55 protein-coding genes and 2 tRNA genes (1 of these 57 cut by a window edge) are annotated in these 56,073 nt (G+C 56.9%); 33 read left to right on the top strand and 24 right to left on the bottom strand.

All coding sequences use genetic code 11. The features are described from left to right. The first annotated feature begins 271 nt into the window (after positions 1 to 271). The 4 genes from BN4575_RS02890 to tsgA all read left to right on the top strand — a co-directional run bounded on the left by BN4575_RS02890 (position 272) and on the right by tsgA (position 3,669). Positions 272 to 619 (top strand): YcgJ family protein, encoded by a 348-nt coding sequence (locus BN4575_RS02890; RefSeq protein ID WP_068977065.1) that lies wholly within the window; start codon positions 272 to 274, stop codon positions 617 to 619. Positions 620 to 843: 224 nt separating this feature from the next. Further along, positions 844 to 1,425: a DUF1349 domain-containing protein gene (locus tag BN4575_RS02885; protein ID WP_068977064.1), complete on the top strand. Its 582-nt coding sequence runs from the start codon at positions 844 to 846 to the stop codon at positions 1,423 to 1,425. A 324-nt stretch (positions 1,426 to 1,749) separates the two neighbouring features. Beyond that, positions 1,750 to 2,451, top strand: coding sequence for a purine-nucleoside phosphorylase (gene deoD, locus BN4575_RS02880; RefSeq protein WP_068977063.1), 702 nt, complete (start codon positions 1,750 to 1,752; stop codon positions 2,449 to 2,451). 54 nt (positions 2,452 to 2,505) lie between these two features. Further along, on the top strand, positions 2,506 to 3,669 hold the full coding sequence (tsgA, locus tag BN4575_RS02875; protein ID WP_068977062.1) for an MFS transporter TsgA: 1,164 nt from the start codon (positions 2,506 to 2,508) through the stop codon (positions 3,667 to 3,669). Between the two features lie 90 nt (positions 3,670 to 3,759). Here the strand turns inward: tsgA and BN4575_RS02870 are convergent, their stop codons facing one another. Beyond that, positions 3,760 to 4,437, bottom strand: coding sequence for a Crp/Fnr family transcriptional regulator (locus BN4575_RS02870; RefSeq protein ID WP_068977061.1), 678 nt, complete (start codon positions 4,435 to 4,437; stop codon positions 3,760 to 3,762). A gap of 307 nt (positions 4,438 to 4,744) precedes the next feature. On the opposite strand from BN4575_RS02870, the gene ccmA reads away from it, so the two are divergent. The 10 genes from ccmA to BN4575_RS02820 all read left to right on the top strand — a co-directional run bounded on the left by ccmA (position 4,745) and on the right by BN4575_RS02820 (position 12,895). Further along, positions 4,745 to 5,395, top strand: a complete 651-nt coding sequence (gene ccmA / locus BN4575_RS02865; protein ID WP_042020688.1) for a cytochrome c biogenesis heme-transporting ATPase CcmA — start codon at positions 4,745 to 4,747, stop codon at positions 5,393 to 5,395. 4 nt (positions 5,396 to 5,399) lie between these two features. Next, the gene (gene ccmB / locus BN4575_RS02860) at positions 5,400 to 6,068 is read left to right on the top strand and encodes a heme exporter protein CcmB (protein WP_068977060.1); all 669 of its coding nucleotides are present in this window, start codon (positions 5,400 to 5,402) and stop codon (positions 6,066 to 6,068) included. Positions 6,069 to 6,238: 170 nt separating this feature from the next. Next, positions 6,239 to 6,979: a heme ABC transporter permease gene (locus BN4575_RS02855; RefSeq protein WP_068977059.1), complete on the top strand. Its 741-nt coding sequence runs from the start codon at positions 6,239 to 6,241 to the stop codon at positions 6,977 to 6,979. Between the two features lie 2 nt (positions 6,980 to 6,981). Continuing rightward, entirely contained in the window at positions 6,982 to 7,188 is a 207-nt protein-coding gene (gene ccmD / locus BN4575_RS02850) for a heme exporter protein CcmD (protein WP_068977058.1), read from the top strand. Beyond that, the gene (gene ccmE / locus BN4575_RS02845; protein ID WP_068977057.1) at positions 7,185 to 7,676 is read left to right on the top strand and encodes a cytochrome c maturation protein CcmE; all 492 of its coding nucleotides are present in this window, start codon (positions 7,185 to 7,187) and stop codon (positions 7,674 to 7,676) included. Before ccmD ends, ccmE begins: the two co-directional genes overlap by 4 nt. A gap of 82 nt (positions 7,677 to 7,758) precedes the next feature. Further along, positions 7,759 to 9,714 (top strand): heme lyase CcmF/NrfE family subunit, encoded by a 1,956-nt coding sequence (locus tag BN4575_RS02840; protein WP_068977056.1) that lies wholly within the window; start codon positions 7,759 to 7,761, stop codon positions 9,712 to 9,714. Then, a complete protein-coding gene (locus tag BN4575_RS02835) occupies positions 9,711 to 10,241 on the top strand; it encodes a DsbE family thiol:disulfide interchange protein (protein WP_042020699.1) in 531 nt (176 codons plus the stop codon). The genes BN4575_RS02840 and BN4575_RS02835 overlap by 4 nt, the downstream gene beginning before the upstream one ends. Positions 10,242 to 10,252: 11 nt before the next feature. Continuing rightward, positions 10,253 to 10,732: a cytochrome c-type biogenesis protein gene (locus BN4575_RS02830; protein WP_068977055.1), complete on the top strand. Its 480-nt coding sequence runs from the start codon at positions 10,253 to 10,255 to the stop codon at positions 10,730 to 10,732. After that, complete coding sequence (gene ccmI, locus BN4575_RS02825) at positions 10,729 to 11,997, top strand: c-type cytochrome biogenesis protein CcmI (RefSeq protein WP_068977054.1); 1,269 nt, start codon at positions 10,729 to 10,731, stop codon at positions 11,995 to 11,997. The genes BN4575_RS02830 and ccmI overlap by 4 nt, the downstream gene beginning before the upstream one ends. 85 nt (positions 11,998 to 12,082) lie before the next feature. After that, a complete protein-coding gene (locus BN4575_RS02820) occupies positions 12,083 to 12,895 on the top strand; it encodes an MlaA family lipoprotein (RefSeq protein ID WP_068977053.1) in 813 nt (270 codons plus the stop codon). A 119-nt stretch (positions 12,896 to 13,014) separates the two neighbouring features. On the opposite strand, the gene sodB is transcribed toward BN4575_RS02820, so the two are convergent. Then, positions 13,015 to 13,599 (bottom strand): superoxide dismutase [Fe], encoded by a 585-nt coding sequence (gene sodB, locus BN4575_RS02815; protein WP_068977052.1) that lies wholly within the window; start codon positions 13,597 to 13,599, stop codon positions 13,015 to 13,017. Positions 13,600 to 13,887: 288 nt separating this feature from the next. Here sodB and BN4575_RS02810 point away from each other — a divergent pair, with 288 nt between their 5' ends. Continuing rightward, positions 13,888 to 14,232, top strand: coding sequence for a Grx4 family monothiol glutaredoxin (locus tag BN4575_RS02810; protein ID WP_068977051.1), 345 nt, complete (start codon positions 13,888 to 13,890; stop codon positions 14,230 to 14,232). Positions 14,233 to 14,264: 32 nt separating this feature from the next. Here the strand turns inward: BN4575_RS02810 and BN4575_RS02805 are convergent, their stop codons facing one another. Beyond that, positions 14,265 to 15,227, bottom strand: a complete 963-nt coding sequence (locus BN4575_RS02805; protein ID WP_068977050.1) for an IS1595 family transposase — start codon at positions 15,225 to 15,227, stop codon at positions 14,265 to 14,267. A gap of 433 nt (positions 15,228 to 15,660) precedes the next feature. Between BN4575_RS02805 and tdcB the strand changes: the two genes are divergently transcribed. From tdcB to BN4575_RS02780, 5 genes are all read left to right on the top strand, one after another. Continuing rightward, positions 15,661 to 16,665 carry a bifunctional threonine ammonia-lyase/L-serine ammonia-lyase TdcB gene (gene tdcB, locus BN4575_RS02800; RefSeq protein ID WP_042020711.1) on the top strand — a complete coding sequence of 335 codons (1,005 nt, stop codon included), beginning with the start codon at positions 15,661 to 15,663 and terminating at the stop codon, positions 16,663 to 16,665. A gap of 11 nt (positions 16,666 to 16,676) precedes the next feature. After that, positions 16,677 to 18,014 (top strand): threonine/serine transporter TdcC, encoded by a 1,338-nt coding sequence (gene tdcC, locus BN4575_RS02795; protein ID WP_042020713.1) that lies wholly within the window; start codon positions 16,677 to 16,679, stop codon positions 18,012 to 18,014. Between the two features lie 204 nt (positions 18,015 to 18,218). Further along, the gene (gene tdcD / locus BN4575_RS02790) at positions 18,219 to 19,427 is read left to right on the top strand and encodes a propionate kinase (protein WP_068977049.1); all 1,209 of its coding nucleotides are present in this window, start codon (positions 18,219 to 18,221) and stop codon (positions 19,425 to 19,427) included. A 44-nt stretch (positions 19,428 to 19,471) separates the two neighbouring features. Beyond that, complete coding sequence (pflB, locus tag BN4575_RS02785) at positions 19,472 to 21,766, top strand: formate C-acetyltransferase (RefSeq protein WP_068977048.1); 2,295 nt, start codon at positions 19,472 to 19,474, stop codon at positions 21,764 to 21,766. A 70-nt stretch (positions 21,767 to 21,836) separates the two neighbouring features. Continuing rightward, a complete protein-coding gene (locus BN4575_RS02780; RefSeq protein WP_068977047.1) occupies positions 21,837 to 22,232 on the top strand; it encodes a RidA family protein in 396 nt (131 codons plus the stop codon). 83 nt (positions 22,233 to 22,315) lie between these two features. Here BN4575_RS02780 and BN4575_RS02775 read toward each other — a convergent pair whose 3' ends face one another. Next, on the bottom strand, positions 22,316 to 23,527 hold the full coding sequence (locus BN4575_RS02775) for an RsmB/NOP family class I SAM-dependent RNA methyltransferase (protein ID WP_068977046.1): 1,212 nt from the start codon (positions 23,525 to 23,527) through the stop codon (positions 22,316 to 22,318). Positions 23,528 to 23,851: 324 nt separating this feature from the next. Here BN4575_RS02775 and pdxH point away from each other — a divergent pair, with 324 nt between their 5' ends. The 4 genes from pdxH to BN4575_RS02755 are packed head-to-tail and all read left to right on the top strand — an operon-like array spanning position 23,852 to position 27,333. Further along, positions 23,852 to 24,490, top strand: coding sequence for a pyridoxamine 5'-phosphate oxidase (gene pdxH, locus BN4575_RS02770; protein WP_068977045.1), 639 nt, complete (start codon positions 23,852 to 23,854; stop codon positions 24,488 to 24,490). A 36-nt stretch (positions 24,491 to 24,526) separates the two neighbouring features. Beyond that, the gene (locus BN4575_RS02765; RefSeq protein ID WP_068977044.1) at positions 24,527 to 25,141 is read left to right on the top strand and encodes a glutathione S-transferase family protein; all 615 of its coding nucleotides are present in this window, start codon (positions 24,527 to 24,529) and stop codon (positions 25,139 to 25,141) included. Continuing rightward, on the top strand, positions 25,141 to 26,784 hold the full coding sequence (locus BN4575_RS02760) for a GNAT family N-acetyltransferase (RefSeq protein WP_068977043.1): 1,644 nt from the start codon (positions 25,141 to 25,143) through the stop codon (positions 26,782 to 26,784). The genes BN4575_RS02765 and BN4575_RS02760 overlap by 1 nt, the downstream gene beginning before the upstream one ends. Positions 26,785 to 26,790: 6 nt before the next feature. Continuing rightward, positions 26,791 to 27,333, top strand: coding sequence for a GNAT family N-acetyltransferase (locus BN4575_RS02755; protein WP_042020730.1), 543 nt, complete (start codon positions 26,791 to 26,793; stop codon positions 27,331 to 27,333). A gap of 334 nt (positions 27,334 to 27,667) precedes the next feature. Here BN4575_RS02755 and BN4575_RS02750 read toward each other — a convergent pair whose 3' ends face one another. The 3 genes from BN4575_RS02750 to BN4575_RS02740 form a co-directional block, all read right to left on the bottom strand. After that, complete coding sequence (locus BN4575_RS02750) at positions 27,668 to 29,017, bottom strand: APC family permease (protein ID WP_068977042.1); 1,350 nt, start codon at positions 29,015 to 29,017, stop codon at positions 27,668 to 27,670. 366 nt (positions 29,018 to 29,383) lie between these two features. Then, positions 29,384 to 30,673, bottom strand: coding sequence for a 4-aminobutyrate--2-oxoglutarate transaminase (gabT, locus tag BN4575_RS02745; protein ID WP_068977041.1), 1,290 nt, complete (start codon positions 30,671 to 30,673; stop codon positions 29,384 to 29,386). Positions 30,674 to 30,923: 250 nt separating this feature from the next. Beyond that, on the bottom strand, positions 30,924 to 32,399 hold the full coding sequence (locus BN4575_RS02740) for an NAD-dependent succinate-semialdehyde dehydrogenase (protein WP_068977040.1): 1,476 nt from the start codon (positions 32,397 to 32,399) through the stop codon (positions 30,924 to 30,926). A 410-nt stretch (positions 32,400 to 32,809) separates the two neighbouring features. On the opposite strand from BN4575_RS02740, the gene puuR reads away from it, so the two are divergent. Together puuR and BN4575_RS02730 are read left to right on the top strand one after the other, a co-directional pair. Beyond that, positions 32,810 to 33,409 (top strand): HTH-type transcriptional regulator PuuR, encoded by a 600-nt coding sequence (gene puuR, locus BN4575_RS02735; protein WP_068977039.1) that lies wholly within the window; start codon positions 32,810 to 32,812, stop codon positions 33,407 to 33,409. Between the two features lie 45 nt (positions 33,410 to 33,454). After that, on the top strand, positions 33,455 to 34,732 hold the full coding sequence (locus tag BN4575_RS02730) for an NAD(P)/FAD-dependent oxidoreductase (RefSeq protein ID WP_068977038.1): 1,278 nt from the start codon (positions 33,455 to 33,457) through the stop codon (positions 34,730 to 34,732). A 127-nt stretch (positions 34,733 to 34,859) separates the two neighbouring features. On the opposite strand, the gene BN4575_RS02725 is transcribed toward BN4575_RS02730, so the two are convergent. From BN4575_RS02725 to BN4575_RS02690, 9 genes are all read right to left on the bottom strand, one after another. Beyond that, on the bottom strand, positions 34,860 to 35,117 hold the full coding sequence (locus BN4575_RS02725; protein ID WP_068977037.1) for a DUF3297 family protein: 258 nt from the start codon (positions 35,115 to 35,117) through the stop codon (positions 34,860 to 34,862). 112 nt (positions 35,118 to 35,229) lie between these two features. Continuing rightward, entirely contained in the window at positions 35,230 to 35,367 is a 138-nt protein-coding gene (locus BN4575_RS21125; protein WP_256028881.1) for a hypothetical protein, read from the bottom strand. A gap of 68 nt (positions 35,368 to 35,435) precedes the next feature. Beyond that, positions 35,436 to 36,218, bottom strand: a complete 783-nt coding sequence (locus BN4575_RS02720; RefSeq protein ID WP_068977036.1) for a hypothetical protein — start codon at positions 36,216 to 36,218, stop codon at positions 35,436 to 35,438. Continuing rightward, entirely contained in the window at positions 36,211 to 37,620 is a 1,410-nt protein-coding gene (locus tag BN4575_RS02715; RefSeq protein ID WP_068977035.1) for an AAA family ATPase, read from the bottom strand. Before BN4575_RS02715 ends, BN4575_RS02720 begins: the two co-directional genes overlap by 8 nt. Beyond that, entirely contained in the window at positions 37,613 to 38,662 is a 1,050-nt protein-coding gene (locus tag BN4575_RS02710; protein ID WP_068977034.1) for a toll/interleukin-1 receptor domain-containing protein, read from the bottom strand. The genes BN4575_RS02715 and BN4575_RS02710 overlap by 8 nt, the downstream gene beginning before the upstream one ends. A 10-nt stretch (positions 38,663 to 38,672) precedes the next feature. Then, positions 38,673 to 40,331, bottom strand: a complete 1,659-nt coding sequence (locus BN4575_RS02705; protein ID WP_068977033.1) for a hypothetical protein — start codon at positions 40,329 to 40,331, stop codon at positions 38,673 to 38,675. Positions 40,332 to 40,354: 23 nt separating this feature from the next. Next, complete coding sequence (locus BN4575_RS02700) at positions 40,355 to 40,975, bottom strand: hypothetical protein (protein ID WP_068977032.1); 621 nt, start codon at positions 40,973 to 40,975, stop codon at positions 40,355 to 40,357. A 556-nt stretch (positions 40,976 to 41,531) separates the two neighbouring features. After that, a complete protein-coding gene (locus BN4575_RS02695; protein ID WP_042020739.1) occupies positions 41,532 to 42,917 on the bottom strand; it encodes an ATP-binding protein in 1,386 nt (461 codons plus the stop codon). Next, the gene (locus tag BN4575_RS02690; RefSeq protein ID WP_042020784.1) at positions 42,917 to 43,591 is read right to left on the bottom strand and encodes a response regulator transcription factor; all 675 of its coding nucleotides are present in this window, start codon (positions 43,589 to 43,591) and stop codon (positions 42,917 to 42,919) included. The genes BN4575_RS02695 and BN4575_RS02690 overlap by 1 nt, the downstream gene beginning before the upstream one ends. 200 nt (positions 43,592 to 43,791) lie before the next feature. Here BN4575_RS02690 and BN4575_RS02685 point away from each other — a divergent pair, with 200 nt between their 5' ends. After that, positions 43,792 to 44,472, top strand: coding sequence for a bactofilin family protein (locus tag BN4575_RS02685; protein WP_068977031.1), 681 nt, complete (start codon positions 43,792 to 43,794; stop codon positions 44,470 to 44,472). Between the two features lie 87 nt (positions 44,473 to 44,559). Here the strand turns inward: BN4575_RS02685 and BN4575_RS02680 are convergent, their stop codons facing one another. Both BN4575_RS02680 and tsaA read right to left on the bottom strand, forming a co-directional pair. Beyond that, positions 44,560 to 45,108, bottom strand: a complete 549-nt coding sequence (locus BN4575_RS02680; protein ID WP_068977030.1) for a cytochrome b — start codon at positions 45,106 to 45,108, stop codon at positions 44,560 to 44,562. A 315-nt stretch (positions 45,109 to 45,423) separates the two neighbouring features. Beyond that, complete coding sequence (tsaA, locus tag BN4575_RS02675; RefSeq protein ID WP_068977029.1) at positions 45,424 to 46,128, bottom strand: tRNA (N6-threonylcarbamoyladenosine(37)-N6)-methyltransferase TrmO; 705 nt, start codon at positions 46,126 to 46,128, stop codon at positions 45,424 to 45,426. Between the two features lie 211 nt (positions 46,129 to 46,339). On the opposite strand from tsaA, the gene BN4575_RS02670 reads away from it, so the two are divergent. Next, a complete protein-coding gene (locus tag BN4575_RS02670; RefSeq protein WP_068977028.1) occupies positions 46,340 to 47,341 on the top strand; it encodes an NAD-dependent epimerase/dehydratase family protein in 1,002 nt (333 codons plus the stop codon). Between the two features lie 97 nt (positions 47,342 to 47,438). Here BN4575_RS02670 and rcsF read toward each other — a convergent pair whose 3' ends face one another. From rcsF to cydD, 3 genes are all read right to left on the bottom strand, one after another. Beyond that, entirely contained in the window at positions 47,439 to 47,810 is a 372-nt protein-coding gene (gene rcsF / locus BN4575_RS02665; protein WP_042020786.1) for an Rcs stress response system protein RcsF, read from the bottom strand. Positions 47,811 to 48,099: 289 nt separating this feature from the next. Beyond that, complete coding sequence (gene cydC, locus BN4575_RS02660; RefSeq protein ID WP_068977027.1) at positions 48,100 to 49,830, bottom strand: heme ABC transporter ATP-binding protein/permease CydC; 1,731 nt, start codon at positions 49,828 to 49,830, stop codon at positions 48,100 to 48,102. Next, positions 49,823 to 51,592 (bottom strand): heme ABC transporter permease/ATP-binding protein CydD, encoded by a 1,770-nt coding sequence (cydD, locus tag BN4575_RS02655; protein WP_068977026.1) that lies wholly within the window; start codon positions 51,590 to 51,592, stop codon positions 49,823 to 49,825. Before cydD ends, cydC begins: the two co-directional genes overlap by 8 nt. A 201-nt stretch (positions 51,593 to 51,793) precedes the next feature. Here cydD and BN4575_RS02650 point away from each other — a divergent pair. Both BN4575_RS02650 and BN4575_RS02645 read left to right on the top strand, forming a co-directional pair. Continuing rightward, positions 51,794 to 51,867 (top strand) — tRNA-Gly (locus BN4575_RS02650). A gap of 17 nt (positions 51,868 to 51,884) precedes the next feature. Further along, positions 51,885 to 51,959: transfer RNA gene (locus BN4575_RS02645), tRNA-Gly, on the top strand. Between the two features lie 156 nt (positions 51,960 to 52,115). On the opposite strand, the gene arcA is transcribed toward BN4575_RS02645, so the two are convergent. Continuing rightward, a complete protein-coding gene (gene arcA / locus BN4575_RS02640) occupies positions 52,116 to 52,835 on the bottom strand; it encodes a two-component system response regulator ArcA (protein WP_042020749.1) in 720 nt (239 codons plus the stop codon). A gap of 396 nt (positions 52,836 to 53,231) precedes the next feature. Between arcA and BN4575_RS02635 the strand changes: the two genes are divergently transcribed. Both BN4575_RS02635 and BN4575_RS02630 read left to right on the top strand, forming a co-directional pair. Further along, complete coding sequence (locus BN4575_RS02635) at positions 53,232 to 53,639, top strand: DUF3293 domain-containing protein (protein ID WP_083220982.1); 408 nt, start codon at positions 53,232 to 53,234, stop codon at positions 53,637 to 53,639. Between the two features lie 42 nt (positions 53,640 to 53,681). Then, complete coding sequence (locus BN4575_RS02630; RefSeq protein ID WP_068977024.1) at positions 53,682 to 54,161, top strand: putative 4-hydroxy-4-methyl-2-oxoglutarate aldolase; 480 nt, start codon at positions 53,682 to 53,684, stop codon at positions 54,159 to 54,161. A gap of 3 nt (positions 54,162 to 54,164) precedes the next feature. On the opposite strand, the gene BN4575_RS02625 is transcribed toward BN4575_RS02630, so the two are convergent. After that, entirely contained in the window at positions 54,165 to 54,644 is a 480-nt protein-coding gene (locus BN4575_RS02625; RefSeq protein WP_068977023.1) for a hypothetical protein, read from the bottom strand. Between the two features lie 157 nt (positions 54,645 to 54,801). Here BN4575_RS02625 and BN4575_RS02620 point away from each other — a divergent pair, with 157 nt between their 5' ends. Beyond that, entirely contained in the window at positions 54,802 to 55,200 is a 399-nt protein-coding gene (locus BN4575_RS02620; protein ID WP_068977022.1) for an META domain-containing protein, read from the top strand. A 125-nt stretch (positions 55,201 to 55,325) separates the two neighbouring features. Here BN4575_RS02620 and fdhF read toward each other — a convergent pair whose 3' ends face one another. Continuing rightward, positions 55,326 to 56,073, bottom strand: partial view of a formate dehydrogenase subunit alpha gene (fdhF, locus tag BN4575_RS02615; protein ID WP_068977021.1) — the 3' end only. 3,416 nt of this gene lie beyond the right edge of the window; the window shows 748 of its 4,164 coding nt (coding positions 3,417-4,164); the start codon falls outside the window, past its right edge; the stop codon is at positions 55,326 to 55,328.

Genomic DNA, 56,073 nt, shown 5'->3' with positions numbered 1-56,073 from the left:
TAGTTCAATAGGTTTTGCCGGTGCTATTGCGATGAGATCTTCTGGCTTCACTGGTCACAACATGACGTAGCAATCTGAGCATCCGCGCGCTATGTGCCAGCACCATAAATGAGTGGAAGTGGTACTGGCTGGCGCTTTGCCGGGTGGTACCTGCAGATGGTGGCTCTGTCGGTTATTCCACAGGGTGGACGGCGGGGCAGCATAGCTGGTTGCTATTGGATTTGGATGATAGATTAAAACCTTGATTTATAAGGTTAATTGAGGTGTTTAAATGACAAACGTATCTGTAGCGCTGGTCGCTCTGCTGTTGACAGGGGTCGCTCAGGCCGCTCCTGCGGTCTTCTCCCCCGAGTCGGGTGTATTATGCGACAAGAAGGCGGGTTTTTGTGCCGACACTCAGGGGATCTCTATGGGGTTGACTCAGGTCCATCTGGGCGACAAGGCGCAAGACAAACTGGTGAAAATATTCGGTTCGACCGACGGGGTTGATATGGGCAGCTACACCTTGAGCAATGGTGTGCACTGCGAGAGCAGTGAACAGCAGTGTTACAAGGATCGTTACTTTCCACGCACCAAAGAGAGCAAATACACCGCCATGCTGTTCAAAAAGAGCAAGTAACGGCGCCACGGTTTGCAACGGGGGAGCATGGCTCCCCTTTTTGTTGCCCGATTGCCAAGCCAGACGCAGGGTTGGCGCGCGAGGCTTGTATCGGGGTGGCAATAGCGACACTATTGACTCCTTTTTTGGGTTCCGCAGAGGCGCAGCCATGACCCGTCGTCACCGGACGAGGGGAGGGTCTTTGGCGAGGTGCTGCTGTGCGGGATAAAAAGGAGCAGAGCAGGATGATGGAAGAGCAAGAGTGGCGCTGGCTACATGAACCGGCCGAGTGGCACCAGACCAGCGACGGCTTGCAGGTGGTGACAGACCAGCAGACCGATTTTTGGCGCAGCACCTGGTATGGCTTCGAGCGCCACAGCGGGCATCTCTATGGCTGTGAGGTGGCGGGGGAGTTTACCTTTCAGGTCTGTGTCGAAGGGGAGTTCACCACCCTCTACGATCAGGCGGGATTGATGCTGCTGCAAGACGACGCGCACTGGCTCAAGGCGGGCATCGAGTACAACGATGCCCAGCCGATGATCGGCAGCGTGTTGACCAATCCGCGATCTGATTGGGCCACCGGCATTTTCACCGGCAATCCGCGCCGTTTCTGGCTGCGGCTGACCCGGCTGGCAGATTGCCTGCGTCTGCAATACTCCACCGATGGCAAGGTGTGGCCGCTGCTGCGCCTCGCCCCGTTCCCGTCAGGCGAGCGCTGCTTTATCGGGGTGATGTGCTGCACGCCGGAGCGGCAGGGGCTGGCGGTGCGCTTCTCTGACTTGCGCCTCACGCCGCCCCTTGGCAAGGCGCTGCATGATTTGAGTTAGTTACTCGACCCACAGTTGGCGCTAACCGGCAGAACCAACAATGTCATCGGCCTGTTGCGCCAGTTGCAAGGTCTATCGAGCGGGAGGGCAGTCGCCCTCCCGCTTTTTTATACCGGTTGTCCGGGATGTCAGGAATGGCGGGTGACAGTGATGGGCAAGCCGTAGCAAGCAACGTCGAAAAGCATGCGGCATGTAACGTAGCAGACAACAAGTTGCTGGAACTGGGATCTCGATCGGGGCAACAGGACTTTTGTCCTGCAAGGGGAGGCCGGGCGGGGGCTAGGATGCGCCCATCCACACGAGTCAAACTGGAGCACAACAATCATGACCGCTCATATCAATGCCAACCCGGGCGATTTCGCCGAGACCGTCATCATGCCGGGGGATCCGCTGCGGGCCCGCTATATCGCCGAGACGTTTCTGACCGATGTGCGCGAGGTGACCAATGTGCGCAACATGCTGGGCTACACCGGCTATTACAACGGCCAGCGCATCTCGGTGATGGGCCACGGCATGGGGATCCCCTCCATGGTGCTCTACGCCCACGAGCTGGTGAACGACTTCGGGGTCAAGCGCATCATCCGTATCGGCAGTCTGGGGGCGACCCAGCGTCACGTGCAGATGCGTGACGTGATCCTGGCGCAGGCGGCAGGCACCGATTCCCCCACCAATGCCAAGCGCAGCGCCGGTTACCAGATGGCTACTTCGGCCGACTTCGCCCTGCTGCACAAGGCATTCACTCTGGCGCAGGAGAAGGCCATTCCGGTCAAGGTGGGCAATATCTTCACCGGTGATCTCTATTACGATCCGGACGAAAACCTCATTCCGGCGCTGGAGAAGTTCGGCGTGCTCGGCATCGACATGGAGGTGGCCGGTCTCTACGGGCTGGCCCATCAGCAAGGGATCGAGGCGCTCGCCATCCTGACGGTCTCCGACCATTGTCTGACCGGTGAAGAGACCACGGCCGAAGAGCGGCAGCTCTCCTTCAACCAGATGATCGAGCTGGCGCTGCATACCGCGCTGTAAGCGCCGCCGCTCAGCCAGCCCTGCCCGCACCCTGACCCCTATGAGAGATCCAATATGAACAATAAGCTCTCCCTCACTGCCATCAGCTTCCTGGCCAACTTTGTGATGGCCGGTTTTGCGACCCAGTTCGGCATGCTGATCGAACCCATCGCCGCCAAGTTTGGCGCCGATGTCAATCAAGTGGCTTCCATCTTCTCCCTGCTTAACGGCGGGGCGCTAGCGGGCACCATAGCCGCCTTCTTCCTCATCGAGAAGGTGGGGCTCAAGCGGATGACGCTGCTCTGCTATGGCCTGATCGCGATGGCAGCGGCATCGCTCCATCTGACCGGCTCGCTCTATGTGGTGATGGCGGCGATGACGGTGATTGGCCTGTGTGGCGGGGTGGGGCTCTGCATTGCGGGCACCCTGGTGGTTAGCGTCTGGAAGGAGCGGATGCAGAGCACCATGTTGGTGGTGCAGGATGCCACCTTCAACGTGGCCGGGGTGGTCTTCCCGCTCATCACCACTTATACCCTGACCCACGCCATGGCGTGGAGCTGGAGCTATCTGGCGGTCGGCGTAGTGGCGCTGGCGACCATGCTGGTGGCTGTACTGACCAATTTCCGCAGCTGCGAGGCGGGCGGCGAGAGCGCCGGTAACGAGCACTCCGAGTGGAACCTTGGCATCATCAGCGGCGGGTTGGGACTCTTTCTCGGCATGCTGGCGCTTTACACCTTCCTCACCTGGGCGCCCATGTTCGTGAAGAACAAGTTCGGCATCCCCTTCGAGGAGGCGGGCAACATTATCACCCAGTACTGGACGGCAGCCCTGCTCGGCGCGTTGGTTTCGACCGCTATCGTGACCCGCATTGCGATCCGCACCTTCCTGCTGGTGATCATCACCCTGGCGATGGGGATGACGGCCCTGATCGTTACCACCGACAATCTAAGCCAGCTGCCTTACCTCACCTATGGTTACGGCTTTGTCTGCGCCGCGCTCTACAACGCCTTTATTGCCTACGGAGTATCGTTTGTGCGCCAAGCATCGAGCAAGAACGTCTCCTATATCCTCATTAGCGGCAGCGCGGGGGCCATGTTCAGCCCGGCCATCAGCGCCCTGTTCGAGCAGGTGATTGGCTTGCAGGCAGTGATGTACGCCATCCCGCTGATCTACGGCGTGATCCTCGCCATGCTGGTGGCTTCGCTGCGGATGGCCCGACCCCAGCCCTGTCTGGCCTGAGCGGGAGAGTAAACAGCAAGAGGGGCGGTATCGACCGCCCCTCTTTTTATCCTGTTATTGCGACTTGTTGACGGGCGTTGCCTGCTTTGTTTATGGCTGCTCCAGAAACGCTTTGAGCCCCGCCAGATCACGGATCTGTAATCCCTCCTCGCCGCGTGCCACTAGCCCCTGATCCATCAGCTCTTTTACTGCTCGCCGGTAGACCCTGTCCGTAGTGCCGAAGCGTTCTGCCTCCTGATACCCCTTGCGAAAGCCGCTCACCGGGTTGTCGTGGCAGTGGCTGTGATAGAGGTCGAGGGCAATGTTGTAGCTGATGGGGTAGAGCATGCGGCAGGTGAAGATATCCACTGTGTCCTGATAGTCGATGGCAATGGCGGTGGCAAAAAAGAGCGCCACCTTGGGGTGGGCAACCAGCGCTTGCTCCAGCTGCTCGCCGTCGATGCGAGCAACCTCAAGAGGCTCCTCGGCGATGATGTCGAGCTGGCAGCGATAGCCGGTGAAGAACTCCATCTCGCCAAACAGCTGGTTGTCGCAGTCCAGGGTGCCGAGCTGAAAGCGGCGGCCGTTCATGGCGGTGTGGCCCATGGCGATGCGGCCGCTCGGCACCAGCACCAGATCCCGCAACAGCTCTCCCTGATGCATAAGAGGCTCCCCCTCGGGGATAAGGCGCCACTCCGTGATGCAGGATTGAACTACCTGCACGATAAGATCGTGGCTGGCCTGCCAGTGGGGCTGAAAGCGGCCCTTGAGAAGGGGTTTGAGTTGCATGAAGTGCGCGCGCCTGCTGAAAACAAACGGCTATTACACACGCTTGCATCGGGATATACCAGCTCTCCACATCCAACTCCCCCCATCCCCCCAACCACGCCACACCAAGATGGCGGGTGAGGATTCAGAAAGGCGGATCTGCATGGCGGGAGCTGCCCTGTTTCTGGTCGTTTCAAGTGGCTGGTGGCGAGTGCATTTTGGTGTGTGATCCTGATCGCCAGTCCGCTCAATTGTTGCATCTTTGAAAAGACGTATCCCAATACTGTGTTAAGATGCAGGCCGCTTCATTGTCTCTGAAACTATCCCCATGCTGCTTCAAGTTCACAATCTGAGCTGCGTGCGTGAAGATCGCACTCTGTTTGAACATCTCTCTTTCTCGGTTTCACCCGGCGATCTGGTGCAAATTGAAGGCCCCAACGGGGTTGGCAAGACCAGCCTGTTGCGGTTGTTAACCGGGCTGTCACAGCCGTTTGCCGGTGAGGTGTGCTGGAATGGGGAGAATATTCGTCACTGCCGTGATGAGTATCATGCCGATCTGCTCTATCTGGGCCATCAGCCCGGTGTCAAAGCGGCCCTGACACCCTTTGAAAACCTGACCTTCTACCAGCAGTTACATCATCCTGCAGATGCGGATGCCGACCTGTGGCAGATATTGGCACGGGTTGGGCTTGCCGGTTTTGAAGAGCATCCAACCGGGCAGCTTTCCGCTGGTCAGCAACGTCGGGTGGCCTTGGCGCGGCTCTGGTTGTCAGCCAAACCGGCGCTCTGGATCCTCGATGAACCCTTTACCGCCATCGACAAGCAGGGGGTGAAGGTGCTGGAACAGCTGTTTTTGGCCCACGCAGATCGGGGCGGCATGGTGATCCTCACTACCCATCAGGATCTGACCCTGATGCAGGGGCGGTTGAAAACCCTGTCGCTGACCCCCTTCTCCTTGACGCCCCTGTTGCAGGAGTAACCCTATGTTGCGCGCCGCAATGCACCTGATCCGCCGTGAACTGTTGATGGCTCTGCGTCAGCGTTCCGATATTCTTAATCCGCTGTGGTTTTTCCTCATCGTTATTACCCTGTTTCCGCTTGGCATTGGCCCGGAGCCCAAGCTGTTGGCCCGCATTGCCCCCGGCATTATCTGGGTGGCGGCGCTGTTGGCGGCCATGTTGTCGCTGGAGCGACTGTTTCGCGATGACTTCAGTGATGGCGCGCTGGAGCAGATGATGCTGATGCCCCATCCACTGGGATTGCTGGCGCTGGCGAAAGTGGTGGCTCACTGGCTGCTGACCGGATTGCCGCTGCTGCTGATCTCACCCTTGCTGGCGATCTTGCTGTCGCTGGATATGAACACCTATCTGGCGGTGGTCGCGACGCTGGCACTGGGCACCCCGGTGCTGAGTTTACTGGGGGCGGTGGGCGTTGCCCTGACGGTTGGATTGCGCAAGGGCGGGGTGCTGCTCAGTCTGCTGATCCTGCCGCTCTATATTCCGGTATTGATTTTTGCTACCTCTGCCATCGATGCAGCGGGAATGCACTTGCCCTATGGCGGACAACTTGCCATCTTGGCAGCCATGTTGGTTGGCGCCCTGATGCTGACACCGCTGGCCGTCTCGGCGGCATTGCGGGTCAGTCTTAACTGATGATGGGTTGGGCAAGAGAGAGGTGGCTCCGTACGGAGCATTGTGCTGAAAAATAAAGTTGCGATGGATCAAGGATAGTGCCGCTTATTGCTTTCGGGGTATTTGATGCCGCCCCGTGGTCGGTATGGTAGGCCTCGCCAAACGATTAATAACAAAAGGTTTTGTGAGCTATGTGGAAATGGTTGCACCCTTATGCCAAACCGGAGCGGGCCTATCAGCTGGCCGGTACTCTGTTGCCCTGGTTTGCGGTGATTAGTCTGCTCTCGTTTGTGATAGGTACCATCTGGGGGTTAGCGTTTGCGCCTGCGGATTACCAGCAGGGGGATTCCTTCCGGATCATCTATATCCATGTGCCATCCGCCATTCTCTCGATGGGGGCCTACTCCACCATGGCGGTAGCGGCCTTTATCGGTCTGGTGTGGCAACTGCGGATGGCGGATATGACGGTGGCGGCCATTGCGCCGGTCGGCGCCGTGTTCACCTTTATCGCCCTTTTTACCGGTGCCGCCTGGGGCAAGCCCATGTGGGGCACCTGGTGGGTCTGGGACGCACGGTTGACCTCCGAGCTTATTCTGTTGTTCCTCTATCTGGGGGTCATTGCCCTCTACAACGCCTTTAGCGACAAGGTAGTCGCGGGCCGTGCCGCTGGCATTCTGGCACTGGTGGGGGTGATCAATCTGCCGATCATTCACTACTCGGTGGAGTGGTGGAACACCCTGCATCAGGGGGCCAGCATCACCAAGTTTGATAAACCCTCTATTTCCCCCGAGATGCTGTGGCCGCTGCTGATCATGATCCTGGCGTTTGCCGCGTTTCTTGGCGCCCTCACCCTGATGCGGTTTCGCAATGAGCTGCTGATGCGGGAGTGGCATCGCCCCTGGGTCAAACAGCTTGCCGAGCAGGAGAAGTAAGCATGCACTTTGCCTCTTTCAGTGAATTTATGGCGATGGGCGGTTACGCCTTTTATGTCTGGTTATCGTTTGGTATCACGTTCGCCTGCCTGATCGGCATCATCATTTCGACTCGTATCAAGACCCGCAGCCTGCTGGGGGAGTTGCGTAGCAAACAGGCTAGTGAGGCTCGTCGCATGGCGGCCCGGCAGATGGAGAACACCCTATGAACCCGAGACGAAAGAAACGCCTCACCATCATCCTGGCGATCAGCACTGGTTGTGCCTTGGTGATTGGGCTGATCCTCTATGCCCTCAGCCAGAATATCGACCTCTTCTATACCCCGAGCGAGCTGGTGCAAGGCAAGGGACCGGACAAGATCAAGCCGGAAGAGGGGCAGCGTCTGCGCATTGGTGGACTGGTGGTACCGGGCTCGGTGCAGCGGGATCCCCAGAGCCTCAAGGTGGCGTTCAAGCTGGTGGATAACGGTGGCCATCTGGTGACCGTCGAGTTTGACGGCATCCTGCCGGATCTGTTCCGCGAAGGGCAGGGCATTGTCGCACAGGGCACCCTCAAGGATGCCACGACCGTGGAGGCGTTCGAGGTGCTGGCCAAGCACGATGAGAACTACATGCCGCCGGAAGTGGCCGATGCCACCAATGGCATGCATTTCAAGCCCGAATATACCGAGGTGCAGCTGAAGGGAGCCAAGCCGTGATCCCTGCGGTGTTTGCCTTTTCTGCTTTGCTTGCCGTTCGTGATGCGGCTGTTGTCACCGTTCAATTGAAAGGAATCCCGTCATGATCCCGGAATTAGGTCAGTTTGCGCTGATCCTCTCCTTTGCTACCGCCCTGCTGCTGGGGAGCTATCCGCTGCTTGGCGCCAGCTGGGGGCGCCTTGGCATGATGTCGGCGGCCCGCCCGCTCGCCTATGCCCAGTTTTTGTTGCTGCTGTTGTCGTTCCTCTGTCTGGCCTGGGCCTTTATCGACAACGATTTTACCGTGCAGTATGTGGCCACTAACTCCAACAGCTTGCTGCCACTGGCTTATCGTATCTCGGCGGTGTGGGGTGCTCATGAAGGCTCTTTGCTGCTGTGGGTGCTGACTCTGGGAGGCTGGACTGCGGCGGTGGCCATGTTCAGTCGCCAATTGCCGCTGGATGCGGTGGCGCGGGTGCTGGGTGTATTGGGGCTGATCTCGGTTGGTTTCACTGCCTTTGTGCTCTTTACCTCTGATCCCTTTACCCGTACGTTGCCCTATTTCCCGGTGGATGGTCGCGACCTCAACCCGCTGCTGCAGGATCCGGGTCTGATCTTCCATCCGCCCATGCTCTACATGGGCTATGTGGGTTTCTCGGTGGCCTTTGCCTTTGCCATCGCCTCCTTGATGACCGGTCGCCTCGATGCGACCTGGGCGCGCTGGTCACGCCCGTGGACCATGGCAGCTTGGGTATTCTTGACTCTCGGTATCGTGCTGGGCTCATGGTGGGCTTATTACGAGCTCGGCTGGGGCGGCTGGTGGTTCTGGGATCCGGTAGAAAATGCCTCCTTTATGCCCTGGCTGGCGGGTACGGCGTTGCTCCATTCACTGGCGGTGAGCGAAAAGCGGGCCAGCTTCAAGGCCTGGACTGTGCTGCTGGCGCTCTCGGCCTTCTCGTTGAGTCTGCTGGGGACCTTCCTGGTGCGCTCCGGGGTGCTGGTGTCGGTGCATGCGTTTGCCTCTGACCCGACCCGCGGTCTGTTTATTCTCGGCTTCCTGCTGGCGGTGGTCGGTTCATCCTTGCTGCTGTTTGCCTTTAAAGGCTCTCAGGTGAAGAGCCACGGCAAGCACGAGCTGTGGAGCCGCGAGACGCTGCTGCTGGCTAATAACATCATGCTGATGGCGGCGCTGTTGACCGTGCTGCTCGGCACCCTGTTGCCGCTGGTCCACAAGGAGCTGGGGCTGGGTAGCATCTCGATTGGTACACCTTTCTTCAACCACATCTATAGCTGGTTGATCATTCCGTTTGCCCTGCTGTTGGGGGTTGGCCCGCTGTTCCGCTGGCGTCGTCAGCAGTTGGGAGAGCTCAAAGGCAAGGTGATCTTCGCCTTGGCGCTGAGCCTGGCCACAGCCCTGGTGCTGCCGCTGACGTTTGCCGAGACCTTCAAGCCGTGGGCGGCGCTGGGGATTGGTCTGGGTGCCTGGATCATCATCACCAGCGTGCAGGAGACCTGGATCCGTGCCACTCACAAGCACCCGTTTCAGGTGGGGGTGCGCAAGCTGGGTAACAGTCACTGGGCGATGATTTTGGGCCATGTGGGGCTGGCGGTCAGCATCATAGGTATCGCTTGCACCCAAAACTACAGCATTGAGAAGGATCTGCGGATGCAGGCCGGTGATCGGGTGCAGTTTGCCGATTACGAGTTTGTCTTCACCGGGATCAAAGAGAAGAATGGCCCCAACTACGATGGCTTCAAGGGCGTGCTGGAAGTCCACAAGAACGGCAAGCAGGTGGCGCTGCTCAAGCCAGAGAAGCGGATGTATAAAGTGTCGCGAATGCCAATGACCGAAGCTGCCATCGATGCCGGTATCACCCGTGATCTCTATGCGGCGCTCGGCGAGCAGCTCGATAACGGTGCCTGGGCGGTACGGATTTACTACAAGCCCTTCGTGCGCTGGATCTGGTTTGGCGGTGTCTTTATGGCGATCGGTGGGGTGCTGTCGATGCTCGACAAGCGTTACCGTTTCGGCCGTCGTGAAGAGGAGGCCAAGGCATGAGCAAGAAGACCTGGTTATTCCTGATCCCCTTTATTGTGTTCCTGCTGGGGGCTGTGTTTCTGTTTAAAGGACTCTATTCCGATCCCACCAAGCTCGAATCCGTGATGGTTGGCAAGGAGGTGCCGGTGTTCACCTTGCAGGACATTTATGATCTGGACAAGCAGCACGACCGCACCATCCTGACCGGCCGCCCCATGTTGCTCAATGTCTGGGCCACCTGGTGCCCGACCTGCTACGGCGAGCATACCTACCTCAAGCAGCTGGCGGGGCAGGGTGTTCCCATCATCGGCATGAACTACAAGGATGAGCGCGACAAGGCGATCAAATGGCTGGCGGAGCTGGGCAACCCCTATCAGGTCAACCTCTATGATCCGGACGGTATGCTGGGGCTGGATCTGGGGGTCTACGGCGCGCCCGAGACCTTCTTTATCGACAGTCAGGGGATCATTCGCTATCGCCACGTAGGGGATATCAACCCCGAGAATTGGGCCGCGACCCTCAAACCCATCTTTGATGCCATGAAGTGAAGGTGAACCGGATGAGAGTAGTGATTGCATCCCTGCTGCTGGTGTTGGGATTGGCCATACAAGCCCCGGCCATGGCCGCCATCGATGTCTATACCTTCGACAGCGATAATCAGGAACAGATATTTCGTGAGTTAACCAAGGAGCTGCGCTGCCCCAAGTGCCAGAACCAGGATATCGCCGACTCCAATGCGGGGCTGGCCAAGGACTTGCGCGACAAGACCTACCAGATGGTGCGCGAGGGCAAGGATAAAGAGCAGATAGTGGATTACATGGTGGCCCGCTATGGCAACTTTATTCTCTATAGCCCGCCCCTGATGGCTTCCACCCTGATCCTGTGGCTGGGTCCCTTGCTGGTGATCCTCATCGGCGGCGCCGTGGTCGTGATGCGCAACCGCCGCGCTCCTGTGCTGACCAAGAAAACGGATAATGGCCTTAGTGAAGAGGAGCGGCGCCGTCTGGCCGAGTTGCTCAAAGAGGAAGAGAAACAATGACCGCCTTTTGGATAGTGATCGCGGCCCTGTTGGTGCTGGTGAGTCTGGTGTTGGTGGTGCCGCTGTGGCGTGGTGAAGGCAAACAGAGCATTAGTCGTTCGGCGCTCAACAAACAGCTCTATCGCCAGCGGCTGCTGGAGATTGGCGAAGAGCGCGAGCAGGGTGTACTGGCCGAAGAGTCTGATTCGCTGGTCGAGCTGCAGCGAAGCCTGTTGGATGATATTCCCGACGTGGAGCAAACCGCACGGGGTGGCAAGAGTCTGATCTGGATCCCTGGTGTGGTGGTACTGGTGGTGGTGAGCCTTGGGCTTTACTACAAACTGGGCTCCTGGCAGGAGGTGAGCCGCTGGCAAGATGCCAGCAGCCGTCTGGGGGAGCTGAGCAATCGCATTCTGGTGGAGCGGGACGCCCAGGTGACCGAGCAGGATCTGCTGGATTTCACGCTGGCACTGCGTACCCGTCTCAAGGCTGAACCGAATGACTATCGCGGCTGGTTACTGCTGGGGCGCTTGGCGCTCGATGGCAATGATCCCGAGATGGCCAGTGAAGCGCTGGAGCGGGCCTATGGGCTGGCACCACAAAAGTCGCTGGTGGCTGTGCCCTACGCCCAGGCGTTGATGATGACGGGGGATGAGGCGCAAGCGGATGCCCTGTTGCAGGCCGCTATCGCCCAGGATCCGGACAATATCGAAGCTCGGTCAGTCTATGCCTTCATGGCGCTGCAAAAAGAGGATTTCCAGACAGCATTGACCCGCTGGCAACTCATGTTGCCGCTGATGGAGAAAGGAACTCCCCGCTACGTGATGGTCGAGCGCTCCATGGAATATGCCCGCGCGCAGCTCAAGCAACGGGGTATCGAGGTGACAAACGCTGGCGCAGCCAGTGAGCTCGATGTGGCAGGGCAGCAGTTTGCGGTGAAGGAGGGGGAGTTCCCCATCCATATCACCCTGGCGGCCGGCATTCAGCTGCCGGAAGATGCCCATCTGTTCGTCTTTGCCGTGGTGCCCAATGGTCCGCCCATGCCCATCGCGGTGAAGCGTATCGCCGGGCCAGCGCTGCCAGTCACCCTCTCGCTGGGTGATGGCGATGCCATGATGGAAGGCAGCAAGTTGGCCGCCTACCCGGAGCTGCAATTCAAGGCACGTCTCTCCCGAGGCGGTAATGTAATGAATAAAGAGGGGGCCTTTGAAGGGGTATCTGTGCCGGTTAAGACGGCTGATATTCCCACCGTGCCGATTGACATCCGCATCGATCACGCCCTCTAATATGCCTTTGGATAACCCGGCCCCTGGATAGGGGCCGGGTTATCTATACTTCTGATAAATCAAAATAAAACGTCAGGATCCCCATATGCATTTTCGTTCAGGAACCCTCCTGTCAGCTTTATTGCTGGCTGGGTGTGCCGGTGGCCCCCCGAAACCAGGCCCAGAGAGCCTGGATCTTAATCCCGGTATCAATCATCCGGGCGCTACCAGTACGGCAGCCGATCCTCGTGACCCCTTCCAAGGTGCCAACCGGGCAATGTGGGCGGTCAACTATGATGTGCTGGAGCCCTATGTGGCACGTCCTGTGGTACATGCCTATGCCCGCTACATTCCGGTGGGGGTGAAGGATGGCATTGCCAACTTTGTTGCCAACTTTGATGAACCGAGCAGCATGGTGAACCATCTGATCACTGGCGATTTGAAAGGGGCGGGAACCAACCTGGGGCGCTTTACCGTCAACACCACGGTCGGTTTGCTGGGGATCTTCGATGTGGCCAAGCATGCCGGCCTCGAGCGCAACAAGCTGGAGATGGATACAGTACTGGGCAAGGCTGATATAGGTGATGGTGCCTATATCATGGTGCCTGTTTACGGCCCGACCACCACCCGTGAGCTGGTCGGCGATACGATTGATAGCCTCTATTTCCCCTATGCCTTGCTGACTTTCCCGATAAAGTTCGCACATTGGGCTCTGGATGGCTTGGGAAAACGTGCCAAGCTGATCGATCAGGAGCGGATCATCGACAATGCCCTCGATCCTTATGCGCTAACCAAGGATTTCTATCTGCAGTACAATCAGGGCAAGGTGACGGGCAAGCAGTCTGAGCTGACAGAGTCTCAGCAAGAGCAGGCTGATGATGCCAATCTCGATGAGTATATGGATGAGCTGGATCAGTAATCTCGACCAGTGAAGAGACAAGGCGCCGCTGGGCGCCTTTTGTATTTATGGCGCGGTTGTCTTGGCACTCACCATAAAAAACGCCCCGCAGAGCGGGGCGTTTTGGCAAGAGGGGCTAATTAGGCAGCCAAGTTCTTGGCCGCGAATTCCCAGTTGACCAGAGTCCAGAAGGTTTCCATGTACTTCGGACGCATGTTGCGGAAGTCGATGTAGTAGGCGTGCTCCCACAGGTCAACGGTCAGCAGCGGGGTAGTACCCGCTTCGGTCAACGGGCAACCGGCGTTAGAGGTGTTGACGATGGCCAGAGAGCCGTCTGCTTTCTTCACCAACCAAGTCCAGCTGGAGCCGAAGTTGCCGATGGCAGATTTGGTGAAGGCATCTTTGAACTCGGCGAAAGAACCAAACGCCTTGTTGATGGCTGCGGCCAGATCGCCAGTGGGCTCACCACCGCCATTCGGGGAGAGGCAGTGCCAGTAGAAGGTGTGGTTCCAGATCTGGGCGGCGTTGTTGAAGATGCCAGCGCTGGAGGTCTTGATGATCTCTTCCAGAGACTTGCCTTCAAACTCGGTACCCGGCACCAGATTGTTCAGGTTGACCACATAGGTGTTGTGGTGCTTGCCGTGGTGATATTCCAGAGTTTCCTGGGAGATGTGCGGTTCCAGAGCATTGATTGCATAGGGCAGAGCGGGAAGTTCGAATGCCATTTTCTACTCTCCATTGGCTGGTCCGTGCGAAAGCGACGGTTGCAAGACATTGCATACTCTTTTCTATATGTGAAAAGAGTTGTTTTTAAAATGATGGGGCTGGGTAGCCCAAAGCCAAGGGATTGTAGCAGCATCAAAGATGGCCTAACAACTCTTGATTGGCGCCATGATCGCGATCAAGCCCGCCTCTGTTCTTTGGGTAATTCGTTCATTGTCGGCCCTTTGTCGGGTTGTACTCGGACAAGATTGCAGTAGAATGACTGCCGAAATCGCTCTAGTGAGGCACCTATGGAAACTATTGAAAAGATTAAGCAGCAGCTGGCTGATAACCCCATCATTCTCTTCATGAAGGGCTCCCCCAAGCTACCCAGCTGTGGCTTCTCTGCCCAGGCCTCCCAGGCTCTGATGTCCTGCGGCGAGCCGTTTGCATACGTTGATATCCTGCAAAATCCGGATATCCGCGCCGAATTGCCAAAATTCGCCAACTGGCCGACCTTCCCCCAGCTGTGGGTTGAGGGTGAGCTGATCGGCGGCTGTGACATCATGATCGAGATGTTCCAGGCTGGCGAGTTGCAGACCCTGATCAAGGAAACTGCCGCCAAGTACAAGCAGGATGACGCCGCCGCCGAGTAAGCGGACACCGTCATTACCTATGTTGTTAAAGGCTATGTCCCAATTACGTGTTGCATGGGGTGCCCCAGCGCCTCATGCAAACACGCTTTGATATTCATACCCTTCCCGTAACGCTCCAGCATCCTGCGCCAACCCAGATAACTCCTCAGGTAATGAGTTGCCACGCCATGAAAGCGCACCATCCATTCTTTCAATCGATGGTGATATCCGTTTACATGTTGAATGTGGAATGCTCCTACCACACGCTCACCCTGACGATTGCGCACTACTTGATGAGTCACTCCCTGCACTTTACTGAAACTGGCATACACGCCCGCGCCATCGCTACACAGCACGGCATCCGGCGAGACAAGGGGCTTCAACACCGAGATAACTGTTTCGGCATTCATCTTTTCCAACTGAAAATCTGCATGGTGACCAGCACGGTCCTGCACCACCATCACCGGGATGTAATCCGGCCCGGTTCCCCGGGTTCGCCCCTTGCCACCACGATGTCGTGCCGGGCGCGGCAGTCCCCGTTGCCCCTTGAACGATTCGAGGAAGAAGGTCTCATCGACCTCAACGATACCCTCTTCCAGAGTGGCTTGATGGGCGGCCATCGCACGCAAGAAGCGGTGACGCCAGAGGAACGCGGTGTTCTTGCTGACCCCGCAACGCAGCGCTGCCTGGCGGACAGTCAGTCCTTCAATAAGGGCTTGCGCATAGTCTTCCCAGCACTGCGCTTTACGTAATCTGGCCAAGGGGGTCTTGGTCAGCACTGTGCTGGTGCGCAGACACAGTTTGCAACGGTAGCGACGTAGTCCGCGACTCCATCCCCAGGGTGCCAGCTGATTGGCATCGGCCTGACAATGTGGGCAACCGCTGCATGCAGGTAGTTGGGTATTGAGTGAGGTAATGGTGTGGGGCGCCATGAGCTCCTGCCGGGCAACACGGCGTTGGCGCAGGGTAAGCTGTGGAAAGAGAGATAACAGGTGTTGAAAGGCTGGGGTATCCATGATGGTAGACCTCAAGGTGATGGCCTACTTCAAGCTTAGTCTTTCAACACATAATTGGGACAGAGCCTTGTTAAAGGGAGCCATTATGGCTCCCTTTTTTATCGAATTGTGGCGCTTGGCAGGTAGCACAGCACCGATGTGGTGTGTTGATATAAGGTAATAGATAGTCGAAAAAGGCATTAAAAATACTAATCATTAAATGGTTGTTCTTAAGTTGTTAATTATATAATTTCACTATCTTTGATAATATTTTCTAATCCATTTAGGATTCGGATGTTGCCGCTGTCACATTCTTTGATATTTTCACCACAAGCTAGTCTATTTGCATGTTTTTTTGTGTTGATGCTCACATTAATTGCAGTTGATAAAATCTAGTATCCCTGCGTCCTGTGAAGTAAAACCCTACAAATTAATAAATAAAAAGAGATTTGCGATGAAGATGTATAGCAATCTGCCCATTGGTCTTCATGATATTACTGAAGCCAAAAAAAGACTGACCAATCATATATACAAGACCGCGCAACTACCCTCAAATTACATCAGTGAACGTTGTCATGGTGAGGTTTACCTCAAGCTTGAAAACATGCAGCGTACAGGCTCTTTTAAAATTCGTGGTGCTTTCAATAAACTCAGCTCATTAAGTCTGGAAGATCGACAAAAAGGTGTTGTCGCCTGTTCTGCGGGTAACCATGCTCAGGGCGTATCACTCTCCAGTGCCATGCTTGGTATTGATGCCAAGGTGGTCATGCCCTGCTGTGCCCCCAAATCAAAAATTGCAGCAACCAGTGATTATTCAGCCAAAGTGATCCTCCATGGTAATAGTTTCAATGACACCATTGCCAAAGTCAGTGAAATAGTCGAAATGGAAGGTCGGGTATTTATTCCCCCATTCGATGATGCCAAAGTGATTGCAGGCCAGGGAACCATTGGTCTGGAGATTATCGAAGACTTGTATGATGTCGATAACATCATAGTGCCGATTGGTGGTGGTGGTTTGATTGCCGGTGTGGCGATGGCGATTAAATCAATCAATCCGACAATCAGAATTATCGGTGTGCAATCTGAAAATGTGCATGGTATGGCAGCCTCTTTCTATGCCGGCACCATCACTAATCACAGAACCAGCAGCACCTTGGCAGATGGTTGTGATGTAGCAAGACCCGGTTCCATGACCTTTGAAATCGTCAAGCAGCTGGTTGATGATATTGTTCTGGTTTCTGAAGATGATATTCGTCACAGCATGGTCGACATGATCCAGCGTAATAAAATAATCACCGAAGGTGCGGGTGCGCTCGCTTCTGCAGCACTGCTAAGTGGTAAATTACAGCATTATGTTGAAGGTAAAAAAACCGTCTGCATTATTTCGGGTGGCAATATCGATCTTACCCGTATAGTCGAGATAATCGAACAGAACAATATTCCTCAATTTAGCCTGTAAGGAATGCGGTCATGATATTAGACAGTGTCGTTACTAGCAGCAAAGAAAAAGAAAATACCCGCGCTTGGCGTAAAACAGATACAACTTGGGGGTTGGGCCTATTTGGTACTGCAATCGGTGCCGGGGTGCTATTTTTCCCCATCCGGGCTGGATATGGTGGCTTAATTCCGATATTGATTATGATGGTGCTTGCCTATCCGATAGCATTCTATTGTCATCGGGCTCTCGCCAGATTGTGCCTCTCCGGTAGTAATCCTTCCGCTAATATCACCGAGACCGTCGAAGAGCATTTTGGCAAGATGGGTGGCGTGGTGATTACCTTCCTCTACTTCTTTGCCATCTGCCCCCTGCTCTGGATATATGGTGTAACGATCACCAATACGTTTATGGCATTCTGGGAGCATCAACTGCAAATGGTGCCGCTCAATCGGGGTGTGGTCGCCCTGGGGCTCTTGCTAGTCATGGCGTTCGTCATCTATTTCGGTAAAGATCTGATGGTTCGCGTGATGAGCTATCTGGTGTTTCCTTTTATTGCCAGTCTGATCATCATCTCGCTGTCGCTGGTCCCTTACTGGAACAGTGCGGTATTTGACCAGGTCAATCTGAGTGAAATATCCCTGCTCGGTCACGATGGTATTCTGGTTACCGTCTGGCTTGGCATCTCCATCATGGTCTTCTCCTTCAACTTCTCACCGATTGTCTCCTCTTTCATCGTCTCCAAACGGGAAGAGTATGAGCACGAGTTCGGTCGCGATTTTACCGAGAAGCGCTGCTCCAAAATCATCTCCGGTGCCAGCATGTTGATGGTGGCAGTGGTGATGTTCTTCGCCTTCAGCTGCCTGTTTACCCTGTCACCGCAAAACATGGCAGAGGCCAAGGCCCAGAATATTCCGGTGCTCTCCTATCTGGCCAACCACTTCTCCTCGATGACTGGCAGCAAGTCTACGTTTGCCACCACCCTGGAGTATGCGGCGTCCATTATTGCGCTGGTTGCCATCTTCAAGTCTTTCTTTGGCCACTATCTGGGGACCCTGGAAGGGTTAAACGGCTTGATCCTCAAGTTTGGTTATCAAGGTGACAAGACCAAGGTCTCATCGAAAAAGCTTAACATGATCAGCATGCTGTTCATCATGGGCTCCACCTGGCTGGTCGCTTATGTCAACCCCAACATCCTTGACCTGATTGAAGCAATGGGCGCGCCCATTATCGCCTCTCTGCTCTGCCTGCTGCCGATGTATGCGGTGAGCAAGACGCCAGCACTGGCAAAATATAAAGGTCAGGCCAGCAACCTGTTTGTCACCATTATCGGTGTGCTGACCATCCTGAATATTGTTTCCAAGCTGTTCTGAAAACCTTTTCTGCAAGTCATTAACCATTCAGGCCCCCCTGGCGGGGTCTGGATGGTGCAGTCTGACGCGATCAATCAGCGGTTTTTGTTGGCACAAATATTTGTGTCATCGGCAAGGCTATCCGTTATTTGACCCGCTGTTTAAACACCTAGGCGAAATGCCCTGACTGCAGTGACTCGACCCTATTTATATCGAGGCGATGTAATGAAGTTTGATTCGTTGGTTCTGGTTATCAATTGCGGCTCCTCATCGGTAAAATTCTCCGTACTGGATAGTCAATCCTGTGAAGTGGTGATATCCGGTATGGCGGATGGTATTGAAACGACCCATCCTCAATTGAAAGTAGATAAAGAGCCTGTCACCCCTTTACCTGAAAGTAGCCACACCTGTGCATTGGCTGCCATCGCGGCGGAATTGAAAAAACGAGATCTGCTGGATGCCATTGCGCTGGTTGGTCATCGCATTGCTCATGGTGGCAGTGAATTTAGCGAAGCCGTGATAATTGACGAAAATGTCTTGGCCAAAATCAAGCAGGTGTCACCCTTAGCCCCTCTGCACAATCACGCCAATCTGAGCGGTGTGATGGCGGCTCGTCAGCTATTTCCGACGCAACCCCAGATCGCAGTATTCGATACCGGCTTTCATCAGACCTTGAAGCCGGAAGCTTATATCTATGGGCTGCCTTATCAATATTTGCAGGATTACGGTGTGCGCCGTTATGGCTTCCATGGCACCTCTCATCGCTATGTCGCCGAGCAGGCGGTCTCTTTCCTTGGGCTAAATGGTAACGATGCCGGTCTGGTGATTGCCCATCTGGGCAATGGCGCCTCTATTTGCGCGGTGCAGGATGGCAATAGCGTCGATACCTCGATGGGAATGACGCCGCTGGAGGGGCTGATTATGGGCAGTCGCAGCGGTGATATTGATTTCGGTGCGCTGGCCTATATTGCCAGCAAGACCGGGCAATCCATCGAGGATATCGAGCGGGTCTTGAACAAGCACTCCGGCTTGCTCGGTATTTCCGGTCTCTCTTCCGATATGCGAGTGCTGGAGGCGGCTTATCAAGAAGGTCATCCGGGGGCTAAATTGGCTATCCATGCCTTTGTCCACCGTATTGCCCGCCATATTGGTGGTCATGCCACCTCATTACGCCGACTGGATGCCGTTATTTTCACTGGCGGTATTGGCGAGAACTCGGCCTTTATCAGAAAACTGGTGTGCGAACGGTTACAGGTATTTGGCATCGCCATGAGTGATGAGTTAAATAAACAGCCTAATGCCATGGGATACCGGGTTATTTCTGCACACTCTTCGGCAATGTTTGCAGCGGTTATTCCGACCAATGAAGAGAAAATGATCGCACTGGATGCCATTCGTTTGGGCCAACAGATCCGTCAGGCCGAGTGTGTCTGAATATTTCAACTGTAATGTCATGAATCGTGAATGAGGTTTATTGAATGAAAATTGATGTGCAATTGGATCAGGATAGTTATATCCAGGCATGGCAAGGTTTTGCCGGTGAAAACTGGAAACATGAAATCAACGTTCGTGATTTCATCCAGCAAAACTATACCCCGTATGAAGGTGACGAACAGTTTCTGGCGGATGCCACCGAGGCGACCACCACCTTGTGGAACAAGGTGATGGAAGGGATCCGCATCGAGAATGCTACCCATGCGCCGGTCGATTTTGATACCAATATTGCTACCACTATTACTGCCCACGGGCCCGGTTATATCGAGCAGGAGCTGGAAAAAATTGTTGGCCTGCAAACCGACAGGCCGCTGAAAAGAGCACTGCACCCGTTTGGTGGTGTAAATATGATCAGAAGCTCTTTTGAGGCATATGGTCGGGAGATGGATCCCGAATTTGAATATACCTTCAGCGAATTGCGTAAAACCCACAATCAGGGGGTGTTCGATGTCTACTCTCCCGAGATGTTACGCTGCCGAAAATCGGGTATTTTGACCGGTTTGCCGGACGGTTATGGCCGTGGTCGGATTATCGGAGATTATCGTCGGGTTGCACTCTATGGCATAGATTATCTTATCCGTGAGCGGGAGCTGCAGTTTGCCGATCTGCAACCGGCCCTCGAGCGGGGAGAGCATCTGGAGCAGGTGATCCGCCAGCGTGAGGAGCTGTCCGAGCACCAGCGGGCGCTGGTGCAGATCAAGCAGATGGCGGCGACCTACGGCTGCGATATTTCCGGCCCGGCCCGCACTGCCCAGCAGGCGGTGCAGTGGCTCTACTTCGCCTATCTGGCGGCGGTGAAGTCGCAAAATGGCGGGGCCATGTCCCTCGGTCGTACCGCTACCTTCCTCGACATCTATATCGAGCGTGATTTGAAGGCGGGGCTGATCAGCGAGCAGGACGCCCAGGAGCTGGTCGATCACTTCATCATGAAGATCCGCATGGTGCGCTTCCTGCGCACCCCGGAGTTTGACACCCTCTTCTCCGGCGATCCCATCTGGGCCACCGAGGTGATCGGCGGCATGGGGCTGGATGGTCGTACTCTGGTGACCAGGAACGCCTTCCGTTACCTCCATACCCTCAAGACCATGGGGCCAGCGCCCGAGCCCAACCTCACCATCCTCTGGGCGGAAGGGCTGCCGCGTGCCTTCAAGACCTATGCGGCCCGCGTCTCCATCGATACCTCATCCCTGCAGTATGAGAACGATGACCTGATGCGCACCGATTTTGAGAGCGATGACTACGCCATCGCCTGCTGCGTGAGCCCCATGGTGATCGGCAAGCAGATGCAGTTCTTCGGTGCTCGCGCCAATATCGCCAAAACCCTGCTCTACTGCATCAATGGTGGGGTGGACGAGAAGCTGAAGATCCAGGTCGGCCCGAAAGTGGCGCCCATCATGGACGAGGTGCTGGATTACGACACCGTTATGAGCAGCCTCGACAGCTTTATGGATTGGCTGGCAGTGCAGTACATCAGCGCGCTCAACCTTATCCACTTCATGCACGACAAATACAGTTACGAAGCCTCGCTGATGGCGCTGCACGATCGGGATGTCTATCGCACTATGGCCTGCGGCATTGCCGGTCTGTCGGTAGCGGTCGATTCGCTGGCGGCCATCAAGTACGCCAGGGTCAAGCCGGTGCGCGATGCTGACGGGCTGGCGGTCGATTTCGTGATTGAGGGGGAGTATCCCCAGTACGGCAACAACGACGAGCGGGCCGACTCTATCGCTTGCGATCTGGTCGAGCGCTTCATGAAGAAGATCCAGGCGCTGCCGACCTACCGCAATGCGGTGCCGACCCAGTCGATCCTGACCATCACCTCCAACGTGGTCTATGGCCAGAAGACCGGCAACACCCCGGATGGTCGCCGCGCTGGCGCGCCGTTTGCGCCGGGGGCTAATCCTATGCATGGCCGGGATCGAAAAGGGGCGGTCGCCTCGCTCGCTTCGGTGGCCAAGCTGCCGTTCAAATATGCCAAGGACGGGATCTCCTACACCTTCTCCATTGTGCCGGGGGCACTGGGCAAGGAGCCGGCCAATCGCGAGAACAATCTGGTGGGGCTGATGGATGGCTACTTCCATCACGAGCGGGATGTGGAAGGGGGCCAGCACCTCAATGTCAACGTGATGAACCGCGAGATGCTGCTGGATGCCATCGACAATCCGGACAAATACCCCAGCCTGACCATCCGGGTCTCCGGTTATGCGGTGCGCTTCAACGCCCTGACCCGCGAACAGCAGCAGGATGTGATTGCCAGAACCTTTACCAACATGATCTGACTGGTGTGCCCGGGGCGAGCAGGTTTGCTTAGGGCTAACCCCGTTTTATGACATCAAGGAGACAACTAAGATGCGACAGGTTATCAGTACTAAAGCGGCACCGGGTGCCATCGGCCCCTATGTGCAGGGTGTTACCCTCAGCAGCGTGACCGGCAACATGATCTACACCTCGGGCCAAATCCCGCTGGATCCGGTGAGCGGCGAGATCCCGGAGAGCATCGAAGCGCAGACCCTGCGTTCGCTGCAAAACGTGCAGGCGATTGTCGAGGCGGCAGGCGCCCAGGTACGCAACATCATCAAGACCACGGTGTTTGTCTCGGATCTGAACGACTTTGCCGCGGTGAATCAGGTCTACAACGACTTTTTTACCGAGCACGATGCCATGTATCCGGCGCGCTCCTGCGTGGAAGTGGCCCGCTTGCCGAAGGATGTGAAGATCGAGATTGAGGCGATTGCTGCGCTGTAACCCCTATCGGGAGTGGGTCAGCAAGCCAAAACAAAGCGGCTGCCATTGGCAGCCGCTTTTGTCTATATGGTCATCGGGGCGGATCAGGCGATCCGTTCGATACGGGCCATGTAGAAACCGTCGAAGCCAGTCTCTGACGGGCTCACGGTGTGATCGTCACGCAGACGGAAGTTCTCGTTGGCCGCGAGGAACTTGTCCACCTGCTGACGGTTCTCCTGAGGCAGGATGGAGCAGGTTGCATAGACCAGCAGACCACCCACCTTCACCATCTGGCTGTAACGCTGCAGGATCTCTTCTTGCAGTGCCACCAGCACCGGCAGACGCTCGGCGGTATCACGCCACTTGGCATCAGGATTGCGCTTGAGTACGCCAAGACCGGAGCAGGGCACGTCCAGCAGTACGCGGTCGGCGGTCTCTTTGAGGCGCTTGACGGTCTTGCTGCTGGTGATGACCCGGGTCTCCACGTTGTGGGCACCGGCGCGACGGGCGCGCTGCTTGAGGTTCTCCAGCTTCCACTCTTCTACATCCATTGCCAGCAGACGGCCCTTGCCCTGCATCATGGCGGCGATGTGCAGGGTCTTGCCACCGGCACCGGCGCAGGCGTCGATGACCCGCATGCCCGGGGTCACTTCCAGCGCAGCTGCGACCAGCTGGGAGCCAGCGTCCTGCTGTTCGAAGCAACCGTCAGCAAACGCCTTGGTGCGGAACAGGGCGGTATCAGAGGTGACCTGCAGCGCAGTCTCAACACCTTCAACCGGGATGGTGGTGACATGCTCTTTGGCCAGAATGGCTTGCAGCTCTTCACGGGTGCACTTGAGGGTGTTGGCCCGCAGGTAGCGCTTGGGCATCCAGGCCAGGGCGGCACGTTCTGCAGGCCAGGCTTCGCCCAGCTGCTCGCTACCCAGCTTTTCCAGCCAGCTCGGGCAACCATCCATCAGCACCGGGTTCTTCTTCGCTTCGGTCAGACGGCGGCGAAAGGCCTCTTCATTGAAACGATCCAGAGTGGGGCGGTTAGGCTGGTCAATTTTGTGAAAAGCGTGCCAAGCATGCAGCAGTGGCCAGACATTTTTCTCGGCCTGACGCACCTGAATGCCGGTCAGGGCACAATAAAGACTGAGGCGACGCAGCAAATCGCCGGTGACCAGGGCAATCCTTGCCTGTTCTTGCGGTTTGAGTTCGATGCCAGAGAAGTGACGGGCATAGGCGCGGTCCAGGGTGAGACCCTGGCCCAGCACATCGTCAACAATGGCAACGATCAGATCCCCGAAACGGGGCAACAGTGGGGACTTAAGCATGAGATTAACCTTGGCCAGATAAAGATGAACCCCCCGAGTAGTGTGGGAAGATTCTAAAACAGATAAATCGGCGCAATGATAGGTGTAAGGGTCATGTGGTGCAAGGTGGTTATGTACGGTGTGGTTGGGGTAAGTCCCGTTTTCGACGGTGATAGCCTCTCCAAAATGAGAAAACACCATCGCTGGGGCCAGGTTTGCGCATATCTGGCTGTGGCTACTTGCCCGCTGCGTTATGGCTTGTCACCGTCAGACGGGCGGAGCACAATGCCTGCAATCATTTTCTTGATGGTCGTGGAGCCATTATTTATTTGAAGGAAAATCAAGATGATGGATGTTGCTGATCTGCGCCGTGAATACTGCCGTGGCGGGCTGCACCGTGCCGATTTGCCGGCCGATCCGCTGGCGCTGTTCGAGAAATGGCTGGCGCAGGCCTGTGAGGCCAAACTGACCGATCCCACCGCCATGGTGGTGGCAACGGTGGATGCCAATGGTCAGCCGTGGCAGCGCACCGTGCTGCTCAAGCACTACGACGCACAGGGGATGGTCTTTTACACCAATATGGGCAGCCGCAAAGCGCACCAGCTGGAAGGTAACCCCCGTATCAGCCTGCTCTTCCCCTGGCACACCCTCGACCGTCAGGTTCATGTGACCGGCCGGGTGGAGAAGATGAGCACCTTCGAGGTGATGAAGTATTTCCACAGCCGCCCCAAGGATAGCCAGATCGCCGCCTGGGTCTCCAAGCAGTCGACCCGCATCTCGGCCCGCGGCGTGCTGGAGGCCAAGTTCCTCGAGCTCAAGCAGAAGTTTGCCAATGGCGAAGTGCCGCTGCCGAGCTTCTGGGGTGGCTTCAGGGTGGTGATCGAGACGGTAGAGTTCTGGCAGGGTGGCGAACACCGGCTGCATGACCGCTTCTACTACACCCGCGAAGGGGATGGCTGGCATATCGAGCGTCTGGCCCCCTGATCGCGCTGTTCAAATCCGTTTTCACAAGGAGTGTGTATGCGTCTTTATGGTGATCTGCGTTCCGGCAACTGTTACAAGGGGTGGCTGCTGGCCCGCTGGCTGGAGCTGCCCCTTGACTGGGTCGCGGTGGATATTCAGGCGGGGGATACCCGTACTCCCGCGTTTCTGGCCATGAACCCCAACGGCAAGATCCCGGTGCTGGAGATTGGTCAAGGCGATGCGCTGGCGGAATCCAACGCCATCCTCTTCTATCTGGCGCAAGGCAGCGCCTTGTGGCCAACCGATCCGCGCCAGCAGGCCGAGGTGCTCAAGTGGCTGTTCTTCGAGCAGTACAGCCATGAGCCCTACATCGCGGTGGCCCGTTTTATCGTTCACTATCTCGGCCGCCCCGAGTCCCAGGAGGCGCGCCTCGACGGGCTGAAAGCCGGTGGCGAGAAGGCGTTGGCGGTGATGGAACAGCAGCTGAAACAGAGCCCCTACCTGTGCGGTGATACGCCGACCATCGCCGATATTGCCCTTTATGCCTACACCCATGTGGCAGAGGAGGGGATCTTCTCCCTACAGGGGTGGCCCGCTATCCGTAGCTGGATCGCCCGTATCGAAGCTCATCCCCGCCATCTGACGTTGCCTGCGGCCTGTCAGGCCAGCTGATGGAACTGCTGATCGAGGCGAGTCTGTGGCAGCAGCAGTGGGCTGCGCTGTTGCAGGTCTGGCAGCAACAAGGCCATCGCTGGCAGTTGTTGCTGGGCAAAGAGGCGGCGGCCTCCCTCGATCAGGCCCATCTCCCGTGGGCGATCTGTCCCCCTGACGGCCTGCTTTGTCCGGGGGCCTTGCTGGCTGCCTGGCTCGATGGGGATCTGCTGGCGGATTTTCATGCTGATCCCAGTCGCCAGATCCTGATCAGCGCCTCTACCTCGCTGCTGACCCTCGCTAAGGAGCAGGGGCTGCTGACTCTTGGTCCGGTGGGGGCCGATCTGCCGCTCACCGCCGGGGCCGATTTGGGCGCCGTGCTCAATCGCCTGCTGGCGCGCCGCGTGATGATACCGACGTTGGCCGAAGGTTCGCACGCCGCTGGCGTGGTGTTGCGGCCACTGCAGGCTGCCGATGATCGCGAGATAGTGCGCTACTGCAACGATGAGGCGCTGGCCCGCTACACCCTCAATATTCCTCACCCCTATCCGCCGGAGGGGGCCCGTGACTGGCTGGCGCTCAGCTGGCGCAAGGCTGCGCTTGGTCTTGGCTGGAGCTGGGCCATCACCTTGCCAGAGGAGGGTGGGGCTGCGCTGGTCGGGGTGATCTCCTTGCATTGGAATGGCGAGCTCGCCTGGTGGGTCGGCGTGCCTTGGCAGAATCGCGGTCTGGCGACCCGGTCGGCCGAGCTGGTCAAGGGGTTTGCCTTTGACCAACTGCAACTGCCTGCGCTGACGGCTCGCCACATGCCAGACAACCTCGCCTCCGGCCGGGTGATGGCAAAACTGGGGATGCACTATCGCGGGCAGCGACATATCAGCGGTCGTCAGCCGTGCGAGGTGAGCTACTGGCGACTGGATCGTGCCCTCTCCTTGCCAGCCCCCCTGCTTGATGAGGTCACTCGCTGGCTTGAAGATGAGCGGGTCGCCGTGGTGATCCTGCGCGATCCTGCAACGTCAGATCGGCAGAGTGCCAACGGCAAGCTGGCCATCTCGCTCTTTGTGGATGAGACCGGAACGGGGCAGGATCCCTGCCGTCTGCTTTGCCCGCCGCATCTTGAGGGGAGGCTGGATCTGCACTGTTACCCCGTAGCTCTGCTGGAGCAGGCTGAGCCGGATCAGTTGCCCCATCTTGGTAGTGTCTTGCTTAAAGATCGGGATGAACAGGGGTTGGCATGGCTGCTGCAACTGGCGGCGCTGCAGCGTCAGGGGCCTGATCTGCTCAGCCGCGAGGAGCGTGCATCACGACTCCACTGGTTCAACCAATTGATGGCGCAGGCGCTGGGCGACGACCACGGTGACTCGCCGCAGATGCGCTATCAGCAGTTGCGGCTGCTGGTGGAGTTGCCGGAGCTGGCCGACGAGCTGGATGGCTGTTGGCACCAAGAGCCTGAGTTGACCTTCGAGCGGCTGGCGCGGGAGGCGCCTGCCCTTTGGCTGGCCTACCGCGAGGTGATGAACCGGGTCACGCCAGCTACGCTACGCGCCTTGCAGCAGCAGTTTGCAGCTCGTTTTCCTGAGTGCACCCTCCCATTTTTGGACAAAGGTACTCAGAATGACCAGCAGTTGTGTGGAATAATGCCCGCTCTGCTGTACGAGGAGTAACGTTGTATGTTGAGAACCGAGCGCCCCGGTGACATGTTACCGGTCTACGAACTGGTCAGTGCCGCCTTCGGTCGTGCCGAAGAGGCTGAACTGGTCAACCGTCTGCGCGAATGTGGCGCTGCCGTGGTGACCATGGTCGAAGAGGAAGAGTTCGAGTTCATGGGGCACCTGATGCTGAGCCCGATCACCATTAACGGCATGGAAGGGCCCTGGCTCGGTCTGGCGCCGGTAGCGGTTCATCCCGATTGGCAAGGCCAGGGGATTGGGTCTGATCTGGTGCGTGAGGGGCTGGATACGGCACTCGAAATGGACTGGAAAGGGGTAGTGGTACTCGGCGATCCGGTTTACTACAGCCGTTTCGGTTTCCGCCCAGCCAGCGAGTTTGGCCTGCACTGCATCTATGAAGTGCCTGCTGACTGTTTCATGGCGATGGAGCTGCAGGAGAGTGGTTTTGCTGGTGTGCAGGGTGAGGTGCTCTATCACCCCCTGTTTGATGAAATGCCTGACGAGCAGCAAGAAGAACAAGAAGTACAAGCAATACACCTATAGCGAAAATCCTCATTGACCTTGATGGCGTCCCCGGCTTGAGGGGGCGTCTTGGCGGGTATGGCCACGCTGCAGGGTCAAGCAGGTTCACTCTGTGCATGGTCATTAAAGGGCTGTGCCATGGCTGCCCCCCTCTCCCCGTATCCTCTGCTGGGCAGTAGCAACCCTAGCTCCCTCTCTCTTTATCCTCTTGCGCGTTATTGGTGGCGAACTGTGCCACTGTGCTTGTCATCATCATGGCCGACAACCCGTTGACCCCTCTTGCAACAAGAGGGGTGAACGGTATCAAAATAATGGACAGGGGATTTTGGTCGATCAGGATCCAGGCACTCAGGGATTACTGAGAGATTTCAATCTGATCCGCGCTGTGCAGCGGGATGCGGAATACCGTCAGGCGCAGGAACAGGTAGATGGCCCCCAGCGCCGCCCAGACCAGCCCCAGCTCGAAGGAGGAGGGTTCGAGGTTGAGCCACAGCACCCCGATGCAGGCGGCGCCACAGAGCGGCAGCAGCAGGTACATCAGGTGATCCTTGAGGGTTTTGTTGCGGCCAAGCTTCACATAGAAGTGGGCAATCACCGCCAGATTGACGAAGGTGAAGGCCACCAGGGCGCCAAAGTTGATCAGCGCCAGTGCCATCTCCAGATCCAGCGATACCGCAGAGAGCGCCAGCAGACCGACCAGCAGCACGTTGAAGGCCGGGGTCTGCCACTTCGGATGGATATAGCCGAAGAAGCGGGCCGGCAGCGCGCGATCACGGCCCATCACGTAGAGCAGGCGCGATACACCGGCGTGGGAAGCGAGCCCCGAGGCCAGCACCGCTACCGTAGTGCAAACCAGCACCACCGACTGGAACAGCTTGCCGCCGACGTAGAGGGCGATCTCCGGCAGTACTGCATCTGGATGCTGGAAGCGGGAGATGTCGGGGAAGTAGAGCTGCAAAAAATAAGAGGTACTGACGAACAGCACACCGCCGATCAGCGCCGTCAGCACGATGGCACGGGGGATCACCCGATCCGCATCCGGAGTCTCTTCCGACAGGGTACTGATGGCGTCAAACCCGAGAAATGACAGACACAAGATGGAGGCACCCATCAATACCGGTGAAATGTGGATCTGTTCAGAGAAGAAGGGACGGCTGCTGGCTACGGTTCCCAGCCCTTCACCGTTGTGAACGCCCCAGGCGATCAGGCCGATGAAGATGGCGATGATACTGAATTGCATCACCACGATCAGGCTGTTGAAGTTGGCCACCAGCTTGATGCCGCGCAGATTGAGGGCGGTCATCACCACCGCCAGACCGAAGATATAGGTCCAGGGCTCCACCTCAGGGAACAGGGCCCCCAGATAGATCTTGGCCAGCAGCATGTTGATCATCGGCATGAACATGTAGTCGAGCAGGGAGGTCCAGCCCACCATAAAGCCGACATAGGGGTGAAACACCTTCTGGGCATAGGTATAGGCGGAGCCAGCTGACGGGAACTTGCGCACCAGATGGCCGTAGCTCAGGGCAGTAAACAGCATACCGATCAGGGCAAACAGGTAGGCGGTCGGCACATGGCCTTCGGTGATCTCGGTGACGATGCCGAAGGTGTCGAATACCGCCATGGGGGTGAGGTAAGCCAGACCCATAACCACGACCTGCCACAGTTTGAGGGTCTTTTTCAGACCAACCTGTTGGGCCGCCATTATGCATGTTCCTCATGCAGTGCCAGAGTGGCACGGTCCATCAACGAAACCGGGAGGGAAGCCCGGGAATCAAAGGCGCCAGGGTGGCGCACACCGGCCATGGCCGGTTGGAAAGCATAGAGATGCCCCATGTTGTTCCTCACTAGACTTGGTGTCGGGAGATTGCTGCCAATCTCGCTATCTTTTCCGGGGGTGATCCGGCCTCGTTTATGGGTTTGTTCACTGTCTAAAAAAGAACCGATAACCTTGTGTTATATCGGTTCTTTCAGTGGCCGCGCATTGTGCATTTGCAGGGCCCCCCTGACAAGAAAAAAAGGGGGCAAAACTGCATTTTTTTGCACAAGTGAGCGGTCACTTTGCTGCTGGTCAGGCCAGTGCGGCCTCCAGTGATTTTTCAAGGAGTTGCAGCCCCTCGTCAATCACTGCCGCAGGGGCGGTCAGGGGGGCGAGAAAACGGATAACATTTGCGCGCACCCCGCATGAGAGCAGGATCAGACCCCGTTTACCCGCCTCGGCTACCAGCCGCTTGGTCAGGTCGGGATCCGGCTGGTGGGCATCACGCTGTTTTACCAGCTCCATGGCCACCATGGCACCGGGGCCGCGAATTTGACCTATGCAGTCAAAACGCTCAGCTATGCGTTCCAGCGTCACCTTAATCTGCTCACCTTGCGCCAACGCTTTTTGATTGAGCTGCTCCTCTTCGATCACCTGTAAAACGGCCAGTGCGGCAGCGCAGGCGATGGGGGATCCCGCGTAGGTGCCACCCAGGCCCCCCGGCTTGGCGGCGTTCATGATCTCCGCCTTGCCCACCACTGCCGAGAGGGGGAAGCCCCCCGCCAGACTCTTGGCCAGGGTCATAATGTCCGGCTCGATACCGGCATACTCGGTGGCGAAGGTCTTGCCGGTGCGGCAAAAACCACTCTGGATCTCGTCGCAGATCAGCAGGATGCCGTGCTGGTCGCACACGCTGCGCAACTTCTGCATAAAGCTCGGGGAGGCAGGATAGAAGCCGCCCTCACCCTGTACCGGCTCGATGATGATGGCGGCAACCCGGCTCGGCTCGATGTCGGCGCTGAAGCAGAGCTCGAGGGCGTGCAGGGCATCCTCTTCACTCACCCCCAGATAGTCGGCGGGGAAGGGGATGTGGTAGACCTCACCCGGGAAGGGGCCAAAGCCGGTCTTGTAGGGGACGACCTTGCCGGTGAGCGCCATCCCCATCATGGTGCGGCCGTGAAAGCCCCCCTTGAAGGCGATGGTGCCGCTGCGGCCGGTGTGGGCGCGGGCGATCTTGATGGCGTTCTCGACCGCCTCGGCGCCGGTGGAGAGAAACAGGGTGCGCTTCGGGGTCGGGCCGGGCACCAGCGCATTGAGCTTCTCGGCAAGCTCGATATAGCCTGGGTAGGGGGTGACCTGAAAGCAGGTGTGGCTGAACTTTTCCAGCTGATCGCGCACCGCCGCCACCACTTTCGGGTGGTTGTGGCCGGTGTTGAGCACGGCGATGCCGGAGGCAAAGTCGATGTAGCGGTTACCCTCCACATCCCACAGCTCGGCGTTTTGCGCACGGTCGATAAAGACCGGCAGCAGGGTGCCGACGCCGTTAACCACGGCCGCTTCGCGGCGCGCTTGCCACGCCTTGTTTGATTCTGACTGACTCATCTTTCCTCCCTGAGGGGCCGCAGCCCCCGATATTCCCTGACTGAATGTGTGGCGGGCGATCTGGCGCCCATCACCGCCGATCGGTGCAGAACGGCGGCCTGTGGTTTGCTCTGCAGCAGCCCTATTGTGGGGCGCAGTGGGCCAAATTTAGCCCCTTGTCGCCTCCGATGAGCCTCTGCACCTATCTATCAAAACGATGGATTAAGTGGCCAAGGCATCGGTGAATGGGATGCCCTGGCCCTTTGCTGCCCTAGCGAATGCCACCAAAGCAGAAGTATTTGGTCTCCAGATACTCCTCCAGCCCCTCGGCGGCCCCTTCGCGGCCCAGACCCGACTCCTTGATCCCGCCAAAGGGGGCCAGCTCGGTGGAGATGATCCCCTCGTTGATGCCGACCATGCCGTACTCAAGCTGCTCGGCGACGCGCCACACCCGGGCGATGTCACGGCCATAGAAGTAGGCGGCCAGACCATAGGGGGTATCGTTGGCCAGCGCGATGGCCTCGGCTTCGCTCTCGAAACGCACCAGCGGCGCGACCGGGCCGAAGATCTCCTCCTGCAGGATGGGGTTGGTTTTAGCCACCTTGCCCAAAATGGTGGGGCGGTAGAAGAGGGGACCGGCGGGGTGAGCTTCGCCCCCCAGCAGCACTTCGGCACCGGCGGCGACCGATTGCTGCACCAGCTCGGCCACCTTGCTGGCGGCGGCCGGATTGATGAGCGGGCCGATCTGGGTGCCCTCCGCCATGCCATCTCCCACCTTGAAGGACTTGACGGCGGCAGTCAGCTTCTCGGCGAAGGCGTCATAGACGCTGGCCTGCACCAGAATGCGGTTGGCGCAGACACAGGTCTGCCCGGCGTTGCGGTATTTGGAGGCGAGCGTCCCGGCTACCGCGGCATCGAGGTCGGCGTCGTCAAAGACGATAAAGGGGGCGTTGCCGCCCAGCTCCAGCGAGAGGCGCTTCATGGTGTCGGCGCACTGGCGCATCAGCAGCTTGCCGATGCGGGTCGAGCCGGTGAAGGAGAGCTTGCGCACCACCGGATTGCTGCACAGCTCGTTGCCTACCGCGCTCGCCTGATGGCTGGTGACGATATTGATGACCCCAGCGGGGATGCCCGCCTGCTCGGCAAGTAGAGCCAGTGCCAGCGCGCAGAGCGGGGTCTCGGCAGCAGGCTTGATAACGATGGTGCAACCGGCGGCCAGCGCCGGGCCCGCCTTGCGGGTGATCATCGCAATGGGGAAGTTCCACGGGGTGATGGCGGCCACCACGCCCACCGGCTGCTTGATGGTGGCCAACCGGCGATCGCCGCTAAAGCCCGGGATGGTGCGGCCATAGGCGCGTTTGCCCTCCTCGGCGAACCACTGGATAAAGCTGGCGCCGTAAGCCACCTCGCCCTTTGCTTCCGCCAGCGGCTTGCCCTGCTCGCAGGTCATGATGCGGGCCAGCTCGTCGCTGTGGGCTGTGATGGCGGCAAACCAGGCGTAGAGCTTGTTGCTGCGCTCCTTGGCAGTCAATGCCGCCCAGGCGGGTTGCGCCGCGTGGGCGGCCGCGATGGCGCGGCGGGTATCTTCGGCATCCATGTCGGGCACCTGGGTAATGACGGCACCGCTGGCGGGGTTGGTGACCTCGAAGGTGCGGCCGCTGGCGGCCTCGCACCACTGTCCATCTATATAGGCGCGGGATGTGATCAAGCTGGAGTCGGTGGTTGTTCCTGACAATGTTACTGACATAGCAAGCCTCGAGTGTGGGTCAGAGCAGCTGGTTGCCGGAGTGAGCCGACCCTTCCTGCGCCGCTGCCGTATAAAATAATAAGCACAGGAAGACCATAAATTGAGCTTAAATGTTTTTCAAGTGTTAAATATATTTGAATTGTTGGGGGGCGCCATGCTAGAAAATGGGCTGTGTAGCGCAGCTTACCTCGTCAAAAGGGGGGCCGTGAGCGAAGTAGTGGATTTGCGTGTGCAAAATAATGAACGGTCAGGCTGTGTAACATAGCAAACGGCAAGGGAAGGCTGGTCTGCTATTTTAACCAACCGGATTTAACTGCCAGGGGCGTTTAACCACCCGCCTCGTTTACCAGAAACAACAGAGAGGTGCTGATGTTGCAGGGACGCAAACAGAGCATGAGAGGCGGTCTGCCATGAGCGGGCCACAGAGCTTACATGGTGCTCATGGCAATACAGAGCACGACGCAAGTCGGCAGAGCATGGGCGAACGATTGGCGGCGGTGCGCCATCAGCTGGGGCTCTCCCAGCGGCGGGCGGCCGAGTTGAGCGGCCTGACACACGGCGCCATCTGCATGATCGAGCAGGACAAGGTGAGCCCCTCGGTCGCCTCCCTGCAAAAGCTGCTCACCATCTACGGCCTGCCGCTGTCGCGCTTCTTCGCCGAGGAGGAGAGCCGCACTCCGGAAGTGGTGATCAAGGCGGATCAGCTTATCGAGCTGGGCAGTCAGGGGGTCTCTCTCAAGCTGGTGCACAACGGCAACAACCGCCGCCAGCTCGGCTTTATGCTGGAGACCTATCCCCCCGGCACCGACACCGGCGGTCAGGTGACCCATCAGGGGGAAGAGGTCGGCACTGTGCTGGAGGGGTCGGTGATCCTGACGGTGGCGGGCCAGAGTTATCCGCTGGAGGCGGGCGACAGCTATGTGATCGACACCGGCGAGCCCCACAGCTTCAGCAATCCGTCGGGGGAGACCTGTCGCATCGTCAGCGCCCACACCCCGGCGAGCTTTTAATCCTGACAGTAGTTTGGCAACCGAACCGGTAAGGAAACAGGGATCATGACCGAACATGTAAACAGTTACTACGCAGCCAGCGCCAATAAACACGCGCCATATCCGACATTGACCGAGCAGCTGGAGTGCGATGTCTGTGTCATCGGGGCGGGCTATACCGGCCTCTCCAGCGCCCTGCATCTGGTGGAGAAGGGCTACAAGGTGGTGGTGCTGGAGGCAGCCCGTGTCGGCTTTGGCGCCAGCGGCCGCAACGGTGGCCAGATCGTCAACTCCTACAGCCGCGACATCGACACCATAGAAGCGAACTGCCCGCCGGATCAGGCCAGGCTGCTCGGTTCCATGCTGTTTGAGGGGGGCCAGATCATCCGCGAGCGGATCAAGCGCTACAACATTCAGTGCGATCTGCAGGAGGGGGGCGTTTTTGCCGCCGAGACCGAGAAGCAGCTGCACGAGCTCAAATCCCAATATGCCCGCTGGCAGAAGTGGGGCAACGACCAGCTGGAGCTGCTCGATGCCAAGGGGGTGCGCGAGGTGGTGGCTAGCGATCGCTACGTCGGCGCCCTGCTCGACAAGAGCGGCGGCCATATCCACCCCCTCAATCTGGCGTTGGGGGAGGCGGAAGCCATCCGCATGCAGGGGGGGCAGATCTTCGAGCAGTCCGCCGTCACCAGCATCACCCCGGGCCAACCCGCACTGGTCAAGACCGCCAAGGGGGCGGTGAAGGCGCGCTTTATCGTGGTGGCGGGCAACGCCTACCTCGGTAATCTGGTGCCGGAGCTGGCTGGCAAGAGCATGCCTTGCGGCACCCAGGTGATCGCCACTGAAGTGCTGGGGGAGGAGCGGGCCCGTTCACTGTTGCCGCAAAACTACTGTCTGGAGGATTGCAACTACCTGCTCGACTACTACCGCACCTCTGGCGATCACCGGCTGCTCTATGGTGGCGGCGTTGTCTATGGGGCGCGGGATCCGGCGGATATCGAGCGGCTGATCATCCCCAAGATGCTCAAAACCTTCCCGCAACTGGCGGGGGTCAAGGTGGAGTACACCTGGACCGGCAACTTCCTGCTCACCCTGTCACGCCTGCCGCAGTTTGGTCGCATCGGCCCCAACATCTACTACATGCAGGGCTACAGCGGCCACGGTGTCACCTGTACCCATCTGGCGGGCAAGCTGCTCTCCGAAGTGCTGAGAGGTCAGGCGGAGCGCTTCGATGCCTTTGCCAAACTACCGCACTACCCCTTCCCGGGTGGCCGCCTGTTCCGCATCCCCTTCACCGCTGCGGGCGCCGCCTGGTACACCTTGCGTGACCGCTTGGGGGTATAAGCACCGCCAGCAAAGAATTTGGGGAGATGCCAGAAACAACAAGGCCACCGCGAGGGTGCCTTGGTCGTTAACTGCGCTGACTGACGCCGCTGGCTTGATAAGCTCGGCGCAACAGATGAAGTGGCGGTTAAACCTCTTCGATATAGTAGGCTTCAACGGTGCCTTTGAGGGTGATCAGGATCGGCTGACCACGGCGATCCAGCGCCTTGGGGGAGGGGATCTTCACCCAGCCTTCGCTGATGCAGTACTCTTCGACATCGGTGCGCTCTTTGCCGTTGAGGCGAATACCAATGTGATGTTCGAAGCATTCAGCAACATGGTGTGGGCTACGTGGGTTGCCTGCAAGATGATCCGGCAGTGCTGGTTTGGTGTTGGTATCGCTCATCGATATGACCTGAAATGAATAAAAAGTGCGTCATTGTAGAGAATGCCGTCATGGCATTCAAGGCGGCCAAAAAACAGACACAGCGTGCCCGCCATCTCTATTGGCGACTCGCTCAGTCCCGCTGCCAATGCATCATCAGCTCGGGGCGGCCGCTATGCTCGCACAATTGCTGCTCACCCTCTTTAAAACCGTTGCGGCAATAGAAGCGGCGCGCCTGCTCATTCTCGGCGTAGACCGATACAACAACCATGTATGCATCGCAGCAAGCCGTACAAATAAATTTCGCCTTTGAACGCGGAGAACTCACCACATTCAAAACTAAAAACCACTGTCTCCCGATGAGCCAACGCTCAGGTTGCTATCCATTCGTGCATTCTTGGCATATTTTTTAATCGCCACCGAGAACAAAGCTCGGCATTCATCACGTTTTTGCTTATTACTGAAAACAATTTTCTGCGAGCCAAACTTGCCACTGATATTAATAGAAAAATATTTCCTCTTGCGCTTAGAGCCAACCTGGAATATTTCGTTATCGATGCGATAGATATCTGATATAGAAACAGTCTTTCGTTGCCAGGAATTACGAAACTTCCTGAAAAACAAGTACTCAAACACTGAATTTTCTATATCTTGCGCACAAAAGGTAACGCGAGCTGACTTTCCAAACTCGAAAATGACGGCTGGCTGGTGTACTCGCCAAACCCGGATAAAAGAAATGATGAATACAACTAAAATTAAAAACGAAGGAATAGCCAGCAACTCAATACCCAATATAGGGAAATGCAGTTTTATCTGTTTTCCAACAACATAAAAAACAATCGCGGCTAAAAGTGACACCTCAAGAGCGATACTCCACGCCATATCCAATGCATAACTCACATCGTAGATAGCCTGCACATCCGCATGAGTATCATCCATCCATTCTGATTGCATTGATGTTTCTAAATCACGTTCAGGATTTGCTGGCTGAGTAACTTTTGAAGTATCTCCACCGCATTGGGCTGATAACTTAGCGCATGCGGCCTGTAATGTTTTCTCCCCGATCTGTTCAATGAGACTGGTTGTGATTTTAATCGAGCGTTGGAATAACTCATCACTCATAAACAACATCCTCAGCCATCAAAACAGAAAGCTGTTTTAGTGATGGCTTTTCTACCTTCGATAAGCGATTTGCTTGTTGCTGCATGCTTCGCTCAAATAAATGCCGAACCACTCTGGCATTACCAAAATTAGTCTCTGCATCACTGATCAGCTGTTTCATACAAGCAAACACTTTCAGCAGAACAGCCTTATCAATAATCAATTTATTGTCCTGACACATTTTATAAAAAATCTGAGTCAGATCACGAGCCGAATAATCTTCGAACAGTAACTCACGAGAAAATCGCGAGCGCAATCCGGGATTGCTTTCGATAAAGGTATGCATTTCTTCTGGATAACCAGCAACGATCACTACGATGTCGTCTCTGTGATCTTCCATTAGCTTTAATATGGTATCAACCGCTTCTTGGCCATAGTTATCATGACCATCATCTGAGCGAACCAAGGTATAGGCTTCGTCGACAAATAATACCCCACCCAGCGCTTGTTCAAAGACAGCATGAACTTGTGAGGCTGTCTGACCACTATAACTGGCAACCAGACCAGCCCGGTCGACTTCAACAACATGCCCTGAACGCAATAAACCAATCTCTTTATAAATAGCACCAATCAGTCGAGCGACCGTCGTTTTACCCGTTCCAGGGTTACCGACAAATGACAAATGCAATGAGAACGGAGGTGTCGGTAAACCCGCAGATTTTCTATGCATCAAATAGCGAGCCAGATTGGTTAGATTACGCACTTCCTCTTTTACTTCGGCCAAGCCGATTAAAGCATCAAGCTGTCCCTGCGGATTTTTAATTTCATTGGCTAATACCCGCTTTACCGGGATGTCATCCTCGCTCTCGGCATCCTCATGCAACGCATTCTTCGATGACTCATCAGAAGAGCTCGGTAAATCATTTTCATCTATAAACTCAGCCGAGCATCCCATTCCTAGTGCAACACGAATGGGCCTCAGTAATGACTCAATTCGTTGGATATCCACCAACGAGCGGTCACCATCCCAAGCACAGGCAGTATTGAGCAAAATATCCAGATACGGATACATTTGCTGACCAGCCCCGGCCTCTATGCGTTCGCCCAGCAGAATAAAAGCTGGCGGAATCGTTGGCTCAAAACCTGCAGAATTGGCACCAGATCCAGACAAGCGGTCGATCAACTCAATGGTCAGGTTCAGACACGTCACCTGGTTGATAAATTTCTTATCCGCCAGTTTGATTCGGCTTGGGCCTGTCATCACATAATCCAGAGCTGGCACCACCCAGGCGACCAGCATAGCCAATAGCGATGGAGAGAACGGCGGCTCATTATCAAAAGGGTGAACCATGGTGTCTCTGCAACACAGAGATACCAGGTTCGTCATGGCCTGTTTGGCCTGAATGAGTAGTTGATCACTCATCTTGGTAATTTACCCATCTATCAATTGCGTCAATTAGATTATTTTTTCTTCCCACATCGGAACCGAGGAGGTTAAAAGCAATTTCTTTTACTCTCCACTCCTCATCCCCTGTTATTGAAATCAAATTTTTTGCATTACATACTGCAGGAGAATTTACAATATCATACATATAGCCTCCCGCACTTAACTCGGAATCAACTTCCAAACCCAACCCAAGACATATACTTCGCAAACCTTGCAAGTCCTTTTTAAACTTATAATAGTTATCACATATAAACTGAGCCAGTCTTATAATTCGCTCACTTCCCTGATTTATATCATCTTCAATCTCACAGACGTTCTCATTATTCAGCCAAGTATGCAACCTGCGAATCATGGCATCTCTAGAACCTTTATGCTCAATATTCAAGCTCCGCAATACAGTTTTAATATCACTGTTATCGTAATCAAAAAAAATAGATTCCAGATTTTTTACGTCGCAGTTATATTGCAGGGCGTTTTTGAACTTATCCAAAAGAAAACCTTCTATATCTTTATCTTTGGCAACTCTTTTAATTGCATCCAACAGCTTTTCAGCTGTATATTCCTCTCGCCATATTGAAATGTATTTTTCTGTAAACGCATTATGCCTTGTGTCTAACCATAAAATTAGCTTTTCAATGTTTCCATTGAAGTTTTCATGATTCAAGCAGATGCCGTTTACATCCACCGCCTTAATTTCAGCCGGAATGTTATTTGGAAAACAAGTAACACCATTAACAAACACAGGAATAACATTTTTCTTATGCTCAAGTGCATACATAATTTCCTTTTGCACCCAAGGAGATTTCATCACATCGGCTGACACGACCAAAACAAAATTTCTTGCTTTCTTAATATGTGCAAAAATGCTAGCTTCATAGTCACCTCTCGTTAGAGTTTCAACATCCATGAAGCCGGTTATCTTTTTGGTCTTTAACACCTCGTATAACAAGCGGGCTGCAGTTGAACCACCCTCACGGCGATAACTAATAAACACGTCAATCATTTCATTCTGATTCATTATCATATCCCTATGCAATATTCACTTCAAATTCATTAGTTCTATTCATCTGCAGCCAGGCTGCATTCTCATATAGCGCTTCCCAGCCTAAAGTTTTTAATAACTCTAGCGCCATAGATTCATTACCTTGTGCAATAGCTCGCGCAATTTGTTGGTCTGCATACTTGAATATTGCAGCTGCACGCTCATAGCGTGATACATTTTCTTCGAATCCCATTTGGCTCATAAAGGCTTTGGCCAAGGCCGAAACAACAAAAGACATACCGGAGATCAATACCATGATATTCAGCCACAGACCATCCAATCCCAACAAATCAGCCGCCAAAGTGACAATAGTCATCCCAATGGCACAACCGAACGTCATCAATACCGCTTTATTCCATTTTTTTATTTTCGCCAGATCTCTGTGCTTCGCTTTATCGAAGTATTTAGCCTGATCTGCAACCCATGCCTGCTTTACCCATGACACATCGGGTTTTGACGACAACTCGGTCACCATCATCAAATTTCGAATCGACTGAGATATCCAATCCACATCTCCTAGTCGATTGGTACGGTAATAATCAGAGGCCACATATTTCAGGCCCAATGCGCACCAGAAAAATTGCACACGCAAACCTTCAGCCAATACACGCCACTCGATAAATTGCTCTTCACGCGGCATCTTTCCCTTAAAAAAGAAACGGAATGCACACCAAGCCACTACGGCCAGCGTAATATGGCCAGCGAGCCAGAACCAACGCATATCGGGGCCAGAGTAGACCTGCTGACAAAAAATTGAAATCAGGGCTACCAGAGTGATCCATCGAATTGATGATTCACGCTGTTTTTGCCGCTTGATTGCCAACGCATCGGCCGCAGAATATACATCCAGAAGGTGGGAGCAGTTTTGCTGCAACTGTTCAGGTGCAGAGCCGGATAATAGCCACTCTTTGCTCTGGGCAAGTTGTTGATCCGTGATCTCTTGGGCTGCATGACGATTGAAATCATCTATCTCCTGCATCACGGGATACGGGTCCACCGGTTGACTACGCGTGCCCGCCCAGGTAGCTACCAACTCCGGCTTCACAATCGGGTTTCCGAGTTGTGTGTGCTTTAGTCGTCGTGTCCAGAGATGTTCTACTGGGGTCTTTTCTGGTGCGGTCAATAACACATCCTCGTTGACCTTGATGCCTTGCTCACTCATCCGCACCACATCGGCTGTGCCGCCCGGCAATATAGCCATGGAGCCATCTGCGGTTGGCTGCTCGCAAACACCATCCCACAGGAGAACAATCAGTTGGCAATGACGCACCAGAAACCGGGCTAGACCGATATAGCTATCATCGCGCATGGAAGGTGATTGTAGATTAGCCTGAAGCACGGTCGCTCGACCTGATAGCCGATGAAACTCAGCTTTGGACTCCTCAGAGGCGAAATCCTCCAAGTATGACGCCTCTGGCATCGGCAGCACGGCGACCAGTTCCAGCCCTGCCTCCAATGCGGCATATGCGGCAATCCGATCTGCCCCTTCCGCCAAGCCACTGAGCAACTTGATGGTGCTATTGGGATGCAGCGCTTTGAGTCTGGTGAACCGCTCATAGAGCTTTGACTTGAGCTGAGGCAGATCCTCAGGAGGTATGTCCCTGTGTCCAGAAACACCGATATGAATGGGAATAACAGGTTTCATTCTGACTCCTGAGAATAAAGCTTTTATCTGGGGAAGATTTCCAGCATGACGTTGACCTCAACGTCATGATTGATCCAGGGGTTAATATATCGATAGCCGTAGCGGTTCGACTGAGGCCGACGGCTCAAAACTGCGTTCCAGCAGCTGGCCACCGGTAATTCATAAGCCGGATCGAGCAGATAGATAAACTGGTCACACTGCCCTATCGCTAGGGTCCAGTGGTTCAGGCCATCGTTCTTGCGGGAGGTCACATCGACAATGACAGGGTGCTGATCGGCCAGGGCTTGGCTCAATTGAGACAAAACTGCCGACGGAGAATCGGCATAGGTACGAGTAGCCAGATTGGGATAGACGGCGAACATCGCCTCGAGCTGCTCGATGGTGGTGCCCTGAGTCACCATGGGGTCATGCAAGCGTTCGATTTCACGAAACAACCGACCAATCCGGGTACGGTAGTCGAGCCGATTCATGGCGGGTAGCGAGCTCGAATCCAGCACATTCAGTGCCAGTAGAGCCATCACCACGCAGTAGGGGCCACATGCGCCATCCAGATCACCTTGGCGCAGATGAACGGCACCACCATTGGCATTGGTTAGGCAGCCATCAGCATCCAATCCCAATCCATCGATTAATTCGATATTCATCAAAGCAATCCTTGCGCACTGTACTAATACAATCTGCGGATTGAACGAGGCGAGGCTACCAAATCGGGAATGGCTCTAATTTGCCAACGCCGTTAACCCATTACAGAACTCAACCACACTCAGATCATTAGGGGGAGCGGGCGTTGCAGCAGCAACTGAGCGATAGCCGCCCCTAACGGAGCATGATGCTGCCTCCGATGATGTCGCTCAGGTATGTTTTTGCCATCATGCCTGCTACTACCTTGTTAGTAAAAAACTTAGCCTTATCATCATACGCCACCCCTTATTGCATCCGTAGTTTAGGGTGTTTACTCAGTCGAGTAATATCGATATTCGTCACCTTTCTGACAGCGAATGCTCATGGTGTGGCTCCGAGAGCGGCGTTGTATCGCGCAACTATGATACCGATTGAAGCCGGTGGTGGAAGGACTGGAGGGCGATAATCTGTGCCGGATCAATAAATTAAGGCAATTAAGGGGCTAAAACGGCAAGGCCTCCGATATCAGAGGCCTTGTGGTAGGGCAATAACTGGCTTGGCTATGCAGGCCCGCACTGATCAGGGCAGGTCCAGGGTAAAGCGGGCGCCGCCGAGGGGGGATTCATCGACCCGGATCTGGCCGCCGTAGCTGTGGACGATCTCGGTCACTACCGCCAGCCCTATGCCCTGACCGGGGGAGCTGTCGGCACGGACGCCGCGCTGGAATATCTGCACCGATTTGGCCGGGTCTATGCCGGGGCCATCATCTTCCACTTCGATACGCAGTCGTTCAAGGTGGCGAGACACAGTCACCCGGATCTCGCTGATGGCGAACTTGCAGGCGTTGTCGAGCAGGTTGCCCATCAGCTCCATCAGGTCGCCCTGTTCGCCGTGAAACAGGGCATCGTCGTCGAACTTGAAGTGGGTTTGCAGCTTCTTGTGGCGATAGACCTTGGTCAGGCTGGCCAGCAGTTTTTCAATCAGCGGCACAGGTTCGGAGCCTTTGCTGGCAAGGCGCTGGCGGCCGGTGACGGCGCGTCTGAGCTGGTACTGGATCATCTGATCCATGGTGAGGATCTGTTCGTTGATGTTGTCGTGGATCTCCCGCCCCAACTTGATCTCCTGGGTGGTCATCTGGATCAGCGCCAGCCGGGTTTTCAGGCTGTGGGCGAGATCGTTGAGGGCGTGCTGGTAGCGCTGGGTCTGCTGGCGTTCGTTCTCCAGCAGCTGGTTGACCGAGTCGGTCAAGGGGGCCAGTTCCCGTTCAAATTCATTGGAGAGGGCATCCCGTTTGCCAGCCCGGATATCGTCGATCTGGCGGGCAATGGTGCGCAGGGAGCCGAGACTCCAGAAGGTCGTGAGCAGCAGCAGTCCGGCCAGCAGCAGGTAGGCGAGCAGGGCCTGACGGGCAATCTGGTAGAGGTAGGCGCGCGATTCGGCGTGATAACGCTTGGCCGAGTCGATCATCACCACGTAGTAGGCGGTGGTGCCGCTGCCGGGATTGCGGATAAAGCGCAGGCTATAGACGAAGTAGCTCTCGCCGTTCTTGATGGTGTGCTTCTTGAAGAAGTAGTCGAGATCCATCCCCCCAAGGTAGCGCATCAAGTCACCGCAGATGGTCTGTTTGGCCTTGATCACTTCCGGCATATGGAGGCTGGACCAGACAAGCTCGCCATCTGCCCGGCAGATCAGGGTATCGAGGTTGCGATCGCCGGCATTACGGGACATCCGCCCCAGCTCGACTGTGGGCCCCTTGTCGTCCGGTTCGGTGGAGGAGAACAGTTTGGCCAGGTTCTCCTGCATCCGGGCGCTGGCCTTTTGGGTCTGCTCCTCGATGTGACCAATATAGAGGGCATACACCGCAAACCCCATGCTCAGCGCGATGACCAGCAGCGAGCTGAGCAGTAGTTTGATGTGCAGGGAGCGACGGATCATCTTGATGGGGCGCGGCAGATGAGAAAGCATCAGTTACACGAGAGGTTGAAGATGTAGCCCTGACGCCGGATGGTGGAGATGGGTTGAATTGTCCCTTCCGGATCCAGCTTCTTGCGCAGGCGGCTTACCATCACCTCGATGGTGTTGGGGTCCCCTTCGCCATCACCGTAGAGCTGGTCGAGCAGTTGCTGCTTGGAGACTACCTGACGGGCATTGCGCATCAGGTACTCCAGAATGAGGTATTCAAAGCTGGTGAGCACCGATACTTCACCGGCGATAGTCAGCTCCTTGCGGGAGAGATCCAGCTCGTAATCACCGGCCTTCACCTTGGGTGAAATAAAGCCGGCACTGCGACGCACCAGCGCATTGAGGCGGGCCAGCAGCTCATCTTTCTGGAACGGTTTGACCAGATAGTCATCGGCACCTGCTTCCAGCCCTTCGACCTTGTCCTGCCAGTTGCCACGGGCGGTCAGCACAATGATGGGGAAGGAGATCTGCCGTTCGCGCAATTGACGGATCAGTTGCAGGCCATCCATGTCGGGCAGGCCAAGATCAATGATCGCTACATCAATGGGGTAGTCAGCGGCGTAGTGCAGTGCAATACCTGCCTGATCGGTGCTGTAGACCTGATTGTCGGCTTCGGTCAGCAGGGAGGAGAGGTGGTGATTGAGCAGCTTGTCGTCTTCGACCAATAAAATTTTCATGATGTGAACGGTCATAGGGGTCCAGGCTGCCAATTAGAAAGTGTATGTCGCTGAGAGTCAATTCGAATCCTATCGCGCCGCGCCTGTATCGGGACTGAATCAGGGGGACTTCAGAGTTTGCCGCAACTGGTCGTTTAACCATGGTCCTGTGTTGTCGATGGCATGCTGGTCAGCGGCCATGCTGCGAAAGGTTTGATGTGATGAGAGAGATGGCCGGGAGGTTAGTGGCGCGACTGCAACAGCGTGAGCGCAGCGACTTCCTCTATATTGTCTGGCTCTGCTGGGGTGGAGCCTTGCTGCTCTACGCGTTGGGGTCACCCTGTTTTCTGTGGCCAGTGGCGCCGATGCTGCTGGTTCTGCTTGTGTGGTTGGTGGAGAGAGTCCGGATGTTTGGAAGAAAAAATGGTGGTGCGGCTGCTGCTTCGGTTGGGGCGACTGTGATTGCGGCGGGTGCCCGCTTCAAGGGCGAGTTGCAGGTTGAGGGGGATCTGGAGGTGCGCGGTCACGTCAATGGCACCATCCAGCTCACCGGTGGTGTGCTGCGCATCATGCAGGGCGGCAGTGTTGAGGGGGATGTGAGTGCTCCCCACGTGATCATCAATGGCTTGCTGGAGGGGACGTGCACCTCTGCCGAGGTGGAGATCCTGGAGAGCGGCAAGATGCAGGGGATTTTCAAGGGGGGGAGCCTCTCCATCTGCAAGGGTGGCAACTTTGTCGGCCAGTCCCAGCCCACCGTTGCAGGCAAGGCCGATCCCGTGTTGCAAGCCTTGTCTGAAAACCGATCGCCAGAGAGCAAGCAGCCGGAGAACAAGAACAATGTGAAAAAGCTGCCGCACGAGCCGAAAGGCAAAGTGGCGGAGGAGCTGGCCAAGCAGGCGTAAGGCTCTTTGCCAGCTGTACAGATGACGGTTGTTCAGGAAAACGCAGAGGGGGCCACGATGGCCCCCTCTGCGTTTTCCTGTTTCTCGTTAGCTGCGCCGCGGCGGCAGCATATTGGTGAGGGTGTTGTCTTTGAGAATATGGTGGTGATAGAGGGCGGCCACCGTGTGCAGGCCGATCAGGGCATAGCCGACATCGCCGAGGGTTTCGTGCACCTCCTTGATCAGCCCCTTGAGATCCGGGTTGGGGGCGAGCAGGGCCGGCAGCTCAAGCCCGAAGAAGGGAATGGGCTTGCCTGCGGCGCTCAGCAGCAGCCAGCCAAACAGCGGAGTAAGAATGATAAAGCCATAAAGGGCGAGGTGAGCCAGTTTTGCCAGTTTGTGCATCATCGGCGAGAGCTCGGGCACGATACGGGGTGTCGGGCTCATCTTGCGCACTACCAGCCTGACAAGCACCAGGGCGAAGATCAGCAGCCCCAGCATAAAGTGCCACTGCTTCATCAGGTCGCGGCCAGGGTCCCCCTTGGGGAAGATGTCGCGAAATTCGATCAGGGCGTAGACGGCGATCATCGCCACCAGGGTCAGCCAGTGCAGCCCGATACTCAAGGTGCCGTAGCGTTTTTCACTGTTCATCAGCATAGGTTTGTTCCTTCGAAGTGTTGTCACATCCGTGTGGCATCCCCGCACTCAAACGTGTCGGGGCGAGGCCAGATCCCTTGGCGGCAACAGCCGGGCTGCCACGTTTGCCATAAACCGGCAGCCTGCCGCTGGCATCAGTCTGAGAGGAGATGCCCTCTAACTGTCTGCATGGTATCACTGGCAACCGGGTGGATAGTCTGATCAATGCCACACAATTTACAGGCTCATTAAGCCCCTTGTGATGTGAAGGAGGCGTGAAATAGGCGACGTGACATAGCATCTGTGATGGCGGATGACCTTCCGGCCCGCCAAGGTTCAGGCGGGCTCGATGGCCAGCACCACGCAATCCGGCTCGCTGATGCGAAAACGGACATTGCAGTCAAACAGCCGCACCCCGTACTCTTTCTCATCCAGCTTGCCCTTCTTGTAAGCGGGGCGCGGATCTTGCGCCAGCACTTCGCTCACAAGCTGGCGCAGCTCGGGATGGACCTTGAGCCAAGGTTGCAGCTGCTGCTCGGCCTCGGCACTGAAACTCACCGCCAGCGGCGGAGTGGGGGCATCGGGGGCAAAGCCGCCACGGGCCTGTGGCAGGCTGTCGGCATAGGGGATATAGGGCTTGATATCGACGATGGGGGTGCCATCGAGCAGGTCCACCGCCCCCAGCTCCAACCACAGCTTGCCCCGCTCGCGGCCAACCCCGTGCAACTCGACTACCGAGAGGCCGAGGGGGTTGGGGCGGAAGGTGGAGCGGGTGGCAAAGACGCCGACCCGTTCGTTGCCGCCAAGGCGTGGCGGGCGCACCGTCGGGTGCCAGCCCTGCGCCATGGTCTGGTGAAAGACGAAGCTGAGCCACAGATGGGAGAACTGCTCGATGCCGCGCAGCACATCCGGCTGATCGTAAGGGGGGAGCAGCTCGAGGCGGGCGCGGGCCGATTTGACCAGACCGGGCTGGCGGGGGATGGCGAACTTCTCCTTGTAGGGAGAGCGGATGATCCCGAGGGTGTCGATTTCGAACTTCATGGCGGATCCTGACTGAAAACCCCGGCAATTTAGCACAGGCGGCCCCAAAACGCAGGCTCTGCCTCATTACCCCATTTCTGCTGCGCTGCCGTGATCCCTGTCCCATCCCGGCCAGTCGGGGGCTGTGCCGTACCGTCAAGTTGCGTAGGGTGGAGGCAACTGGCATGTCAGGATGAAATGTGCGCACTCGCGCCGACGGGGAGGGAGAGGGATGAAACTGCTGATTATCGGTGGCACCGGCTTTTTGGGTCGCCACCTCACTGCGCTGGCGCTGAATTGGGGCCATCAAGTGACCCTGTTCAATCGTGGTCAGCGTCAGCACCCTGATTGGCCTGATCTGGTGCAATTCACCGGTGATCGAGACAAGGATCTGGGGGCGCTGCAAGGCGCGGGGTTGCGCTGGGATCTGGCCATCGACACCTGCTGCTATCGCCCCGAGCAGGCGGCGAGCCTCTCGGCAGCCTTGCTCGGGCGCTGTGAGCGGCTGATCTTTATCTCCACCATCAGCGTCTATCGCGATTTCTCTCTGCCCGGGATGGATGAGTCGGCGCCGCTGCATGCTATCCCCGCAGGGGAAATGCCCAGCGATTATGGCCCCCTCAAGGTGTTGTGCGAGGCGCAGTATCACGCCCGCTGGGGCGAGCGGCTTTGCATCCTGCGCCCGGGTGTGTTGTGCGGCCCCCATGATCCCACCGGTCGGATGGCGTGGTGGGTGAAGCGGGTGCAGCAGGGTGGGCCCTGGTTGCTGCCGGGCAGTGGTGAGGATCGCTTGCAGTATCTCGATGTACGCGACTGCGCCGAGTTTGTGCTGCGCGCCGCCGAGCAGCAGCTGGGGGGCATCTTCAACCTGCTCAAGCCCGGCATTACCCTGAGCGACTGGCTGGAGCGGCTGAGTGCCCGCTTGCCGCCAGCCAGCCCCATCCAGCCCGAGTGGCTGCCTTGGCCGACCCTGATTGCGGCCGGAATCGAGCCCTGGCAGAGCTATCCCACTTTGCTGCCTTGCGAACAGGCGGAGTTTGCCGGTTATGGCTCGGTCAGTGCCGAGGCGGCCATCGTCCACGGTTTGAACTTCCGGCCACTGGAGGAGACCGCCGTCGATCTGGCCAACTGGTTGGCCATCGAGCCTGCCGCCGGATTAGTGGTCACGGGCCTGACCATGGTGCAAGAGGCGCAGTTGCGCCAGCAGCTACTGGTCGCTAGCTGCTCACCGTGACGGAGAGTGAAGTAACAAAGAGCGCAGTAACAAAGAGTGCATAACAAAACGGGCACGCGATGGCGTGCCCGTTTTGTTATGAAAAGCCGTGGGCCTGTTACTTCTCTTCGGCCACTTTCAGCGCCTGTCCGTAGCAGATCACCTGTTTCAGGCAACCCGGGGTATCGCTGAATTCGGCGCACTTGTCGATGGTGACGCCGTTGCCGCCCATGTCGGCTGCACGGCGGCGGGCCAGAGTGCGGGCATCACCGGCGTTGGGCACCGGCTGGTTGGCATCGGCCTGGCAGGATTCACCCTCGATGGTGCCGAGGTAGAGGTAGTTGAGGTCAGCCAGCTCATCTTGTTCGTAGATGCGCACGCTACCGGGTTTGAAGTAGTCGCTGAAGTTCTCTTTATCCAGATTGCTGTTAAAGGCGTAGTTGGCACAACCGGAGGCAATCAGGGGCATCATCAGGATCAGGCGTTTCATCATCTCGTATCTTGTGTCGGCGATGAAGACAGTAGAAAGGCGCAGGCGATCCATGTCGGCATCTTGTTGAATAATGAGGGGGACATTATAGGGGCCAGCCGCCTGTGGCGACCAGCCCCGTTTTGCGCCCGGGTGTCAGGGTGTGACCCCCATCAGTCTGATATCAGGCTGATATCAAACAGGAGCCAGCCGTTGGTAGAGAGATTGATTGGGGTAGTAATCATCCGCAGCCGCTCATGTAGTGGTGGGGCGCACAGCCAGAGGCGACCCTCCTCCTACCTGTCATATCTCAAACCGGAGCCAGCCGCTGATAGAGGCTGCGGTAGTAATCATCCGCCAGCAGCTCTTTGTGAGGGGCGCAGAGGCGGATCTGCCCCTCTTCCATCAGGGCAATCCGGTCCATCTGCTCCATCCCCAGCAAACGGTGGGAGATCAGTAGCAGGGTGCGATCCGCCCCGAGCTTGAACAGCAGGTCCATGATCTCCCGCTCGGTCTTGCTGTCGAGCCCTTCGGTCGGTTCGTCGAGCAGCCAGAGCGGTGCATCGTGCAGCAGGGCGCGGGCAAGACCGATGCGGCGACGCTCGCCACCGGAAAGCGGCCTGCCGCCGTCGCCCAGCCAGGCGTTGAGGCCCGCCTCATCTTCCAGCAAATTGGCCAGCCCGACCTGGGTCAGTACCGCCACCAGCTGTTCGTCAGTGGCGGTCGGTGCGGCCAGCTTGAGGTTGCCGCGCAGGGTATCGGCAAACAGGTGTACCCGCTGGCTAACCACTGAAATAGATGCGCGCAGTGCCCCTTCGCTGTAGTCGGTGAGCGGCTTGCCATCGAGCAATATCTTGCCCGCTTGCGGGCTCCACTCCCGGGTCAGCAGCCCCATTAGAGTCGATTTTCCACAACCGGTCTGACCCAGCAGCGCCAGCTTTTGGCCCGCTTGCAGTTGCAGGGTGCAGCCGCGCAGCACTGGCTGGGTGTTGCCGGGATAGCCGAAGTAGAGGTCACTGATCTGCAGCGCGCCACCGGTGGCGTGGGTCTGCTCGTCGCCCCATTCGGGGGCCTTGGCCTCTTGCAAAATTTCATTCAAACGGCGAGCCGAGGTGAGGCTGGTGGAGAGGTGCTGGAAGGCACCCGCCAGCGGCATCAGTGCCTCGAAGCTTGCCAGGGTGGCAAACACCATCAGCGCGGTAATGGGGTCGGGCGTAGCACCCGCCACCCCATGACCGGCCAGCCAGAGCATCAGGGTCAGGGTCCAGCCGCTCAGCAGCTGCACCGAGAAGTTGGCCAATCCGCTCACTTTGGCCATGCGGGCCTGTGCGGCGAGCAGCGCCTGTTCGGCCTGTTGCAGCTCAACCAGCGCCTTGGGGGCGGCGGCAAACATCTGCAGTTCGGCCTGACCATCCAGATAGTCCACCATGCGGGTGCGCAGGGTCGATTTTTCGGCAATCAGTGCCTGACCGGGGCGACGACCGAGGAAGTAGAACACTAGCGGCAGGGCGATCATGCCAAACAGCAGAATGGCACCGAGGGTCAGGGCGAGGCGGCTATCAAAAAACGACAGGAAGAAGACCAAGCCAGCACAGCTGAGCAGGGCTGCGCCGATGGGGGTGATCAGCCGCAGATAGACGTGATCCATCGCATCGATGTCGGCTACCAGTCGGTTGAGCAGATCCGCTTGGCGGAAACCGGCCAGGGTGCCGGTGGAGAGCGGCGAGAGTTTTTGCCAGAACCAGACCCGCAGCCGAGTCAGCACCCGGAAGGTGGCATCGTGGCTCACCACCCGCTCACCCCAGCGACCGGCAGTGCGGATGATGGAGAAGAAACGCACGCCGCCAGCCGGGGTCATGTAGTTAAAAGCATGGGTGCTCGCAACTGTCATCCCCGCCACGGCAGCGGCGGAGAGGAACCAGCCGGAGAGCGACAGCAGCCCCATGCCAGCGGCCAGGGTTACCAGTGCCAGCAGCAAGCCAATGGTGAGGCTGAGCCAGTGTTGGCGATAGAGGCGCAGAAATGGCAACAGATCAGTCATCGAGAGAACCTCCGGTACGTTGGGACAGCAGGTGGGCAAAAGGCCCTCCGGCCTGACTCAATTGCTGGAAGCTGCCTTGCTCCACCAGCTGGCCGCGCGCCAGCACCAGGATCTTGTCCATCTTGGTGAGCTGGTCGAGGCGGTGGGTGATCATAAGCAGGGTCTGGTTGGCGATGACCTGTTCGAGCGTGGTCATGATGGCGCGCTCGGAGTGGCGATCAAGACTGGCGGTCGGTTCGTCGAGCACCATCAGTTGGGTCGATTTGAGCAGGGTTCGCGCCAGCGCGAGGCGCTGGGCCTGACCGACCGAGAGGCCGCCCGCCTGATCGCCGACCGGATAGTCGAGCCCCTTCTCCATGGCAAATTCCCACGCCTGTGCCCGTTTCAGGGCATCTTCCAGCTCGCTGTCACTGGCCGTTGGCTTGGCCAGCAGCAGGTTGTCACGCAAGGAAGCGTGGAACAGCTGCGGGTTCTGCGAGAGCCAGCCCAATTGCAATCGCCACTGGGTCATGTCGAGGGTGGCAAGTTCCTGCCTGTTCACCTTGAGCTCGCCGCGATAGGGGGCAAAGCCAAGCAGGGCATTGACCAGCGAGCTTTTGCCTGCGCCGCTGACGCCGATGAGGGCGGTGCGCGAACCGGCCTCAAGGGTGAAGTCGATGGGGCCGACCAGTACCTTGCCCTCGGCGCTCAGCACCTCAAGCCCTTTGGCTTCTACCTTGACCGGGCTGTCGGCCTGGAACGGGGTGTTGCCTGCAGCGGGTTCGCTCACCTCGGTTTCGAGGAACTCCAGCAACTGCTCGGCGGCGCCGATGGCCTGTGCCTTGGCGTGGTAGTGGGCGCCCAGTTCCCGCAGCGGGGCGTAGAACTCGGGGGCGAGAAACAGCACGAACAGGCCGGTAAAGAGGGTGACCTTGCCGCCATAGTGGCCAAAATTGAGGTGATCGATATAAGAGAAGCCGAAGTAGACGGCGACCAGTGCCACCGAGAGGGCGGCAAAAAATTCCAGCACGGCGGTACTGAGAAATGCAAGGCGCAGCACTTCCATGGTGCGCTCGCGAAAATCTTCCGAGGCATCGTGGATCGCTTCTCCTTCTGCCTGAGTGCGCATAAAGAGCTGCAGGGTGCGCAGCCCTTTCAGGCGATCAAGGAAGTGGCCAGAGAGGCGGGCCAGCGACTGAAAGTTGCGGCGGTTGGCATCGGCGGCGCCGACCCCTACCAGGATCATGAAAAATGGGATAAGGGGTGCGGTACCGAGCAAGATCAACCCAGCCGCCCAGTTGACCGGGAATACTGCCACCAGAATGACCACCGGAATAAAGACGGCGATGGCCATCTGCGGCAGATAGCGGGAGAAGAAATCCTGCATGTTTTCTATCTGTTCCAGCAACAGGCTGGCCCAGCTACCGGCGGGTCGGCGCTGGATATAGGCGGGGCCAAGCCGGCTAAGGCGGGTGAGCACCAGCTGGCGGATGGTCTGGCGCACCGCGCTGCCCGCCTTGAAACTGGCCACTTCGCGGCCATAGGCCAGCGCTGCCTTGCCAAGGGTCACCAGTAGCAGGGTAATAAAGAGCGTGATGGATTGTTCGGGAGTTGAGCCCTCGATAATAAAGCGGTGTAGCAGGGTTGCCAGCAACCAGGCTTGTGCCACCATCAGCATGCCTTGACCCAGGCCAAAAGCGATGGAGAGACTGATCCAGCGGCGACCGTGACTCGATTGCTTGCGCAACCAGCCATAGAGACGTTTTTGCGTTTTTTTATCCATTACCACCATCCTCGCGTCGAGTGGCGCAAGACTATCCTTGCCGTTTGGCCTTGGCAACCTTGTAAATTATCTGTGCTGAAAATGTTTGCTTGAAAAAGCAACCGACTGCTCAATCCTTGTCCGAACAGATTGATTTATTGAAAAAAGTGGCAAATGCGGCATTGCGCTCGGCGGCAAAATGCATATAGTAAGAGCCCTGACGCGGGTGTAGTTCAATGGTAGAACGGTAGCTTCCCAAGCTGCATACGTGGGTTCGATTCCCATCACCCGCTCCAACAATTTCAGATGCCAGGCGGGCATCGTATAATGGCTATTACCTCAGCCTTCCAAGCTGATGATGCGGGTTCGATTCCCGCTGCCCGCTCCAGCTTCAAAACAAAAAGCCCACTCCTGCGAGTGGGCTTTTTGTTTTCATCTTGTTCACCGTTTGACGCAACGATCACCGGTGCTCTGTATTAAGGGAAACCGCAGAGACAGAAAAGGCGCCGAGGGCGCCTTTTCAGATCAACAGCGTAGCGAGAGCTTATTCCTGCTCCAGCTCACCACAGAAACGGTAGCCTTCGCCGTGGATGGTGGCGATGATCTCCGGGGTGTCGTTGACGCTTTCGAAGTGCTTGCGAATGCGACGGATGGTCACATCGACAGTACGATCGTGGGGCTTGAGCTCACGGCCGGTCATCTTCTTCAGCAGCTCGGCACGGGTCTGGATCTGGCCCGGGTTTTCGCAGAAGTGCAGCATGGCGCGGAACTCGGAGCGCGGCAGCTTGAACATGTCGCCAGTCGGGCTGACCAGTGCGCGGCTGTTGATATCCAGTGCCCAGCTGTTGAACAGGTAACGCTCAACCAGCTTCTTCTCTTCGCCACCGGCTGCCACGTTCATGGTGCGGCTCAGCAGGTTACGGGCACGGATGGTCAGCTCGCGGGGGTTGAACGGCTTGGTGATGTAATCATCAGCGCCGATCTCCAGGCCCAGAATTTTATCCACTTCGTTGTCGCGACCGGTCAGGAACATCAGAGCGATGTTGTCGTTTTCACGCAGCTCACGGGCCAGCAGCAGGCCATTCTTGCCTGGCAGGTTGATGTCCATGATCACCAGATTGATGGTGTGGGAGGTGAGAGCTTGATGCATCTCATCGCCATTATTGGCTTCAAGAACCGCGTAGCCTTCTGCTTCGAAAATGCTTTTCAGGGTATTGCGTGTGACCAGTTCGTCTTCGACGATCAGAATGTGTGGTGTTTGCATGAGTATTCCCAGATTCTTATCAGTTAATTATCTTAAATTTAACACTCTTTGGCGTTTCAAACCGATTTCCTGACGGATCCTGAAAATTTATTACGTCATCCTGGGTATGCGTGTCAGGTCGGAATATCGCGAATTAGGCATTGGTACCGGCAAGTATCCCTGTGCCACTTATAGGTTCTCGACAAGTCTGGTCGAGCAGAGCCTGGAAAGGTCATCCATTACGAAAGTGGCCGCATTTTATCAGTTAACAGGAGCATAACAACACTCTTTGCTGTCAGATAGCAACTTTTTAACTCTGTTTTGATATAGGTCAAACCCTGGCATAGCGGCATCATACTTGGCCTGAACCGCATTTTCGCCCTTATAAAATGTAATGGAATGTAACATGTGATTGACATGATTTTGTGGGAAAACTACAAGAAAATCTGCTTTATCGCGCCATTTGAGACACCAGACTGGCCTGCGTTTGCCATTATCACCGCCTGGAACCCTGCCAGTCAGCGGGTCGGTGAGCGGCGCAATCGACGGCGGGAACGGGCACTGTGGCGTCTGTTGACGTTGGAACTACAGGCGGCGGTGGCGGGTCCGTTTTGGGGATCTGACCCGGACGAACGTTGGCAGGAGTCATCGCTGGCAGTGGCGCTATCCCTGCCGCAAGCCCGTCAGGTGGCGGCCCGTTTTGGCCAGAATGCCATCTACTGGGTGGAGGATGGCCAGCTCTGGCTGGTGCCGGTATTGACCGATAAATCAGCAGTTTGTCTGGGCAATATTGAATCCTTCTGGATTGCCAGAAACCTTGCCTGATGAAAGAATGAACACCTTCATGTATCTGAAAGGAATCTAATCATGCTGGATCTCTTGCCCGACCTCTGTGATCAGCACGGCGACCTGCTGCAAGTGGCTGACCCGGTGTTTCAGGATTTTGGCGGCAAGGCCATTTTCTATGGCCGCGCCGTGACTCTCTCCTGTTACGAAGATAACAGTCTGGTGCGAGAACTGGTGACCCGGCCCGGCCAGGGCAAGGTGATGGTGATCGACGGTGGTGGCTCGCTGCGCCGTGCACTGCTTGGCGATCAACTGGCCATTAAAGCGGTGGAGCTGGGGTGGGAGGGGATCCTGATCCACGGCGCGGCGCGGGATGTGGGCACCCTGGCGACTCTGGCACTCGGGGTCAAGGCGCTCGCGGCTTGTCCGGTCAAGACCGAGAAGCGGGGGCTGGGTGAGTTAGGGGCCGTGGTCAGCTTTGCCGGGGTGACCATCCACGAAGGGGATTACGTCTATGCGGATCGCAACGGCGTGGTGGTGAGCGCCACACCGCTGCTGTGAACATCAGAAGTTGAAACCGACCCCGAGGCTCAACGCTTGATCTGCGGTGAAGGCACTGATGCCATAGTTGGCAGTGAGGGAGAGTCTTGGGGTCAGCAGCAGGCTGGAGTTGAGCTCCAGCAGGGTGCTGCCCTGATTAAGGTCGAGATGCTTGATCTGGCTGCCGACATTGAGCTCGGGTGATAGCTGGTAACGTACCCCTGAGCTCATATTGAAACCCGATTGGCGATTTTGATCCGCCACCGCTGGCCCCGCTTCCATAAAGAGGGTCACATCATCCACCACCGGATATTGATAGCCGCTATTGACCAGCCAGAGATCAAAACTGTCGCTGCGATGGCTATGGCCGTTGAGCAGCACCCCCGAGTAACTTTTGACATAAAGAGACGGGTTGGATTGTGGCTGGACCACTGCCCAGTCGGCGGCCTGTACGGCCATGCTGGCGCAGGATGCAAGCAGTGTGATGATGAGCTGTTTGACCATTCTTTTCCCCTCCCTGGGTCCGGAACTGAGCCTAAGCATGGCACATGCCAGTTGGGAGTAAAGTGAAGCTTGATCACAATTAAATCCTTTGGCATGGTCGCTGACCATGATAAACAGGCTGCCGTATTGATGGCTCCATTTATTAAGAGGTGAATCCATGAACAAGAAACTGACTCTGCTGGCCGCGCTGGCTCTGGGAGGCTGCGCAATGGCAACAGGTTCCAGCATGGCTCAACTGCAAGCATCCAGCTGGCAGCTGCAAGGCGCCACCGGCGATACCTTCACCCTGCAAGTTGCTAATGGCAACGTGGCGGGCAAGGGCGGCTGCAACCGCTATTTTGGCGGTATCACCCAGCAGGGTGACGGTGTCTTGACGCTGGGTGCCATGGGGGCAACCCGCATGATGTGCATCGGCGATGATATGAACAAAGAGATGGAGTACCTGCAAAAGCTTGAGAAGGTGGCTACCTATTCCATCAACGGTAACCAGCTGACCCTGAGCGATGCCAACAAGGCTGCCCTGCTCACCTTCAACGCCATGCCTGCCACCAAGTAACGGCATACCGTATTTGATGATCTTAACTGGTCATACGTTCAGAGCCACCCGTCGGGTGGCTCTGTTTTTATGGCCAGATTTTCGCTCTGCCCGGATGGGCTAGCTGTGTAAACCCACTAGCTTGCTCAGGTTGTCGCCACCGTCTCATCGGGTGAGGTGATGGTGGTGGGCAGTTTATCGATCCGTACTGCCGCCACCTTGAACTCGGGGATTTTGGCGTGGGGGTCGGTGGCATTGATGGTGAGTCGGTTGGCCGGGGCTTCGGCAAAGTGGAACGGAATAAAGACCACACCCGGCTGCATCCGCTTGGTGACGAAGGCGGGCAGTTCGATATGGCCGCGGCGGCTGGTGACTTTCACCTGTTCGCTGTTGCTGATGCCCATCCGCTGCGCATCCACCACGCTCATCATCACCCTCGGGCCAGCCAGCTTGTCGAGCCCCTTGGTCTTGCGAGTCATGGTGCCGGTGTGGAACTGCTCCAGCAGGCGGCCGGTGGTGAGCACGATGGGATAGGTCTCGTCGGGCAGTTCGGCAGCATAGCGGAACGGCGTGGCAACCATCTCCCCCTTGCCACGGGTGAACTGCTTGCTGTGGAGCAGGCGAGTGCCTTCGGGAGCCGCGTCGTTGCAGGGCCACTGTAATCCCTCCGGCCCCACCTTGTCCCACTGGATGCCAGCGTATTGCGGGGTGACCTGGCAGATCTCGGCGGTGATCTCCTGCGGGTTTTGATAGCGCCAGTCGCCGCCCATGGCGTTGGCGATCTGCTGGATGATCCACCAATCCTCCCGCGCCTCGCCCGGCGCCTTGAGAGCGGGGGAGATGCGCTGTACCCGCCGCTCGGTATTGGTGAAGTGGCCGCTCTTCTCGGCAAAG

It is taken from the genome of Aeromonas sp. EERV15 (assembly GCF_900079845.1).
In the GTDB taxonomy this organism is placed as follows: domain Bacteria; phylum Pseudomonadota; class Gammaproteobacteria; order Enterobacterales; family Aeromonadaceae; genus Aeromonas; species Aeromonas sobria.
Note: the sequence above shows the minus strand (reverse complement) of the source record. Positions and strands in the feature narration are given on the sequence as shown.

Coding starts and splice junctions, on each gene's coding strand:
- BN4575_RS02715 (WP_068977035.1), bottom strand. CDS start 37,620: ATGAGTGATCAACTACTCATTCAGGCCAAACAGGCCATGACGAACCTG.
- BN4575_RS02835 (WP_042020699.1), top strand. CDS start 9,711: ATGAGCAAGAAGACCTGGTTATTCCTGATCCCCTTTATTGTGTTCCTG.
- BN4575_RS02710 (WP_068977034.1), bottom strand. CDS start 38,662: ATGAATCAGAATGAAATGATTGACGTGTTTATTAGTTATCGCCGTGAG.
- tdcC (WP_042020713.1), top strand. CDS start 16,677: ATGATATTAGACAGTGTCGTTACTAGCAGCAAAGAAAAAGAAAATACC.
- BN4575_RS02840 (WP_068977056.1), top strand. CDS start 7,759: ATGATCCCGGAATTAGGTCAGTTTGCGCTGATCCTCTCCTTTGCTACC.
- BN4575_RS02685 (WP_068977031.1), top strand. CDS start 43,792: ATGAGAGAGATGGCCGGGAGGTTAGTGGCGCGACTGCAACAGCGTGAG.
- ccmI (WP_068977054.1), top strand. CDS start 10,729: ATGACCGCCTTTTGGATAGTGATCGCGGCCCTGTTGGTGCTGGTGAGT.
- puuR (WP_068977039.1), top strand. CDS start 32,810: ATGAGCGGGCCACAGAGCTTACATGGTGCTCATGGCAATACAGAGCAC.
- BN4575_RS02820 (WP_068977053.1), top strand. CDS start 12,083: ATGCATTTTCGTTCAGGAACCCTCCTGTCAGCTTTATTGCTGGCTGGG.
- BN4575_RS02620 (WP_068977022.1), top strand. CDS start 54,802: ATGAACAAGAAACTGACTCTGCTGGCCGCGCTGGCTCTGGGAGGCTGC.
- BN4575_RS02755 (WP_042020730.1), top strand. CDS start 26,791: ATGTTGAGAACCGAGCGCCCCGGTGACATGTTACCGGTCTACGAACTG.
- BN4575_RS02780 (WP_068977047.1), top strand. CDS start 21,837: ATGCGACAGGTTATCAGTACTAAAGCGGCACCGGGTGCCATCGGCCCC.
- BN4575_RS02750 (WP_068977042.1), bottom strand. CDS start 29,017: ATGGCGGCCCAACAGGTTGGTCTGAAAAAGACCCTCAAACTGTGGCAG.
- pflB (WP_068977048.1), top strand. CDS start 19,472: ATGAAAATTGATGTGCAATTGGATCAGGATAGTTATATCCAGGCATGG.
- BN4575_RS02725 (WP_068977037.1), bottom strand. CDS start 35,117: ATGAGCGATACCAACACCAAACCAGCACTGCCGGATCATCTTGCAGGC.
- BN4575_RS02890 (WP_068977065.1), top strand. CDS start 272: ATGACAAACGTATCTGTAGCGCTGGTCGCTCTGCTGTTGACAGGGGTC.
- arcA (WP_042020749.1), bottom strand. CDS start 52,835: ATGCAAACACCACACATTCTGATCGTCGAAGACGAACTGGTCACACGC.
- BN4575_RS02700 (WP_068977032.1), bottom strand. CDS start 40,975: ATGAATATCGAATTAATCGATGGATTGGGATTGGATGCTGATGGCTGC.
- cydC (WP_068977027.1), bottom strand. CDS start 49,830: ATGACTGATCTGTTGCCATTTCTGCGCCTCTATCGCCAACACTGGCTC.
- tsaA (WP_068977029.1), bottom strand. CDS start 46,128: ATGAAGTTCGAAATCGACACCCTCGGGATCATCCGCTCTCCCTACAAG.
- BN4575_RS02720 (WP_068977036.1), bottom strand. CDS start 36,218: ATGAGTGATGAGTTATTCCAACGCTCGATTAAAATCACAACCAGTCTC.
- BN4575_RS02760 (WP_068977043.1), top strand. CDS start 25,141: ATGGAACTGCTGATCGAGGCGAGTCTGTGGCAGCAGCAGTGGGCTGCG.
- BN4575_RS02740 (WP_068977040.1), bottom strand. CDS start 32,399: ATGTCAGTAACATTGTCAGGAACAACCACCGACTCCAGCTTGATCACA.
- BN4575_RS02765 (WP_068977044.1), top strand. CDS start 24,527: ATGCGTCTTTATGGTGATCTGCGTTCCGGCAACTGTTACAAGGGGTGG.
- BN4575_RS02695 (WP_042020739.1), bottom strand. CDS start 42,917: ATGCTTTCTCATCTGCCGCGCCCCATCAAGATGATCCGTCGCTCCCTG.
- BN4575_RS02680 (WP_068977030.1), bottom strand. CDS start 45,108: ATGCTGATGAACAGTGAAAAACGCTACGGCACCTTGAGTATCGGGCTG.
- BN4575_RS21125 (WP_256028881.1), bottom strand. CDS start 35,367: ATGGTTGTTGTATCGGTCTACGCCGAGAATGAGCAGGCGCGCCGCTTC.
- BN4575_RS02775 (WP_068977046.1), bottom strand. CDS start 23,527: ATGCTTAAGTCCCCACTGTTGCCCCGTTTCGGGGATCTGATCGTTGCC.
- ccmE (WP_068977057.1), top strand. CDS start 7,185: ATGAACCCGAGACGAAAGAAACGCCTCACCATCATCCTGGCGATCAGC.
- rcsF (WP_042020786.1), bottom strand. CDS start 47,810: ATGAAACGCCTGATCCTGATGATGCCCCTGATTGCCTCCGGTTGTGCC.
- tsgA (WP_068977062.1), top strand. CDS start 2,506: ATGAACAATAAGCTCTCCCTCACTGCCATCAGCTTCCTGGCCAACTTT.
- BN4575_RS02635 (WP_083220982.1), top strand. CDS start 53,232: ATGATTTTGTGGGAAAACTACAAGAAAATCTGCTTTATCGCGCCATTT.
- sodB (WP_068977052.1), bottom strand. CDS start 13,599: ATGGCATTCGAACTTCCCGCTCTGCCCTATGCAATCAATGCTCTGGAA.
- BN4575_RS02625 (WP_068977023.1), bottom strand. CDS start 54,644: ATGGTCAAACAGCTCATCATCACACTGCTTGCATCCTGCGCCAGCATG.
- ccmD (WP_068977058.1), top strand. CDS start 6,982: ATGCACTTTGCCTCTTTCAGTGAATTTATGGCGATGGGCGGTTACGCC.
- BN4575_RS02855 (WP_068977059.1), top strand. CDS start 6,239: ATGTGGAAATGGTTGCACCCTTATGCCAAACCGGAGCGGGCCTATCAG.
- tdcD (WP_068977049.1), top strand. CDS start 18,219: ATGAAGTTTGATTCGTTGGTTCTGGTTATCAATTGCGGCTCCTCATCG.
- tdcB (WP_042020711.1), top strand. CDS start 15,661: ATGAAGATGTATAGCAATCTGCCCATTGGTCTTCATGATATTACTGAA.
- BN4575_RS02690 (WP_042020784.1), bottom strand. CDS start 43,591: ATGAAAATTTTATTGGTCGAAGACGACAAGCTGCTCAATCACCACCTC.
- BN4575_RS02730 (WP_068977038.1), top strand. CDS start 33,455: ATGACCGAACATGTAAACAGTTACTACGCAGCCAGCGCCAATAAACAC.
- cydD (WP_068977026.1), bottom strand. CDS start 51,592: ATGGATAAAAAAACGCAAAAACGTCTCTATGGCTGGTTGCGCAAGCAA.
- BN4575_RS02830 (WP_068977055.1), top strand. CDS start 10,253: ATGAGAGTAGTGATTGCATCCCTGCTGCTGGTGTTGGGATTGGCCATA.
- gabT (WP_068977041.1), bottom strand. CDS start 30,673: ATGAGTCAGTCAGAATCAAACAAGGCGTGGCAAGCGCGCCGCGAAGCG.
- BN4575_RS02885 (WP_068977064.1), top strand. CDS start 844: ATGATGGAAGAGCAAGAGTGGCGCTGGCTACATGAACCGGCCGAGTGG.
- ccmB (WP_068977060.1), top strand. CDS start 5,400: ATGTTGCGCGCCGCAATGCACCTGATCCGCCGTGAACTGTTGATGGCT.
- ccmA (WP_042020688.1), top strand. CDS start 4,745: ATGCTGCTTCAAGTTCACAATCTGAGCTGCGTGCGTGAAGATCGCACT.
- BN4575_RS02630 (WP_068977024.1), top strand. CDS start 53,682: ATGCTGGATCTCTTGCCCGACCTCTGTGATCAGCACGGCGACCTGCTG.
- BN4575_RS02805 (WP_068977050.1), bottom strand. CDS start 15,227: ATGGATACCCCAGCCTTTCAACACCTGTTATCTCTCTTTCCACAGCTT.
- pdxH (WP_068977045.1), top strand. CDS start 23,852: ATGATGGATGTTGCTGATCTGCGCCGTGAATACTGCCGTGGCGGGCTG.
- deoD (WP_068977063.1), top strand. CDS start 1,750: ATGACCGCTCATATCAATGCCAACCCGGGCGATTTCGCCGAGACCGTC.
- BN4575_RS02810 (WP_068977051.1), top strand. CDS start 13,888: ATGGAAACTATTGAAAAGATTAAGCAGCAGCTGGCTGATAACCCCATC.
- BN4575_RS02705 (WP_068977033.1), bottom strand. CDS start 40,331: ATGAAACCTGTTATTCCCATTCATATCGGTGTTTCTGGACACAGGGAC.
- BN4575_RS02870 (WP_068977061.1), bottom strand. CDS start 4,437: ATGCAACTCAAACCCCTTCTCAAGGGCCGCTTTCAGCCCCACTGGCAG.
- BN4575_RS02670 (WP_068977028.1), top strand. CDS start 46,340: ATGAAACTGCTGATTATCGGTGGCACCGGCTTTTTGGGTCGCCACCTC.